At 65.7% G+C, this 55,167-nt stretch carries 60 protein-coding genes, 2 tRNA genes and 1 pseudogene (1 of these 63 only partly in view); 30 read left to right on the plus strand and 33 right to left on the minus strand.

The window, feature by feature from the left end; genetic code table 11:
* The 3 genes in view from CRO01_RS09000 to CRO01_RS09010 are tightly spaced (each overlapping or abutting the next) and all read left to right on the plus strand, a layout consistent with a single transcriptional unit that may run on beyond the window.
* Positions 1–504: the 3' portion of a DUF7269 family protein gene (locus CRO01_RS09000; protein WP_179747443.1), read on the plus strand. 132 nt of this gene lie to the left of the window's left edge; only the last 504 of its 636 coding nucleotides appear in the window; its start codon lies off the left edge, out of view; the stop codon is at positions 502–504.
* Positions 501–1,973, plus strand: coding sequence for a DUF58 domain-containing protein (locus tag CRO01_RS09005; protein ID WP_097008794.1), 1,473 nt, complete (start codon positions 501–503; stop codon positions 1,971–1,973). Before CRO01_RS09000 ends, CRO01_RS09005 begins: the two co-directional genes overlap by 4 nt.
* The gene (locus CRO01_RS09010) at positions 1,970–2,488 is read left to right on the plus strand and encodes a DUF7519 family protein (protein ID WP_097008795.1); all 519 of its coding nucleotides are present in this window, start codon (positions 1,970–1,972) and stop codon (positions 2,486–2,488) included. Before CRO01_RS09005 ends, CRO01_RS09010 begins: the two co-directional genes overlap by 4 nt.
* A 51-nt stretch (positions 2,489–2,539) precedes the next feature.
* Here the strand turns inward: CRO01_RS09010 and CRO01_RS09015 are convergent, their stop codons facing one another.
* Entirely contained in the window at positions 2,540–3,490 is a 951-nt protein-coding gene (locus tag CRO01_RS09015) for an AAA family ATPase (protein ID WP_097008796.1), read from the minus strand.
* A gap of 97 nt (positions 3,491–3,587) precedes the next feature.
* Between CRO01_RS09015 and CRO01_RS09020 the strand changes: the two genes are divergently transcribed.
* Positions 3,588–3,673 (plus strand) — tRNA-Ser (locus CRO01_RS09020).
* A 366-nt stretch (positions 3,674–4,039) separates the two neighbouring features.
* Here the strand turns inward: CRO01_RS09020 and CRO01_RS09025 are convergent.
* Positions 4,040–5,005: a polysaccharide deacetylase family protein gene (locus tag CRO01_RS09025; RefSeq protein WP_097008797.1), complete on the minus strand. Its 966-nt coding sequence runs from the start codon at positions 5,003–5,005 to the stop codon at positions 4,040–4,042.
* Positions 5,006–5,247: 242 nt separating this feature from the next.
* Between CRO01_RS09025 and CRO01_RS09030 the strand changes: the two genes are divergently transcribed.
* Positions 5,248–6,402: a GNAT family N-acetyltransferase gene (locus CRO01_RS09030; protein ID WP_097008798.1), complete on the plus strand. Its 1,155-nt coding sequence runs from the start codon at positions 5,248–5,250 to the stop codon at positions 6,400–6,402.
* 37 nt (positions 6,403–6,439) lie between these two features.
* Here CRO01_RS09030 and CRO01_RS09035 read toward each other — a convergent pair whose 3' ends face one another.
* The 10 genes from CRO01_RS09035 to CRO01_RS09080 all read right to left on the minus strand — a co-directional run bounded on the left by CRO01_RS09035 (position 6,440) and on the right by CRO01_RS09080 (position 13,782).
* Positions 6,440–7,987 carry a (R)-citramalate synthase gene (locus CRO01_RS09035; RefSeq protein ID WP_097008799.1) on the minus strand — a complete coding sequence of 516 codons (1,548 nt, stop codon included), beginning with the start codon at positions 7,985–7,987 and terminating at the stop codon, positions 6,440–6,442.
* 149 nt (positions 7,988–8,136) lie between these two features.
* Entirely contained in the window at positions 8,137–8,487 is a 351-nt protein-coding gene (locus CRO01_RS09040) for a DUF192 domain-containing protein (protein WP_097008800.1), read from the minus strand.
* Between the two features lie 57 nt (positions 8,488–8,544).
* On the minus strand, positions 8,545–8,832 hold the full coding sequence (locus tag CRO01_RS09045; protein WP_097008801.1) for a winged helix-turn-helix domain-containing protein: 288 nt from the start codon (positions 8,830–8,832) through the stop codon (positions 8,545–8,547).
* A 2-nt stretch (positions 8,833–8,834) separates the two neighbouring features.
* Positions 8,835–9,506 carry a hypothetical protein gene (locus tag CRO01_RS09050; protein ID WP_097008802.1) on the minus strand — a complete coding sequence of 224 codons (672 nt, stop codon included), beginning with the start codon at positions 9,504–9,506 and terminating at the stop codon, positions 8,835–8,837.
* A gap of 1 nt (position 9,507) precedes the next feature.
* On the minus strand, positions 9,508–10,434 hold the full coding sequence (locus CRO01_RS09055) for an ABC transporter ATP-binding protein (protein ID WP_097008803.1): 927 nt from the start codon (positions 10,432–10,434) through the stop codon (positions 9,508–9,510).
* A gap of 2 nt (positions 10,435–10,436) precedes the next feature.
* Complete coding sequence (locus CRO01_RS09060; protein WP_097008804.1) at positions 10,437–11,252, minus strand: ABC transporter permease; 816 nt, start codon at positions 11,250–11,252, stop codon at positions 10,437–10,439.
* A gap of 207 nt (positions 11,253–11,459) precedes the next feature.
* Positions 11,460–11,654 (minus strand): DUF7333 family protein, encoded by a 195-nt coding sequence (locus CRO01_RS09065; RefSeq protein ID WP_097008805.1) that lies wholly within the window; start codon positions 11,652–11,654, stop codon positions 11,460–11,462.
* An 85-nt stretch (positions 11,655–11,739) separates the two neighbouring features.
* On the minus strand, positions 11,740–12,480 hold the full coding sequence (locus tag CRO01_RS09070) for a hypothetical protein (protein WP_097008806.1): 741 nt from the start codon (positions 12,478–12,480) through the stop codon (positions 11,740–11,742).
* A 145-nt stretch (positions 12,481–12,625) separates the two neighbouring features.
* Entirely contained in the window at positions 12,626–12,868 is a 243-nt protein-coding gene (locus CRO01_RS09075) for a hypothetical protein (RefSeq protein ID WP_097008807.1), read from the minus strand.
* Between the two features lie 80 nt (positions 12,869–12,948).
* Positions 12,949–13,782, minus strand: coding sequence for an aldo/keto reductase (locus tag CRO01_RS09080; RefSeq protein WP_097008808.1), 834 nt, complete (start codon positions 13,780–13,782; stop codon positions 12,949–12,951).
* Between the two features lie 168 nt (positions 13,783–13,950).
* Between CRO01_RS09080 and CRO01_RS09085 the strand changes: the two genes are divergently transcribed.
* The 3 genes from CRO01_RS09085 (at position 13,951) to ncsA (ending at position 16,452) form a co-directional block, all read left to right on the plus strand.
* Positions 13,951–14,607, plus strand: a complete 657-nt coding sequence (locus CRO01_RS09085) for a DUF6517 family protein (RefSeq protein WP_097008809.1) — start codon at positions 13,951–13,953, stop codon at positions 14,605–14,607.
* Between the two features lie 38 nt (positions 14,608–14,645).
* Complete coding sequence (locus tag CRO01_RS09090; RefSeq protein ID WP_097008810.1) at positions 14,646–15,350, plus strand: alpha/beta fold hydrolase; 705 nt, start codon at positions 14,646–14,648, stop codon at positions 15,348–15,350.
* A gap of 133 nt (positions 15,351–15,483) precedes the next feature.
* The gene (gene ncsA, locus CRO01_RS09095; protein WP_097008811.1) at positions 15,484–16,452 is read left to right on the plus strand and encodes a tRNA 2-thiolation protein NcsA; all 969 of its coding nucleotides are present in this window, start codon (positions 15,484–15,486) and stop codon (positions 16,450–16,452) included.
* Positions 16,453–16,474: 22 nt separating this feature from the next.
* Here the strand turns inward: ncsA and CRO01_RS09100 are convergent, their stop codons facing one another.
* The 4 genes from CRO01_RS09100 to CRO01_RS09115 form a co-directional block, all read right to left on the minus strand.
* Positions 16,475–16,738 (minus strand): hypothetical protein, encoded by a 264-nt coding sequence (locus tag CRO01_RS09100; protein ID WP_097008812.1) that lies wholly within the window; start codon positions 16,736–16,738, stop codon positions 16,475–16,477.
* A gap of 170 nt (positions 16,739–16,908) precedes the next feature.
* A complete protein-coding gene (ftsZ, locus tag CRO01_RS09105) occupies positions 16,909–18,123 on the minus strand; it encodes a cell division protein FtsZ (RefSeq protein WP_097008813.1) in 1,215 nt (404 codons plus the stop codon).
* 3 nt (positions 18,124–18,126) lie between these two features.
* Complete coding sequence (locus tag CRO01_RS09110; protein WP_097008814.1) at positions 18,127–18,303, minus strand: ribbon-helix-helix domain-containing protein; 177 nt, start codon at positions 18,301–18,303, stop codon at positions 18,127–18,129.
* A 220-nt stretch (positions 18,304–18,523) separates the two neighbouring features.
* The gene (locus CRO01_RS09115) at positions 18,524–19,144 is read right to left on the minus strand and encodes a double zinc ribbon domain-containing protein (RefSeq protein WP_097008815.1); all 621 of its coding nucleotides are present in this window, start codon (positions 19,142–19,144) and stop codon (positions 18,524–18,526) included.
* Between the two features lie 149 nt (positions 19,145–19,293).
* On the opposite strand from CRO01_RS09115, the gene CRO01_RS09120 reads away from it, so the two are divergent.
* Positions 19,294–19,367: transfer RNA gene (locus tag CRO01_RS09120), tRNA-Tyr, on the plus strand.
* A 328-nt stretch (positions 19,368–19,695) separates the two neighbouring features.
* On the opposite strand, the gene CRO01_RS09125 is transcribed toward CRO01_RS09120, so the two are convergent.
* Complete coding sequence (locus CRO01_RS09125; protein ID WP_097008816.1) at positions 19,696–20,457, minus strand: class I SAM-dependent methyltransferase; 762 nt, start codon at positions 20,455–20,457, stop codon at positions 19,696–19,698.
* Positions 20,458–20,591: 134 nt separating this feature from the next.
* Between CRO01_RS09125 and CRO01_RS09130 the strand changes: the two genes are divergently transcribed.
* On the plus strand, positions 20,592–21,137 hold the full coding sequence (locus CRO01_RS09130) for a DUF5518 domain-containing protein (protein WP_097008817.1): 546 nt from the start codon (positions 20,592–20,594) through the stop codon (positions 21,135–21,137).
* A 5-nt stretch (positions 21,138–21,142) separates the two neighbouring features.
* Here CRO01_RS09130 and CRO01_RS09135 read toward each other — a convergent pair whose 3' ends face one another.
* Positions 21,143–22,456 (minus strand): HAD family hydrolase, encoded by a 1,314-nt coding sequence (locus tag CRO01_RS09135; RefSeq protein WP_097008818.1) that lies wholly within the window; start codon positions 22,454–22,456, stop codon positions 21,143–21,145.
* Positions 22,457–22,743: 287 nt separating this feature from the next.
* Here CRO01_RS09135 and CRO01_RS09140 point away from each other — a divergent pair, with 287 nt between their 5' ends.
* Positions 22,744–23,811 (plus strand): glucose 1-dehydrogenase, encoded by a 1,068-nt coding sequence (locus CRO01_RS09140; RefSeq protein ID WP_097008819.1) that lies wholly within the window; start codon positions 22,744–22,746, stop codon positions 23,809–23,811.
* A gap of 138 nt (positions 23,812–23,949) precedes the next feature.
* Positions 23,950–24,594: a transcriptional regulator GfcR gene (gene gfcR, locus CRO01_RS09145; RefSeq protein WP_097008820.1), complete on the plus strand. Its 645-nt coding sequence runs from the start codon at positions 23,950–23,952 to the stop codon at positions 24,592–24,594.
* Positions 24,595–24,672: 78 nt separating this feature from the next.
* Here gfcR and CRO01_RS09150 read toward each other — a convergent pair whose 3' ends face one another.
* Positions 24,673–25,329 carry a bifunctional 4-hydroxy-2-oxoglutarate aldolase/2-dehydro-3-deoxy-phosphogluconate aldolase gene (locus CRO01_RS09150; RefSeq protein WP_375097336.1) on the minus strand — a complete coding sequence of 219 codons (657 nt, stop codon included), beginning with the start codon at positions 25,327–25,329 and terminating at the stop codon, positions 24,673–24,675.
* Positions 25,330–25,517: 188 nt separating this feature from the next.
* Here CRO01_RS09150 and CRO01_RS09155 point away from each other — a divergent pair, with 188 nt between their 5' ends.
* Positions 25,518–26,102: a DUF7110 family protein gene (locus CRO01_RS09155; RefSeq protein ID WP_097008822.1), complete on the plus strand. Its 585-nt coding sequence runs from the start codon at positions 25,518–25,520 to the stop codon at positions 26,100–26,102.
* 76 nt (positions 26,103–26,178) lie between these two features.
* On the opposite strand, the gene CRO01_RS09160 is transcribed toward CRO01_RS09155, so the two are convergent.
* Entirely contained in the window at positions 26,179–26,583 is a 405-nt protein-coding gene (locus CRO01_RS09160; RefSeq protein WP_179747444.1) for a RidA family protein, read from the minus strand.
* Between the two features lie 133 nt (positions 26,584–26,716).
* Here CRO01_RS09160 and CRO01_RS09165 point away from each other — a divergent pair, with 133 nt between their 5' ends.
* Positions 26,717–27,694 carry a phosphoadenosine phosphosulfate reductase family protein gene (locus tag CRO01_RS09165; protein WP_097008824.1) on the plus strand — a complete coding sequence of 326 codons (978 nt, stop codon included), beginning with the start codon at positions 26,717–26,719 and terminating at the stop codon, positions 27,692–27,694.
* A gap of 401 nt (positions 27,695–28,095) precedes the next feature.
* Here the strand turns inward: CRO01_RS09165 and CRO01_RS09170 are convergent, their stop codons facing one another.
* Positions 28,096–29,358, minus strand: a complete 1,263-nt coding sequence (locus CRO01_RS09170; RefSeq protein ID WP_097008825.1) for an outer membrane protein assembly factor BamB family protein — start codon at positions 29,356–29,358, stop codon at positions 28,096–28,098.
* 161 nt (positions 29,359–29,519) lie between these two features.
* On the opposite strand from CRO01_RS09170, the pseudogene CRO01_RS09175 reads away from it, so the two are divergent.
* Positions 29,520–30,331: pseudogene (locus CRO01_RS09175) on the plus strand (IS5/IS1182 family transposase).
* A 96-nt stretch (positions 30,332–30,427) separates the two neighbouring features.
* On the opposite strand, the gene CRO01_RS09180 reads toward CRO01_RS09175, so the two are convergent.
* Both CRO01_RS09180 and CRO01_RS09185 read right to left on the minus strand, forming a co-directional pair.
* Positions 30,428–31,321 carry an ArsR/SmtB family transcription factor gene (locus CRO01_RS09180; protein WP_097008826.1) on the minus strand — a complete coding sequence of 298 codons (894 nt, stop codon included), beginning with the start codon at positions 31,319–31,321 and terminating at the stop codon, positions 30,428–30,430.
* A 48-nt stretch (positions 31,322–31,369) separates the two neighbouring features.
* The gene (locus CRO01_RS09185) at positions 31,370–32,635 is read right to left on the minus strand and encodes a DUF6498-containing protein (RefSeq protein WP_143824943.1); all 1,266 of its coding nucleotides are present in this window, start codon (positions 32,633–32,635) and stop codon (positions 31,370–31,372) included.
* Positions 32,636–32,930: 295 nt separating this feature from the next.
* On the opposite strand from CRO01_RS09185, the gene CRO01_RS09190 reads away from it, so the two are divergent.
* Together CRO01_RS09190 and CRO01_RS09195 are read left to right on the plus strand one after the other, a co-directional pair.
* Entirely contained in the window at positions 32,931–34,988 is a 2,058-nt protein-coding gene (locus CRO01_RS09190; RefSeq protein WP_097008828.1) for an alpha-amylase family glycosyl hydrolase, read from the plus strand.
* Between the two features lie 89 nt (positions 34,989–35,077).
* Positions 35,078–35,602 (plus strand): DUF7097 family protein, encoded by a 525-nt coding sequence (locus CRO01_RS09195; RefSeq protein WP_097008829.1) that lies wholly within the window; start codon positions 35,078–35,080, stop codon positions 35,600–35,602.
* Positions 35,603–35,650: 48 nt separating this feature from the next.
* On the opposite strand, the gene CRO01_RS16945 is transcribed toward CRO01_RS09195, so the two are convergent.
* The 7 genes from CRO01_RS16945 to CRO01_RS09225 form a co-directional block, all read right to left on the minus strand.
* Positions 35,651–36,100: a HalOD1 output domain-containing protein gene (locus CRO01_RS16945; protein WP_097008830.1), complete on the minus strand. Its 450-nt coding sequence runs from the start codon at positions 36,098–36,100 to the stop codon at positions 35,651–35,653.
* Positions 36,101–36,172: 72 nt separating this feature from the next.
* The gene (locus CRO01_RS09205; protein WP_097008831.1) at positions 36,173–36,358 is read right to left on the minus strand and encodes a DUF7576 family protein; all 186 of its coding nucleotides are present in this window, start codon (positions 36,356–36,358) and stop codon (positions 36,173–36,175) included.
* Between the two features lie 16 nt (positions 36,359–36,374).
* Positions 36,375–36,662, minus strand: coding sequence for a HalOD1 output domain-containing protein (locus CRO01_RS09210; protein WP_097008832.1), 288 nt, complete (start codon positions 36,660–36,662; stop codon positions 36,375–36,377).
* 97 nt (positions 36,663–36,759) lie between these two features.
* Positions 36,760–36,945 (minus strand): DUF7576 family protein, encoded by a 186-nt coding sequence (locus tag CRO01_RS17165; protein WP_449289588.1) that lies wholly within the window; start codon positions 36,943–36,945, stop codon positions 36,760–36,762.
* Positions 36,946–36,954: 9 nt separating this feature from the next.
* Complete coding sequence (locus CRO01_RS09215) at positions 36,955–37,248, minus strand: HalOD1 output domain-containing protein (protein ID WP_097008833.1); 294 nt, start codon at positions 37,246–37,248, stop codon at positions 36,955–36,957.
* Between the two features lie 103 nt (positions 37,249–37,351).
* Positions 37,352–40,366, minus strand: coding sequence for a bacterio-opsin activator domain-containing protein (locus CRO01_RS09220; RefSeq protein ID WP_097008834.1), 3,015 nt, complete (start codon positions 40,364–40,366; stop codon positions 37,352–37,354).
* 224 nt (positions 40,367–40,590) lie between these two features.
* A complete protein-coding gene (locus CRO01_RS09225) occupies positions 40,591–40,791 on the minus strand; it encodes a DUF5800 family protein (RefSeq protein ID WP_097008835.1) in 201 nt (66 codons plus the stop codon).
* Positions 40,792–40,921: 130 nt separating this feature from the next.
* Between CRO01_RS09225 and CRO01_RS09230 the strand changes: the two genes are divergently transcribed.
* The gene (locus CRO01_RS09230) at positions 40,922–41,779 is read left to right on the plus strand and encodes a polymer-forming cytoskeletal protein (RefSeq protein WP_097009170.1); all 858 of its coding nucleotides are present in this window, start codon (positions 40,922–40,924) and stop codon (positions 41,777–41,779) included.
* Between the two features lie 735 nt (positions 41,780–42,514).
* On the opposite strand, the gene CRO01_RS09240 is transcribed toward CRO01_RS09230, so the two are convergent.
* The gene (locus CRO01_RS09240; RefSeq protein WP_097008837.1) at positions 42,515–42,907 is read right to left on the minus strand and encodes a DoxX family protein; all 393 of its coding nucleotides are present in this window, start codon (positions 42,905–42,907) and stop codon (positions 42,515–42,517) included.
* Positions 42,908–43,226: 319 nt separating this feature from the next.
* On the opposite strand from CRO01_RS09240, the gene CRO01_RS09245 reads away from it, so the two are divergent.
* Together CRO01_RS09245 and CRO01_RS09250 are read left to right on the plus strand one after the other, a co-directional pair.
* Positions 43,227–43,493 (plus strand): AbrB/MazE/SpoVT family DNA-binding domain-containing protein, encoded by a 267-nt coding sequence (locus tag CRO01_RS09245; RefSeq protein WP_097008838.1) that lies wholly within the window; start codon positions 43,227–43,229, stop codon positions 43,491–43,493.
* Positions 43,494–43,495: 2 nt separating this feature from the next.
* Positions 43,496–43,897, plus strand: coding sequence for a PIN domain-containing protein (locus tag CRO01_RS09250; RefSeq protein ID WP_097008839.1), 402 nt, complete (start codon positions 43,496–43,498; stop codon positions 43,895–43,897).
* Between the two features lie 30 nt (positions 43,898–43,927).
* Here CRO01_RS09250 and CRO01_RS16635 read toward each other — a convergent pair whose 3' ends face one another.
* On the minus strand, positions 43,928–44,101 hold the full coding sequence (locus tag CRO01_RS16635; RefSeq protein WP_179747445.1) for a hypothetical protein: 174 nt from the start codon (positions 44,099–44,101) through the stop codon (positions 43,928–43,930).
* Positions 44,102–44,250: 149 nt separating this feature from the next.
* Between CRO01_RS16635 and CRO01_RS09255 the strand changes: the two genes are divergently transcribed.
* The 10 genes from CRO01_RS09255 to CRO01_RS09300 all read left to right on the plus strand — a co-directional run bounded on the left by CRO01_RS09255 (position 44,251) and on the right by CRO01_RS09300 (position 53,803).
* A complete protein-coding gene (locus tag CRO01_RS09255; RefSeq protein WP_097008840.1) occupies positions 44,251–44,580 on the plus strand; it encodes a 4Fe-4S dicluster domain-containing protein in 330 nt (109 codons plus the stop codon).
* Between the two features lie 101 nt (positions 44,581–44,681).
* Positions 44,682–45,548, plus strand: coding sequence for an electron transfer flavoprotein subunit beta/FixA family protein (locus CRO01_RS09260; RefSeq protein WP_097008841.1), 867 nt, complete (start codon positions 44,682–44,684; stop codon positions 45,546–45,548).
* 2 nt (positions 45,549–45,550) lie between these two features.
* A complete protein-coding gene (locus tag CRO01_RS09265; protein WP_097008842.1) occupies positions 45,551–47,230 on the plus strand; it encodes an electron transfer flavoprotein subunit alpha/FixB family protein in 1,680 nt (559 codons plus the stop codon).
* On the plus strand, positions 47,223–48,926 hold the full coding sequence (locus CRO01_RS09270) for an FAD-dependent monooxygenase (protein ID WP_097008843.1): 1,704 nt from the start codon (positions 47,223–47,225) through the stop codon (positions 48,924–48,926). Before CRO01_RS09265 ends, CRO01_RS09270 begins: the two co-directional genes overlap by 8 nt.
* 5 nt (positions 48,927–48,931) lie before the next feature.
* Positions 48,932–49,384, plus strand: coding sequence for a hypothetical protein (locus CRO01_RS09275; RefSeq protein ID WP_245838530.1), 453 nt, complete (start codon positions 48,932–48,934; stop codon positions 49,382–49,384).
* A 160-nt stretch (positions 49,385–49,544) separates the two neighbouring features.
* Positions 49,545–50,282 carry a GNAT family N-acetyltransferase gene (locus CRO01_RS09280; protein WP_097008844.1) on the plus strand — a complete coding sequence of 246 codons (738 nt, stop codon included), beginning with the start codon at positions 49,545–49,547 and terminating at the stop codon, positions 50,280–50,282.
* Between the two features lie 93 nt (positions 50,283–50,375).
* Complete coding sequence (locus tag CRO01_RS09285) at positions 50,376–50,831, plus strand: RDD family protein (protein ID WP_097008845.1); 456 nt, start codon at positions 50,376–50,378, stop codon at positions 50,829–50,831.
* Between the two features lie 99 nt (positions 50,832–50,930).
* Complete coding sequence (locus CRO01_RS09290; protein WP_097008846.1) at positions 50,931–51,668, plus strand: GNAT family N-acetyltransferase; 738 nt, start codon at positions 50,931–50,933, stop codon at positions 51,666–51,668.
* A 75-nt stretch (positions 51,669–51,743) separates the two neighbouring features.
* Positions 51,744–52,922: a redox-regulated ATPase YchF gene (locus CRO01_RS09295; RefSeq protein ID WP_097008847.1), complete on the plus strand. Its 1,179-nt coding sequence runs from the start codon at positions 51,744–51,746 to the stop codon at positions 52,920–52,922.
* A 98-nt stretch (positions 52,923–53,020) separates the two neighbouring features.
* Positions 53,021–53,803 (plus strand): class I SAM-dependent methyltransferase, encoded by a 783-nt coding sequence (locus tag CRO01_RS09300; protein ID WP_097008848.1) that lies wholly within the window; start codon positions 53,021–53,023, stop codon positions 53,801–53,803.
* Between the two features lie 61 nt (positions 53,804–53,864).
* Here CRO01_RS09300 and CRO01_RS09305 read toward each other — a convergent pair whose 3' ends face one another.
* On the minus strand, positions 53,865–54,851 hold the full coding sequence (locus CRO01_RS09305; RefSeq protein ID WP_097008849.1) for a hypothetical protein: 987 nt from the start codon (positions 54,849–54,851) through the stop codon (positions 53,865–53,867).
* Positions 54,852–55,167: the final 316 nt, after the last annotated feature.

Raw genomic sequence — 55,167 nt, forward strand, 5'->3', positions numbered from 1 at the left:
GGGCTCCGTCGCGTGCGGGAACGCCGACGGACGCCGGTCGAGGCGGCGGAGCTACCGACGCTCGAACGGGCACAGGAGCTTCCGCGTCCCGGCGGCGAGTTCGACGAAGCAATCGAGCGCAACCGCCCGGACGGGCTGAAGGGACACAGTTCGCGGCGGAAAGTGGGCAACCGCCTCGAACGCGCCGCGGTGGGTGCGCTCGTGTGCCACCGGGATCTGGACGAGGCTGCAGCTCACGAGGCGCTCGCGGAGGGGACGTGGACGGACGACCCCGTCGCAGCGGCGCAGTTCCTCGGGGAGCTGCCGGCGTGGACGCCGCTGCGCGTTCGAGCGCGCGAGTGGATGCGACGGCATCCCCACTCGCGGCGCGCCGAGCGGGCCGCAGCCGAGATTGCGCGGATCGCCGGGATCGCCGAGGACGGCCGGGCCGACGAACACACTGCCTCGGGGGCGTCGGCGGATCCGAACACGGCTGGTCCGAGCGCCGTGGAGGGGTCGACATGAGCGCCGATCTCGAACCGCCGGTGTCGGATGGCACGCCCGGCGGCGACGCCGACGACGCCGCGGCGGGGCCGTCCGAGCCTGCCCGCAGCGCCGACGCCAGCACCGGACCGGACGAAGCCGACCGGGTCGCGGGCGACGTGGACGACAGCACGACCGACGACACCGCTAACCCGGACGACACCGCCAACCCGATCACGTACTCGCGCGAGCAGCCGACAGGGCGCTGGACGGGGAGCACCGGTCTGGCACTCGCGTTCGGCGCGGCCGGGTTGCTCTCGACCAGTCCGGCGCTGGTGCTCGCGTCGGTGCTCGGCGTCGCGTTTGCAGCCTACGCGCGAGCGAGCGATCCGCCGGAGCCCGCGCTCTCGGTCGAGCGAACGTTCGCTGACGACGCGCCGGCGCCGGGCGACGAGGTCGACGTGTCGGTGCGAGTCCGAAACGTCGGCGACCGTGTACTTCCGGATCTCCGAATCGTCGACGGCGTGCCCGACGAACTCGCGGCGACCGACGGCCTCGCTCGGCTCGGAACGTCGCTGCGGCCGGGCGAGGCGGCGGCGTTCGAGTACGCCGTCACCGTCCGACGGGGCACCCACGAGTTCGACTCGATGCAGGTCGTCGCCCGCGGGTTCGCCGGCGCCGCCGAGCGCGTCCTCTCCGTCGAAACGGACGACGAGTTGGTCTGTGACTCCGGCGCCGACGGGCTGGTCGATCTGTCGCTGCGCTCGCTGACGACGCCACACGCCGGCCGCGTCTCGACCGACATCGGCGGCGACGGCGTCGAGTTCCACGCGACCAGAGAGTACCGGACGGGCGACCCGCTCTCTCGGGTCGATTGGAACCGGTTCGCGCGGGCCGGCGAGCTCACGACCGTCGAGTTTCGCGAGGAGCGCTCGGCGACGGTCGTCGTCGCCGTCGACACGCGCAACGCCGCGTACTTACGGAGCGAGCCGACCGCCCGCCACGCGGTCGACCGTAGCGTCGAAGCCGCCGACGCCGTCGCGGGTGCGCTGGCTGATGGGGGCGACACGGTCGGTCTCTACGCGCTCGGTCCGCGTGAGTGCTGGCTTGCGCCCGGTGCGGGCGCGGCCCACCGCCTTCGGCTCGCCGAGGCGCTGACGGCCGACCCGGCGTTCTCGCACGCGCCGCCGAAGGAAGCGGCGCTGTCGGACGCCGACGCCGAGCAGTTCCTACAGCGCCTGCCGGCCGACTCGCAGGTGCTGCTCGTCTCGCCGCTGGCCGACGACTCGATCGTCCGCCACGCGCGTCTCTTGCACGCACGGGGACACGCCGTCACGGTGGTCAGCCCCGATCCGACGGCGACCGACACGCCGGGCGGACGACTGGCGGCCGTCGAGCGCGATCGGCGCGTCGTGACACTCCGCCGGGCGGGACTCCGCGTCGTCGACTGGGCGCGAGAGGACGCGCTCGCCGCGGCGGTCGCCCGGACGGCGAGGGGGTGGTCGAGATGACCACGGGCGCCCCGGAGCTCACCCGACGCCCGGCGCGAACGTCGAGCGCAGTCGCTTGGATCGCGCTCGCGGCCGGCGTGTTTGCGAGCGGTCCGTTCTCGTCGCTGGCGCTCAAAGCCGGCGCCGTCGCGCTCGTCGTGCTCGGAGGCGGGCTGTGGACCGGCTCGCGGCGTCTGGTGACGATCGGCTGCGCGACGGCGCTGCTCGGCGTGATCGGGGCCGGCGTTCGCGGACTGCCGGCCGTTCCGACGCTGACGAGCGCCACGGCGATCGTGGTCGCTTGGGACGCCGGTCACCAGGCGATCGGGCTGGGGGAACAACTCGGGCGCGAGGCCGCCACCGTCAGGGCCGAACTCCCCCACGTCGGCGCGACGGGCGCGGTCGGACTGACGGTCTCGATAGCGAGCTACGGCGTCTTCCTCGCTGCGCCGGGCGGCCTGCCCGTCGCGGCTGTGGTGCTCGGACTGCTGGGCGCGCTCGCGCTGCTCGCGGCGCTGCACGGACGGGCTGAGTAGGTCCCGTACAGAAAACAGCTCGGGCTTTGCTGTGGCGTCTCGAGACGCCGGCTACTCGACGGTCGGCACGGCGACGGCGTCGAGCACGTCGTTGACCAGCGCGAACTTCGAGACGCCGTCGACCTTGGCGTCGGGCGTCAACACGAGTCGATGGGCGAGTACCGGCTGGGCGACGCGCTTGACATCGTCGGGCGTCACGTAGTCGCGGCCGACCATCGTCGCTCGCGCGCGAGCGGCTTCGAGCAGCCGCTGGGTGCCCCGCGGCGAGACGCCGACATCGACGCGGCGCTTGGTCCGAGTTCGGCGCGCGATTTCGGCGACGTAGCCGACCAGATCGTCGTCGACGGTGACCGACTCGGGCGTCTCGCGTAGCTCGGCGACCGTGCCGTCGTCGAGGACGCTCGTGACGCTCGGGCTGCGCTCGACGCGGCCGAGACGGCGTCGCAGCAGCTCTTCCTCGCCGTCGCGCTCGGGGTAGCCGATCGAACTCTTGACGAGAAAGCGGTCGACCTGCGCTTCGGGCAGCGGAAAGGTGCCCTCCTGATCGACCGGGTTCTGCGTTGCGATCACGAAAAACGGGTCGGGTAGCTCGTGGGTGTCGCCGTCGACGGTGACCTGCCCCTCGGCCATGGCTTCGAGCAGCGCGGCTTGGGTTTTCGGCGGCGCGCGGTTGATCTCGTCGGCCAGCACGACGTTGGCGAAGATCGGCCCCTCGTTGAACTCGAAGCTGCCGTCCTGCTCGTTGAACACGTGCGTGCCGGTCACGTCGGCGGGCAGCAGGTCGGGCGTGAACTGAATCCGGGAGAACGACAGCCCCAGTGCGGTCGCAAGGCTGTTCGCGGTCAGCGTCTTCCCGGTCCCGGGAACGTCTTCGAGCAGGACGTGGCCTCGCCCGACGACGCCCAGTAGCACGGTCTCTAGGAACTCTTCGTCCGCGATAACTGCCTGCGAGATCGCGTCGAGAATCGCGTCACACTCCTCGCTTGCCTCGCGTACGTCCATATATACCGACGTGCTGTCCGTGAAACATATTTGTACCGATGCCATCAGCGATCGGAATCGAAACCTACAAAATCACGGGGCGGGTAGCGGTTAATGAGCCGAGGTAGCCTAGCCCGGCCAAGGCGGTTGCTTCGAGAGCAACTGTCCGTTCAGGACACAGGAGTTCAAATCTCCTCCTCGGCGTTTTTCACGCGAATAACACCGCGAGAGTCTTCCATGACTCTCGCACTCGTGAGCGTGTACACGCAAAACGTGGAGATTTGAAGTAGAGAAGTCGCAACCTGCGAGCGCAGCGAGCAGGTCCGTCTTCGCGTGGTTCAAATCTCCTCCTCGGCGCTTCTCTCCGACGCAAACCCGCGAGAGCCTTCCATGACTCTCGCACAGCGCGTCGGAGTGGACGACTCACGTGGAGATTTGAGCAGACGAGTCGCAGCCCGCGCAGGCGAGCGAAGCGAGCCGAGCAGGACCGTCTCGGCGCGTTCAAATCTCCTCCTCGGCGTTTTTGACGCGAACCACACCGCGAGCGACCGCTGTGTCGCTCGCACGGCGTCACCACGACGACGCCGCATCACGGCCGCCGACCGCGATCGGCTGTCGATCCGGCAGTTCGTCCATCGTGCAGATATCGACACGTCCACGATCGCGGAGGCGCCCGAGCGTCTGCAGGTACTCGGTCAATGGCGCCATCTGGTCGTCGTTGCTGAGATCGTAGAGATGGCACCACAGATGCAGATGCGCGTCTGTCTCGGCCGCCTGCTCCGTCGCCCGTTCGAGGTAGCGGCGGTGGAGGCGCCGCGAGAGTGCATTCGGGAGCCAGCCCAGCGGCCGGCCGGCCGGACGCCGCCCCGACGGTAGCGTCGGCGCCGCGAGGTTCGGATGGGTCGCACAGTACGTCCAGAGCACGCCGTCGGACCACTCCGGATCGACCATCGGCGGCGGGCCGAACAGGAGCTGGGCGGCGCGGCTGAGCGGCCCGTCGGCCTGATCTTTGATCGCCGTTCGGACAACGTCGATGCCGTGCTCGCGGAGTACGTCCGTCGGCGGCGGACGGTGTCGCGGCGGGACGAACGAGTGCGAGCGCTCGCCGAGCAGTTCCGACTCGACGCGCTGGCCGCGTTCGAGATCGGCGCTGACCGTCGTCGCGTCGACGGTTTCGAGGGGAGCGTGCGAGAACGAGTGCGTGCAGAGCTCGTGGTCGGTCGGCCGCGAGCGGATCGCTTCGGCGATGTCGGGCGCGTAGTACAGCGGGTCGACCGCGGCGTCAGTGCCCGGATCGGCGTCGAACCAGTCGTCGGGATACGGGCCGTCGTGAGTGCCCTCACAGGAGGTCAACAGCAGGTGATCGACGATGTCGAACGTGATCGGGACCGACGCCGCGTCGCAGGCGTCGAGCAGTTTCCGGAGGTATCGACGCTCGGTGCGACCGTCCTCGCTCAGGTGTTCGTCGTGCCCGTCGAAATCGTGGACGCCCCACGCCAGTTCCACCTCCACGCTCAGCGTGACGATCCCTGTCATGTGTCGACACTGCAACGACCCCTCGAAAGGCGGTTGGCACCACTCGTTCCCCCGTCGACAGCGTGGTACACGTCCGATCGCTCGGCGTAGCACCGGGTTGGCCGCTCGATTGCCGTCGGATCGTTACGCCGCGCCGAACTCGACGGTAGGGGTCCGGTAATCGCCGAACAACTATAGCCATCCGAACTCATCGATGCCACACGAACGTATACCGTCGCGGTGGTGCTCAGTTCGGCATACCGATGAGTCTCGCCAGTGAGACGTACGAAATCAGACGCTTCGAGCGCGGCGACGCCGCGGGCGTGCTGGAGCTGTACGAGACGGTATTCGGCGAAGAACGGACGAACGCGTGGTTCGACTGGAAGTACCGCGAGAATCCTGCCGTCGATCACGTTCCGATCACCGTCGCGGTCGACCCCGACGACGGCGTCGTCGGTGCGCGCCCGCTGTTCGCGCTTCCCATGGCAGCCGGAGAGCACCGCTTCTTGGCAGTCCAGCCCGGCGACACGATGGTTCATCCCGATCACCGGCGACAAGGGCTGTTTACCCGGATGACCGAGCGGGCGATCGAGCGCTACGACGACCACGAGGTAGCGCTCTTTTTCAACTTCCCGAACGAGCAGTCCGGCGCAGGCTACCGAAAGCTCGGCTGGCGAGACGTTGGCGAAGTGACCACTTACTACCGGATTCAGTCGCCGAGCGCGTGGCTCGACGACGCCTCGGGCGCCGTCGCCGCCGGAGCGACTGTGGCCGACCTCGCCGCCGCTGGCTACCACCGAGCCCGGGACGCCGTAGCGCCGTCAGCTGACGGCATCTCGGTCGATCGATACCGCGAGGTTCCGGTCACCACGCTCGTCGCGCTGTACCGCGGCGGCGTCCCGGCGGGCTTTCACGCGGTGCGGAGCGAGCAGTACCTCCGCTGGCGGTTCCAGAACCCTCGCTGGACCTACCGAACGTACGTGGCTCGGGATCGAGCGGGCGAGCCACTGGCCGCAGCGGTCGTCGGGCGAAAGTCGGCCGGCGACGACGCCGTCGTTCGGCTCACCGACGCGCTCCCGCCGGTGCCCGAAGACGGCCCGCTGGTCGCACTGCTGGACGCCGTCCTGTCGGACGCCGACGACGCCGCTGCGGTGGCCGCACCGTCCTGCCTGCCCGAGACCGTGCTCTCGCGCTTTGGCTTCCATCCGGATACCGCCCCGCCGCTGTCGCTTGTGAGTTCCGCGACGACACACGTCGCTCGTCCGGCGACCGTCGACGTTCGAAAGAGCAACGCTCTTTCGAGCCAACCAGAATCCGGACCGGATTCTGGTGACGCCGACGACTGGACGCTGTCCGGGCGGTCGGTGACCGATCCCGACAGCTGGACGCTGACGTTCGGAGAACAGGACACGAGCTAGTCGCCAACTGCGAAGCTAAAAACCGAAAAGCGGCGGCTTAGTCGTCGGCGAGCGGCACCGGCTCCTCGCCGGGCGCCGACAGCAGCCGGTCGATGGCGTCGACCATCGCCTTGACCGAGGCGGTGGTGATGTCGGTGTCGCTGGTGGCGACGGTCACCGACGTGTCGCCGCGGCTCATCTCGACCTCGACGGTGACGACGGCGTCGGTGCCGCCGGTGATCGCGTCGACCTCGTAGGATTCGAGCGTGACGTTGGCGGCCTCGCCGAGCGCCTCGCGCACCGCGGAGACAGCGGCGTCGACCGGGCCGCTGCCGGTGCCCGAGGCGGTCCGTTCGTCGTCGTCGACGCGGAGACGGACGCTCGCGGTCGGGATGCCGCCGCCGCTGGCCGCTGTGAGGTTCAGGAGTTCGACGCGGCGCTCGCGGTCGGTGCCCTTGACCTCCTCGGCGATCGCCAGCAGGTCGGCGTCGGTGACGCGCTTGCCCCGATCGCCGATCTCCTTGACGCGTTCGACGACGGTCGTGAGTTCCTCGTCGGAGACGTCGACGCCGTGCTCTTCGAGCGCAGCGCGGGCGCCGGCGCGGCCGGTGTGCTTGCCCAGCACGATCCGGCGCTCGCGGCCCACCTTCTCGGGCGGGTACGGCTCGTACATCTGGTCGTCTTTCAGGGTGCCGTCGGTGTGGATGCCGCTCTCGTGAGTGAAGGCGTTCTCCCCGGTGACGGCCTTGTTCGGCGGGAGCTGGACGCCCGTCGACCGGGCGACGGTCTGGCCCAGCTCGTACAGCTGGGTCGTGTCGACCGTCTCGAGGCCGTAGGAGTGATCCAGCGCGATGGCGACCTCTTCGAGGGCGACGTTGCCGGCGCGCTCGCCCAGCCCGTTGATCGTCCCGTGGACCAGATCGGCGCCCGCGGCGATGCTCGCCAGTGCGTTGGTGACGCCGAGCCCCAGATCGTCGTGGGTGTGGGTGCTCACGGGACCGTACTCCGACAGCGCCGAGACGACCTCGTAGGCGCGCTCGGGACCGGCGTGGCCGACCGTGTCGGCGTAGCAGATCCGCGTCGCGCCAGCGTCGATGGCGGCCTCGGCGAGCTGTTCGAGGAACTCCAGGTCGGCGCGCGAGCCGTCCTCGCCGATCACTTCGACCCACAGGCCGTGATCGCGCGCGTACTCGACGAGTTCTTGGGTGTCTGCGACGACCTCCTCGCGGGTCGTGTTCACCTTCGTCTCGATGTGGCGGTCGCTGCCGGGCACCACGATCGTGACGCCGTCGACGTCGCAGTCGAGCGCGAGGTCGATGTCGTTTTTCACGCCGCGGGCGAAGCTGGTGATCGTCGCGTCCAGTCCGAGATCGGTGACGCGACGGATCGTCTGTCGCTCGCCCTCGCCGGTGCAGGCGCTGCCGGCCTCGATCACGTCGATCTCGGCGCGGTCTAGGGCCTGTGCGATGTCGGCTTTCTCCTCGGGCGTGAGCGAGATTCCCGGTGCCTGTTCGCCGTCGCGCAGCGTGGTATCGAGAAGCTGTACGTCAGTCGCGTCGTCGTAGAGGGGATTTGTTTCGGGGGAGCCCCCGAATAAATCGGTCACCGGTCATGATTGTCCAGTCTCTGGTAGGCAACCCGAGACATATAAGCTACCCGCTTCGACAGACGGTGACACGCCGAACGCTTCCCTCGCCGTCGGCGTCCCACAACTGCTCGCCGTCGGCGTCGTCACGAACGACGGACGCCACGGCGTCACTCCTCGACGAACTCGACGGTGTCGCCGACCGCGACGCCGTCGGCCGCGCCGGCGGGCAGTTCGACGAAGGTGTCGGCGGATTCTTTGGCCGTTCCGGTCCACGCCGAGAGGGTCCGCACCCGCTGGACTTCGCCGTCGATCAGCCAGAGCACGTCGATCGGGAAGGGAACGAACAGCATGTGGACGCTTCGGGCCGTGACGCCGTCGAACTCGAAGACCAGCGCGTAGTCGTCGGGGATCGACCGGCGGAACATCAGCCCGCGACCGCGAGAAATGAGTCCATCGGCGATATCGACGGTCGTCGCCAGCGTCGTGACGCCGCCGTCGCCGCGGTGACGTAGTTTCACGGCGGGACATTCGCTCGATTCGGCAAAACGTTTGCCCTCGCGTCGGCGTCCGGCAGGTTAGTCTTCGAGTTGCCCGAGGAGAGCTTCGAGCGTTTCGATGTGTTCCTCGAACTTCGCCCGTCCCTCGTCGGTCAGCCTGTAGGTGGTCTGGGGCCGCCGGTCGACGAACTGCTTTTCGACCGCGACCGCACCGGCGTCTTCCATCGTCTGGATGTGGCTCGAGAGGTTCCCCTCGGTGACGCCAAGCTCGTCTTTGAGTTCCGAGAACGTCGACTCCTCGTGCCGGTAGAGGTAGGCGAACAACTGCAGTCGGGTCGGCTGGTGGACGAGCTTGTCGAACTCCATTGTCAGTTCCAGCGGTAGGTCAGCAGGTAGTAGGTTACGACGCCGTGGACCAGAAACAGCCCGCCGAAGATGGCGTAGCCGAAGTACTGGAGGAACTCCACGAACGGCATGAAGAAGGCCAGCACGAGCATCCAGACGCCGGCGGCGTAGTAGGGATACCGGTCCCGCGCACGGATGGAATGGGCACGGAGCAGCGTGCCGGCGAGCAGATACCCCATCCCGAGGACGGTGATCGAGAGGCTAAAGAAGTACGCCCCCTGCACGACGCCCGGCACGTCGCCGAAGATCGAGGAGGCGATCGCGGTCAGGACGACCCAGCCCGCGATCAGCGTTCCGAACACCACGCGCCAGCTCGGCGTCGGTTCGCGCTCGTCGGTGTCGTTCGCGGCCGCAGATCGCCACTGGAGAACTCCGGCCAGCACGACCAGCACGAACCAGATGGCGATGTAGAGCGCGTTCGAGAGCGACCGCGCGAAGATCACGTTCGCCAGAATGGCGGCTCCGCCGACGACGCCACCGTTGACGAGCCAGAGCCGGCGCTGTCCCGGGTATCGGTCCTCGATCCCCATCGCGGTCTTGATCTGATCGAGGTCGCGCCGGAGCGCGTCGAGATCCGGATCGTCGATCGGTCCCGCGTCCGCCCCGCTGTCCCCGCCGGTGGCGTCGTCCGACATCTCAGTTCGTCACCGTCTTTCGCGCACGGCCACCTGTTCCTTTCCCTTCGTCGATCGCCGGACGGACGTAGGTGTGGTAGTTGAACAGGTCGGTGTACGACGGCGGATCGAGTTCGACGCTGGCGTCGTCGGAAACCGACCGGGAAATCGCGTCGACGCCGTCGTCGCCCCGCAGGAACCCGCGGACCTCGTCGCCGCGGCGGAACGCGCGTTCCCCGAGCAGGCGCTCCTCTTCGGGGACGCCGCCGCGCACTCGCACGACTTCGGGCAGTTCGCCGAGCAGTTCCTCGGGCGGGCCGTCGGCGACGACAGTGCCGTTCTGGACGAACGCGATCCGGTCGGCGATGCGGGCGTCCAACGGCGTGTGGCTCGTTACGAGAAACGCCTTCCCTGCATCCCGACGGGCCAGCAACAGGTCGTGAAGCGTCTGGATCGTCGTCAGATCGAGTTCGGCCGTCGGCTCGTCGAGCAGGTACAGCGGCACGTCGGCGGCGAGCACGCTTGCGAGTTCGAGCTTGCGCTCCATCCCGCCGGAGTACTCGCGGACCAGCCGATCGAGGTCGGCGTCGAGTTCGAGCCGCTCGGCGAGCGCCTGCCACTCGTCGGTACCTCGCGGGTGCAGATCCTCGTAGAACCGGAGATTCTCCCGCCCGGTCAGATCGGGATCGGCCATCGTCCCCTGCAGCATCACGCTCGTCTCGGCTCGGGCGTCGATCGGCGACTGGCCGTCGAACAGTTCGATCTCGCCGGCGTCGGGAGCGGTGCTGCCCGCCAGACAGGACATGAACACCGACTTGCCGACGCCGTTGGGGCCCATCAACAGCACGATCTCTCCTGGTTCGACGGCGAGGTCTATGCCCTGTAGGACGGGCTGGTCGTCGAAGCGCTTCTCGATGTCGGTCGCTCGAAGGAGTTGCTCTGTCGTCATGGTCACTCGGGGGCGTAGGCGAATCTGCGAAGGATCAGCACGGCCGTCGCCAGCAACACGGCGGCGTAGCCGGCCAGCAGGCCGACGAATTCGATCGAGTCGGGCGCTTCGGGTGGCGTCATGTAGCTCACGTCGCTGGAGAGGGCGGCGATCTGCATCCGCGTCGCCAGCGAGTTCGGCAGGTAGTTGATCATGTCGGCGCCGTCGGCGAGTAGCTGCGGGCTGACGCCGTTGAACCCCGTCGCGTAGAACGCGATCAGGACGCCGATCACCGCGATGGTCGTCATGTGTTCGGGCTTGGTGACGACCAGCGCGAGCACCGTCGCAAACGACATCGCCACGAAGCAAAACAGCACGAGCGTTAGCGCGATGACGCCGATCGCGCCGATCGAGGGGCGGCCGAACTCGGCGCCGTGGACGATCGACACGAGCAGCGTCGCCGCGTAGGAGCCGACGCCGAAGACCATCCCGGCCAGTAGCCTGCCGGCCAGATCCGCCGTGGGCGAGATCGGCATCGCGCGGAACTTCCGATAGCGCTCGCCGTCGAGATCGCGGGCGAAGTCGCCGGCGAACACCGCGACGGTGATCGTAAACGCGCCGAGCAGGCCGTAGGTGATCGCCATGCCGGCCTTGACGCCGCCGGCCTGCCCCGACGGTGCCTCGACGAAAAACGCGAGCGTCAGAAAGTACCAGAGCACCGGCCACGCGACGGCCAGTACCAGTATCATCCGGTTTCGGAGCACCTGCCGGACGTGCCGGCTGGCGAACGTGCGAGTCTGGGTCGTCCACGGGACGCGGGTGTCGGCTACGTCGTGCATGATCGGTCAGTGACCGGACGGCCACACCTCGGCGTTCGGTATGCCCTGCAAAAAGGTTTGTGTTGAAATTAGCTTTGTGTTACAAACCAGAGTTTCAAAATAGTAACTAATGGGTTCGGCACAGCTGTCTGACAGACCGGTACAGGCATCAAATCGGGGAAGACGTGAGAAACGAGCGTCGGACGGTCGAGGTGACGGCCCGGACGATCAGAGGCCCGACGCTTGGTGTTGCCCGTGCTTGATACCGAGGAACAGACAGAGCAGTCCGAACACCGCCATCGAGGGCAGGACCATCATCAGCACCGTGCTGGTACTCATCATCGGCGCGACGATCAGACTCCCGACGCCGACGGCGATCAGTGCGATAAACAGCGCCGCGGTCGTTTGCAGGTCGAACTCCATGCGCGTCGTGGTTAGGGCTCGACTGTGGTAATTCTACCGAGATTGCCGCCGGACGCCGCGGCGACCGCGGCGTCACGCCGCCGCGTCAGGACGGCCGCACCAGATCAGCGAGCGCGACCAGCACGCCCAGCAGCCAGCCCAGCGGGACGGCGATGCCGAACCACATGCCGAGGTAGGCCGCGCCCGCCAACTGGAACTCCGAGCGCAGGAACTCGTTCAGCCCACCGACGGTCAGTAGGTTGTCGAGCACCCAGATAGCCACCGACTCGCTGCTCGGAAGTATCAGTTCTGCCAGTGCAGGCGAGTACAGCGCGGCGGCGACCGGCGGGAGGAAGATCGCCGTCATCGCGGCGGGATAGGCCAGCAGGATCGAGGTTCCGCGACCGCCGGCACGCGAGAAGACAGTAGCTGCACCCGCCGACAGCGTTGCGATCACGCCCGCGGCGAGCACGGCCAAAAAGCCGGTTTGCGTGAAGCGCAGGTGCGCCAGCACGGTCAGCGCGCCCCAGAGGACGGCCGCGAGCACGACGACGCCGGCGACGCCCAGCCCCGCCGCGACGCGGTCGATCCGCCGGGAGTAAAACCGGGCCATGAAGCCAAACAGCGCCAGCGGGTAGAGCACGGCCACGATCGGCACGCCCAGCACCGACCACAGCCGGTAGGCGATCCACCCGCTCGTGGTGTTTGGCGTCCACTTGCCGAGCACCGAGTGGCCGGTGCCGCGCTGGCGCGGAAAGACGAGCTCCATCCAGCTCTCGTGGAGTCGGCGCAGGTCGACCCCGATCGCCCCCGTGACGCCCCCTCGATTGCTCGACCCGACAGTCATACGAACACTAAAACCGGCGGTGGCTGTTCAAGCTTCCGGCTACGGAGTGGCCACTATCCCGAACAATCGCGCGGCGGACGCGTCGGCGTCGTGACGCCGCGATGAGGCCGGCCGCTGGTGTGCCGACGAGCGCTCGATGGCCGACTCACTCGCGTACTTCTCGATACAGTCCGACCACGATGAGCCCCGGAAGGAGGTAAAACAGTGATGTCAGGAATACTGTCAGTCCCCAGTTGGCCGCGTACTCGTTACCGCGCCGTTTCGCGTCGGCGTACACCCAGTAGGCCAGTCCGCCGGGGCCGAGGAGAAGGAACAACAGGATCGAGAGCTCCGGACCGCCGGGGACGGCGAACGCGGGGAGGGCGAACGCGGGGAGGGCGTGTACCATACACCAGTTCTGTCAGCAACCCGAATATATTTTTCCCGTTCAGCTGGGAAAGAATAGGCTGCCAGCGAGCGGGTGCCGGCTCAGTTCCAAGGTCCGAAACCGGGATCGACCATGCGCTTTTCTTGGTCGATGGCGTCGATGCGCTCGATTTCGGCGTCGTCGAGCGTCAGGTCGAGCGAGCGCCAGTTGTCCGCGACGTGCTCGCGGCCGGTGGCCTTCGGGATCGCGGTGACGCCCTTCTCGCGGAGCCACGCGAGGCTGACCTGTGCCGCGCTGACGCCGTGGTCCTCGGCGATGTCGACGAGCGTGTCGTTGTCGAACACGTCGCCGCGAGCAAGCGGGGAGTAGCCCACGACTTCGACGCCGAGTTCGTCGGCGGTCGCGCGAATCTCCTCTTGAGGGAGCATCGGGTGGCACTCGACTTGATTGGCAAACAGCGGCGCGTCGAGCGTCTCGGCGGCGGTCTCCATCTGCTCGGGCTGGAAGTTGCTGACGGCGACGCGGTCGATCAGACCTCGGTCGTGGAGTTCGTCGAAGGCGTCGAGCGTCGCCTCGCCCTCGTAGGTTCGGGAGGGCCAGTGGACGTACAGCAAGTCGAGATAGTCGGTGCCGAGCCGTTCGAGGCTGGCCTCGGTCGTCTCGATCACGTCCTCGGGCGCGAGGTTGTCGAGCCACACCTTGGTCGCCAGAAACACGTCGTCTCGATCCACGTCGGCGCGGGCGATTCCCTCGCCGACTTCGGCCTCGTTGCCGTAGGCTTGGGCCGTGTCGACGTGTCGATAGCCCATCTCCAAGGCGGTTTGTACGCTCTCGATGCAGGCGTCGGGGTCGGTATTCTCCCACGTCCCGAGGCCGAGCATCGGCATCCCGTCGGCGCGCGGACACTGGTCGCTATCGGGCAGTTGCTGTGACATACGCGCTAGTGGGACGCTCGGGGGAATAGGGGTTTGGGAACTGGCCAGCAGTTCCCGATGTGAGCCGTTAGCACGGTCGGCGCGCCGAAGCCGCGGTTGGTTGTGCTACCCAGTTCTTTGAGGATGGGTGCCAGAAAGTCTTTATTCGCTGGCTGATTTGTTACCGACATGACTCAGCGACGGCAGATTCTGGCGGCGCTGGTGGTCGCCGTCCTGCTCTTGACGGCCGGTTGCACCAAACTGGTCCTCAACGAGCGCGCGGAGTACACCGCCAACGAGGCGTCGGTGAGCGACGCCGGCCTCGAGGCGACGGGCTACCAGCACGCAGACACCCAAGAACAGACGATCGAGGAGAGCTTCGAGGTCGGCGGCGTCAGCCGGACGGTGGTCGCCTCGAACTGGATCTCGACGTACAACAAGTCATTACAGATCCAAGGCCAACAGCAGGAGGCCGCCCGATTCGCGGTCGTCTCGACGCCGGCGATCAACGTGCTCGGGCAGACGTTCAACCCGGTCAACGAGATGTCGCACCAAGAACTGCTCAATCGCTTCAAGGGACAACTCAGCGGCGAGTACGAGGGCCTCGACCAGCTCGAGTACGTCGAGAGTCGTGACGAAGTGATCCTCGACAAGGAGGTCGAGGTGTCGACGTTCCAGACCAACGCCACGCTGCAGGGCGAGACGGTCGAGTTGTACGTCCACGTCACCACGCTCGTCCACGAGGGCGACCTGATCGTCGCCGTCGGCGCCCACCCCGCGGCGTTCGCACAGGAGCGCTCGAACACCTACGAGCTGATGCAGTCGATCGAACACTCCGGTAACTGACCCGACACCTTTTCTCGACGCCGCCCGAAGCCGGCTTCATGCGCCGTCAGACGCTCGGCAGCGGGCCGGACCTCGTCGCCGTGCTCGGCTGGGGGAATCGACTGGATCACGAGAACGTCGGCTGGCTGCTCGATCACCTCGCCGAGCAGTACCGCGTTCACGCGTTCGCCATTCCCGACGCGATCACCGACTTCGAGCGCGAGTACGTCCGCCCGGTCGAACGCTACGTCGACGACCTCGAGGAGTATCGGCTGCTCGGACACAGCACCGGCGGGCTGATCGGCCCCTACGTCGCCGCGGCGTCGACCGAACCGGTCACGCAGACGTACCTGAGCCCGTGGTGGGCGAACCCGCCGGAACGTCGCGGACTGCTGTTCGACCTCCTCGAATCGCTCCCGATCGGCCGCCCAATCTTGCCCTCTGGTCTCGACGACCCAGCGATGCTCGGGGACCTCGCCACCGACCGCCAAGTGGCCGAGTTGCCCGACGCCTCCCCGACGTTCCTCCGCGAGACCAACCGTGCCCACGAGCAACTGCCGCCGATCGACGACGACGCCGTCGTGTTCTGCTCGCTGCGCGACCGGGTCGTGAGCACGCGCGAAATCGGCGAACGCGTCCCGACCGATCGGATTCGTTTGTACGACGGCGGTCACGAGCTGTTCGCTTCCTCGGCACGCGAGGACCGGATCGACGAGGTACTTGCCGCGGTCCGCGAAGGGCCTGCAGGACTCGCCCCGGACTGACGCCGACGCGGCCGCTGCGGCGTCGAGACGCCGCGGCGGGGGTGGCACCGGCAGTGAGGCTGGGCCGACGGCGTCGCCACGGAACGCCACCGAGACGAAACCGTGATGGACGTGCCGAGGCTACGTCCCGCCGATGGAGTGTACCAAGTGCGGCCGCGACGCCGTCATGCACGCGGCCTACTCCGGCTCGCATCTCTGTGAGGAACACCTCCGCGAGTCGGTCGAGCGCCGCGTCCGCCGTCGCGTCCGCGAGGACGACCTCGTCCCGCGGTCGGCGACGCCCGAGGACCCCGAGACGTGGGTGATCGGGCTCTCGGGCGGCAAAGACAGCGTCGTGCTCACCCACATCCTCGACGAGACGTTCGCCGAGGACCCGCGCATCGAGATGATCGCGCTGACGATTCACGAGGGCATAGAGGGGTACCGCGACGAGAGCGTGTCGGCCTGCGAGGAACTCGCCACCGAGCTGGAGATGCAACACGAACTCGTCAGCTACGAGGAGGAGTTCGGCGTCCGGATGGACGACGTTGTCGAGGACGATCCCGAGAACATGGCCGCCTGTGCGTACTGCGGCGTGTTCCGCCGGGACCTGCTCTCGAAGTACGCCGAAGAACTCGGTGCGGACAAACTGCTGACCGGCCACAACTTAGACGACGAGGCCCAGACCGCGCTAATGAACGTCTTAGAGGGCGACGTGTCACAGATCGCCAAGCACTTCGACGCCTCGCTGGGCGCGTTCGACGAGCGGTCCGAACAGGAGGAGTTCGTCCCCCGCGCCAAGCCGCTACGGGACGTTCCCGAGAAGGAGGTCGCGCTGTACGCCCACCTCGCCGACCTGCCGGCCCACATTACGGAGTGTCCCCACTCCAGCGAGGCCTATCGCGGCGAGATTCAGGAGCTACTGTTGAAACTCGAAGAGAATCACCCCGGAACCCGCCACTCGATCATGGCGGGCTACGAGGAACTGGCCGGCATCGTCGCCGACGAGTACCAGGGGAGTGACGAGGAAGCCGATCTCAACGAGTGCGAGGAATGCGGCGCGACGACGACCCGCGAGAAGTGCCGGAAGTGCGCGCTACTCGACTCGCTGGCCGCTGTCTGACGCGTGGCGACGCCGCGGCGTCCTAGATGCCGTGGCCCCAGAAGAACGCGGTCGCACCGACGGCCGCGATGGCGATACCGATGAAGACGCCTGCGTCGGCGGTCCGCCGCGAGAGATCGCTCACCGAGTCCATGTAGATGCTCGTCCCGATGAGGATCGCACCGATGACGATCGCCACAATCGGGAGCTGCGACGCCTGACCGCCAGTGTCCGCGGATTCGGCGGTGTGACTGGCGTGGGCGAGCGCCGGCGCCGAGTAGGTGAGCACCCCGACGACGCCGCTCACGAGGAGCCGACGACAGCGACGAGTTGCTGTAGCGAGCGTTCGATGCACGTGTCGATCCGAAATACGGCGTCGTCGGACAAAAGCACCTCGAATACGGCGTCGTCAACCGCGTCTCGATACGCGAGCCCACCGCTGGGAACCACACGAACCGCAGAAAACGAAGCGGCGTCTTACCGGATCACGTCGAGGCCGTTTTTCTGCTCGACCTCGCGCTTGCCGCCGTCGCTCTGGGCGCCGAAGGCGTTCTTGGACGAGCCGCCCTGATTGCCCGAGAAGTTCTCGACGTTGTCGCTGGCATCGAACGACGCTTCGTCGACGCCCTGCATGCTCTTTCGAGACTTTTCGGCCTGCTTCTGGGTCGTCGGGCCGAGCACTTGGGCGCTCTGGACGCCGGTCATGATCGCCATGACCCGCACCTTACCCTTGTACTCCTCTTGGATGCGTGCGCCCCAGATGACGTTGGCGCTGGCTTCCAGTCGCTCGGTGATGTTGTCGGCAATGCCCTCTGCCTCCTTGAGCGTGAGGTCGGGGCCGCCAGTGATGTGGACCAGCCCGCCGGAAGCGCCGCGGTAGTCGACGTCCAGCAGCGGGTGGTTCATCGCGTCCTTGACCACTTCCTCGGTCTTGTTCTTGTCCTGTGTCTCGCCGACCAGCATCACCGCGACTCCGCCCTGATTCATGATGGTGGTCATGTCGGCGTAGTCGAGGTTGATCAGGCTCGGCTGGGTGATCGTCTCGGAGATCCCCTTGACAGTCTCGGCGATGATCTGGTCCATCACCGAGAACGCCTTGCCGATCGGCAGGTTCGGGACGTACTCCAGCAGTCGGTTGTTGTCGAGGACGATGATCGAGTCAGCCTCGTCGCGCAGTTTCTCCAGTCCTTCCTCGGCCTTGACCGTGCGTGCGCGCTCGACGTTGAACGGCGTCGAGACCATCCCGACGACGATTGCACCCTGCTCTTTGGCGATGCTCGAAACGACCGGCGCCGCGCCGGTGCCCGTCCCGCCGCCCATCCCGGCGGTGACGAACACCAGATCGGCGTTCCCGAGCACGTCCTTGATCGTCCCCTGTGCCATCTCGGTCGCGCGCTCGCCCATCGAGGGGTCGCCGCCCGCGCCCAGCCCGCTGGTCAGGGACTTGCCGACGAGGATCTTCGTGTCGGCTTCGATCATCTTGAGGTGCTGCTTGTCGGTGTTGATGGCGATCGTCTCGGCGCCGTCGACGCCGATGTTGTACAGGCGGTTTACCGTGTTGTTACCGGCACCACCACAGCCGACGATCACGATTCGGGGGTCACCGAACTCGTCGTCGTCGTCCGCGATCGCTTCCATGTCACGTTGCTCCTCTTCGGCGTTTTCGAGCGCCTCCTGAACGATATCTTGCATTGGTTACACCTTCGCCAGGCCGCGCTTGCCGGAGCTCTCGCGACTGGGCTCTTGTTCGTCGATCATTTCGCGGACTGCCGCCCGAATCGCTTCGCTACGATTCGGGTACTGTCCGGTGTCGACCATCTCCTCGACGGCATCGATCTGCTGTTTCGGAATTCGCAGTGTCACACGCTCCATGTTTCGTATTCCCCTTGAGTAAGACGGCCACAGTGTGAGGAGGCCGCACGCACAGCCTTGTTCTCCCCGAATGCCCCGTCGTACAGGGCATACGGTGTGATCTCCTCGCATGTAAGACGACCGTCTTACGCGAGTATATCGTCTGGGGCATACGTAATAAAGGTAACGCCGGACGTAAAACGTAGTCGTAAACGCCCGACTCAATTCCTCTTACGGACGTTTACGGCGAATCGAGCACGTCGGCAGCAGCCGTCCGTCGGCCGCAACCGGGGCAAAACGCCCAGTCCGAGCGAAGCTCGTCGCCGCACTCGCAGAACACCCGCCGAGCTGCCTTCTCGCCGCAGTTCGGACAGTACACGTGCTCGCCGTCGACCGATTCACCGCACTGTCCGCACGTCCGACGCCGCGTCTCCTCTTCGACCGCATCGTCGAGTTGCCCTTCGCCGTCAGGCATTCTTTCCTCGGCCGCGGGCGTCTTACACTGCTCGTCGGACGAGCCGTCGCCGGCTGTCGCCCGTGCGTCCTCGACGGTGACGTTGACGTTGACATCCTGTCGTCCGGCCGGCCGAGCGCCGGCATCCCGGTCGTTCGCTCCGAGCCGCGATTCGAGCGCGGCGTCGACGCGTTGCTCGACCAGCTCGTCGATCCGCGCTGCGACGAGCCCGTCGAGTCCATCTTCGGCGTCGCTGGACGACTCGCTTGGGTCCGCACCAGCCTCGCCTGCCTCCGAGCCCGCCAGATACTCTCGGAGGGCTTGGCGCATCACCTCGCTTTTCGAGGTCTCGAACGTTTCGAGTTCCTCGACGAGGTCGTCGTCCGCGCGGAACGTGATTTTACTCATATCCTATTCGTGGAATTGTGCGTCAGCCTGCTATTTCAATGTTCGCACGGTGTCTGACGCTCGTCTTCCGGTCGACTGAGGTTCCGTCACACGGTGCCACTGGATGATAACCCTTAAGTCCGGTAGCGGTTTTAGTTGGAGTCGAGTGCCCGCCCTTAGCTCAGACTGGTAGAGCAGTCGACTGTAGATCGACTTGTCCCCCGTTCAAATCGGGGAGGGCGGATACTTCTGATTCTGATCGATGAGCTCAGCGAATCGCTTCAGAATCAAATATCCTACCGACTCAATTTGAGCTTGTGAGTCGCGCACAGCGAAGCGAGCACGTCTCACAGTGTTCAAAATCGGGGAGGGCGGACTTGGTTCCTCGTCGAAGTGCAGTTGAACCCGAAAGCTACGCTTTCGTGGGTTTCAGACGCTAACTCTCCAGTTTCGGGTTTGGGAAAATCGCCCGAAAATCTGGATGTGAACTGGTCCCCAGTCGCGGCCCCTCGCCGTCTGTCGATCTTCATAGTCGAAGGAAGCAACCGGTGGAAGTCTATCCCGGCCGACTATCACTCCCGGACGGCCCGAAACCGCAACCGGCGGTAGTCAGCCGTCCAGACACCGTCCTCGTAATAGTCGGCGCGAAGCCGATCCTCGACAGCACGGACGACAGCCTCGCGCTCATCGTTAGAAAGCGGCGCAAACAGCCCGTCGCCGAACACGTCCAGCCAGTTTCGGAGGCCGTCCTCGCCGTCGAGTTCCGTGGGGCGATCGAACAGCGTCGCGTAGCGCACCTCGAAGCCGTGGCGTTCCAGTCGGGACGCGTACTCGCCGACGGTGGGAAAGTACCATGGATTGTCGGCGTCATAGCCACGTTCGGCCAGTTCCGCCAGCGCGGCGTCGACGATGGCGGCGACGTTGCCGTCACCGCCCAACTCGGCGACGAAGCGCCCGCCCGGTCGAAGCGCGTCGGCAACCGTCGAGAGCGCGGCGTCTTGCTCGTCGATCCAGTGGAGCGCGGCGTTCGAGAAGACGGCGTCGAACGAGTCGTCGAACGTTGCTGTCCGCGCGTCGGCGTGTCGGAACTCGATTGCCGGGTGGGCTTCGCGAGCGCGCTCGATCATGTCTTGAGAGCTGTCGATCCCGACGACATCCGCACCGGTATCGGCGATTTCGGCTGTCAGAGCGCCCGTCCCACAGCCGATATCGAGCACACGCTCGTCGGGGGCGGGATCGAGCAGGTCGAGCACGTCGGCGCCGTATTCGTAGACGAAGGCGTGATCGTCCTCGTAGGTCATCGGGTCCCAGTCGGGCTCTTGCGCGTTCGGCATCGAACCGCAGTTGCAGCCGGTCGGATATAAGAAGCGGGTGCTGACAGCGTGTCAGACGTGTGCTCGCCGACGCCGTTCGAGCTGCGGCTGTGTGGTCGGTGACATTTTACGTTCCCCGCTCCCTACCCTCAGGTATGGGAGAATCAGACACGCTGTTGAACGCCGGAATCGGCGCTCTCGTGACGATCGTCACGTCGTTCCTGCCGTTCTCGCCGATCCTCGGCGGCGCAGTCGCGGGCTACCTCCAAGCCGGAGACAGGCGCGAGGGAGCAAAAGTCGGCGGGCTGTCGGGCGCGCTATCGCTGCTGCCGATGCTGTTTTTCGGCTTCATTGTGCTAGTGTTTCTGACGGGTGTCGGCCCCGCCGAGGGTGCGGTGGCGTTCACGTTCCTGTTGTTCGTCGTCGGGACGCTCGTCGTCGCCTACACGATCGGGTTGGGTGCGCTCGGTGGGTACATCGGTGTGTACGTGCTCGAAGAGACAGAGGTCGGACGCAGCGTCGATCGTCGCGGGGGCCACGACGAGGTCACCAGTGAGTTTAGCGAGGATCGATCCGGAAGCGCCGATAGCGACGACGAGCCGACCACCCGAGACAGCACATCCGGGTGGGACGACCGCGAGGATCGGTGGGGCCACGCCGACGACGACGACGGCGACGACCGTCAGGACTCCGGATACTGACGCCTTCAGCGTACGCTGTCGAGTTGGTTCAGCGCGTGGGCCGTCCGGAGCATTTCGACGCTCCGGCCGCGATCGAACACGAGTTCGTCACGTTCGAGGACGTGTTCGAGCGTCTCCTGAGAGGCGTGATCGGGCGCCGCGGCGATGCCGGCGTCGTGCTCGTCGACCCACTCCATGACGCGTCGGTCGCTCTTGCTGTCGCCCATCACGAGCGCGAACGGATCCTCGACGCCGAGCACGTCGAGGGCGGCCTCGACGCCGACGACTTTGTTGAGTTCGAGGCTGCCGATCTCGGCGGCGTCGGCTTCGTAATACGCCACGTCGATTCGGTCGAACGTCTCGGCGACGGCGTCAGGCAGTTCGTCGGAGGCGGCATCGGGGAACTCGCCGGCGCGTTCTAACACGCCGCGAATCTCGGGATCGGCGTGTCCATAGAACGACCGCGCCCACGCACTCGCGGGTGTGAGGGAGTCCTGTTCGGACGCCGATCCGGCACCGTCCGCAACGTCCTCGGACGACGCTGCGTCGTCCGCGGCGCCGACGCCGAGTTCACTGGCGACGACATCGCCGAGCAGGTCGATCAGGTAGACGAGTGCGTCGTCGATCATCTCGCGTGCGCGAGTCGATCCGGTTTCGAAGTTGGGCTTGAGCGTCACGTTGAATTCGTTGCCCTGCAGGTGACAGCCCCGTCGGAGTTCGCCGGGCGCCTCTGGCAACACGCGCGAGCGAACGCCGTCGAAGACCGAGCGCATCCGATCGTCGAGATCCTCGTAGAGCAGTTGCTTGGTGTCGGCGCCGTGACCCGGCGTAAACACGCCGGTGCCGGCCTCGTAGACGATCGAGAGATCCCCCGAGTGAACGATCTCACTGCCCAGCCCCTGAATCATGAACCCCTTGACGTTCTCTAGGGTCTGGCCGGTACAGATGACGATCGGGACGCCGGCCTCGTGGAACTCCGTCAGCAGGTGCAGCGTGTCCCGTGGAATCTCGTTGTCGGTCTCGCCGGCCGAGCGCAGCGTCTCGTCAACGTCTAACACGAGGACGTTGACCGCGCGGTCGTACTTGGTGTGCAAGTCGAGCGCGGTAAAGGCCTCACCGCGGGTCGCCCGTGCCGCGATTTCGGCGAACGTCTCGCCGGTCGCGAAGGCGGTGCGAATCTCGTCTTTGCGCTCGTCGAGTTCCTCGGTGGCGTTCTGCCAGTGTTCGAGCGCGACCCGCGAGTCAACCGGCGGAAACACGTCGACGAACTGCTGGTACTCCCGGAGCTGCTCGGTGTCGAACTCGTCGTAGAGGCGATACAGCAGGTCGTGCCGTTCCATACTGGAGGTCGCAGGCGTCCGCTTAAGAGTGTGCCGGCGGTGGTGGCGGCCACTGGCGTGCGAGGGGATCGAAAGGGGAAATGGCACGGGTACGATGGGTGCCGGGAGACGGGAGAGGGGGATGGTGGCTGGACGGGCACGCCGGCCGGAGGGGGGAATCGGCCGGCGTGCGAGTGCGGCCGCACGAGGCGACCGCCGCGACCAGAGGGGGGTTGGCACCCACCGACAGTTCGATCTTTACTCGACGAAGAATAAATCTTTTGCTCTCTCGCACAGAGGAACGTAGTATGAAAGCCATCGCAGTGCGCCGCGGCGAGGAACAGCCGACCGTCATCGAGAAACCAAGACCCGAGCCCGAGGACGGCGAGGCGCTGGTCCGAACGCTTCGCGTCGGCGTCGACGGCACCGACCACGAGGTCATGAGCGGCGCCCACGGCGGCTTCCCCGACGGCGAGGACCACCTCGTGCTCGGCCACGAGGCCGTCGGCGTCGTCGAGGACCCCAACGGCACCGCCTTCGAGGAAGGCGACGTTGTCGTCCCGACGGTCCGACGCGCACCCGATGGCACCAACGAGTACTTCGAGCGCAGCGAGCCCGACATGGCGCCCGATGGGCAGTACTACGAGCGCGGTATCGTCGGCGCCCACGGGTACATGTCGGACTTTTTCACCAGTCCCGAGGAGTTCCTGATCGAGATTCCCCGCGACCTCGCCGAACTCGGCTTCCTCGTCGAGCCGATCAGCATTACCGAGAAGGCAAACGAGCACGCGTACGCCTCTCGCTCTGCGTTCGAGTGGACGCCGGAGTCCGCGCTGGTGCTCGGCAACGGCAGTCTCGGTCTGCTGACGCTGGCGATGTTCGAGCACACCGAGGACTTCGAGCGCATCTACTGTCTCGGCCGTCGAGACCGACCCGACCCGACGATCGACATCATCGAGAAACTCGGCGCGACCTACGTCGACTCCCGCGAAACGCCCGTCGACGAGGTGCCCGCAGCCCACGAAGGGATGGATTACGTCTACGAAGCGACGGGCTTCCCACCTCACGCGTTCCAGACCATCGAGGCGCTGGCGCCCAACGGCGTCGGCGCGCTGCTTGGCGTCCCCGACTCGTGGGAGTTCGAGGTCGACGGCGGCAAGCTCCACGAGGAGTTCGTCCTGCACAACAAGGCGCTGATCGGCAGCGTCAACTCCCACGTCGGCCACTTCGAGGCGGCCGTCGACACCATTCAGGAACTGCCCGACTGGCTGTTCGAGGACCTGATCACCGGCGTCTACGACGTGGACAACCTCGCGCCCGCCTTCGACGACGGCGATGACGTGATCAAGACCGCCGTCGAGTTCGACTCGCTGTAGGCGCCCCAACGCGCTCTACCGTCGAACACCCGCCTCGCCCGTCGCCGCTGCGGCGTCGAGACGCCGTACGACGGCCGTCGGTAGCTCCTGCGTTATCTCCTCGCTGGGTTTATAAAAGACGCCGCCGAACCATCCCACATGAAGAACGTCGACGATCTCATCGACAGCGCTGCGGAGCTCGCGGATCGCGGGCTCTCGAAGGGGGAGATCGCGGACGAGCTCAACGTCTCTCGCGAGACGGCGAGCTGGCTCGTGGAACGCAGCGGCGCGGGTGCCGCCGCCAAGACGGTCTCGTCGCCGAGCCCAACGACCAGCGGACCGGACGACATCCACGTCGACTGGAGCGCCGTCGGTCGGGACAGCAAGCGACTCTCCCACGTCGGGACGGCGATGGCCGACATGCTCGCCAAGCACGGCGAGGATGTCGACCTCACCATCGGGATCGAAAAAGCCGGCGCGCCGCTGGCGACGGTGGTTGCCCGCGAACTCGACACCGACCTCGGGACCTACGCCCCGCGCAAGCACCAGTGGGAGGAAGGCGACATGGAAGATCTCGGCGGCACCTTCTCGCGGAACTTCGCGCAGATCCGCGACCGGGAGTGCTACGTCGTCGACGACACGATCACCAGCGGGACGACGATGCGCGAGACCGTCGAAGCGATCCGAGACAACGGTGGCGAGCCCGTCGCGTGTATCGTGCTGGCCGACAAGCAGGGGATCGACGACATCGAGGGCGTGCCGGTCTACTCGCTTTTGAACGTCATCAGCGTCGCCGAGGACTGATCGGCGCTCCGAGCGCGTCGGGTTCAAAAACCGGAGTCGTTTTTCGTCAACCGCTACTTGCCACCAGCACTGACGAGTCTACTTGGCGTCTTCGACGGCCGCGACCAGTTCCTCGGCGTTCTCGGTCAGGACGCCGAAGTCGCCGGCTGCGATGGCTTCGTCGTCGATCAGCGAGCCGCCAGCGCCGACCGCGACGGCGCCGGCCTCGATGAACTCGCCGGCGTTGTCCGGCCCGACGCCGCCGGTCGGGACGATCGGCACCTGACCGAGCGGGCCCTTCACGCTGGAGAGGAAGCTCGGGCCCAGATCGGAGGCGGGGAACAGCTTCAGCACGTCCGCGCCGGCCTGATACGCCTCGACGGCTTCGGTCGGCGTTGCGACGCCCGGCGCGACGACGGCGCCGTAGCGGTTGCACATCTCGATGACGTCCTCGTGGGTGCTCGGGCTGACGACGAACTCCGCACCGGCGAGCAGTGCGGCCCGCGCGGTCTCGGCGTCGAGCACCGTTCCGGCGCCGACCAGCACGTCGTCGCGGTCGGCGTAGCGGTCGGCCAGATCGCTGATCGAGTCCATCGCTCCCGGCGTGTCGGCGGTGACTTCCAGCGTGGTGACGCCGCCCTCGATCAGGGCGTCGGCCACGTCGACGACGTCGTCGCGCTCGACGCCGCGCAGTACCGCGATCACACCGCTGTCCACGAGCTGTTGCAGGTCCTCGTGCGTGCTCATGAGCGTCACGTCGGCGGCCGCCGGGATAACTGCTTTTCTTTCCGCCGCGTTACGGTTCAGGGCGGCCCGAGCGTGCCCCGTCTTCCTGTGTGTTACTTTCTACCATAGATTGTAGGATCAAACGAAAGGTCATTTAACCGTCGGGCACCTAGTGTCGAGTGACCGCTTGGCCGTCGCACATCCCTCGACACCCCACCATGTCAACAGATAATTCCAGCCACGTGTATCGACTTCACTCCACACTGGAACTGCCGCTCGAAGACGTTCACGAGTTCTTCGAAGATGCAGCACTTCCGGACGGCGTCGAAGACGTCGACATCACCCGCCGTAACAACACGCTCATTCTCAAAGCAGTCGCCAAAGACAAATCCATCAGCAAGTACACGCCGACGGCACAGCTCAAAGCGAGCGTCACCGAGAACCGCGTCTACGAAGAGCCCGAGGAGGTACGCCGCCGTGCCAGCGGCCCCCAGTGGGGCGACGAAGAAGAAGAGGAGCCCGAATCCGAACTCGTCGAGTTCGCCGCGTTCAAGGGCGACCGCGAGACGGTGCTCCAGAACACGACGCTGCAGTACGAGATGTTCCTCGTACTCTGTGACATCGCCCGCGAGGCAGAGAAGGGCACGCTCACTGCGATCACCGAGAACGACGGCGATCTGGAGGCGACCCGCATCGTCGACGGCGAGGAGCGCCCCAGTTCGATCGAGGTCGTCGAGGGCGCCGGCGACTCCGACTCGCAGGGCGGCGGCGTCAACTGGCGCGACAACAAGTTCATCAGCTAGCGGCGGTGCCTCGCGCAGGCCGGCCGTTCTCCGAGCGACTTCCTGAAAACGTGGACAGCGACGCACACACTCCGATCTAGAGCGCTGCTTCGTCCACCGGCACCTCGACTTCGATCTCGACGATCGGATCCTCGCTCGCCAGACTCTCGACGCCGAGCGCCGTGTGACAGGGAAACGGTCGCTCGGGGAACGTCTCCCGGTAGACCGCGTGGTAGTCGTCGTACCGCTCGCGGATGTCGACGACGTAACTCGTCACCTTGACGATGTCGTCGAGATCCCTGTCGACGGCTGCGAGCAGCGTCTCGACGTTGGCAAACGCCTGTCGCGCCTGTGATTCGATGTCGTCGCCGACGTAGCGGCCGTTCTCGTCGGTCCCGACCTGCCCCGAGACGTACAGCGTCCCGTCTGCGACGACGCCCGGGCTGAAGTGGTGTGGCTCCGAGTCGGCGAGTCCGTCCGGCGCAATGGTTCGTCGTGTCATGCCGGAGGATGCCCGCCGGGCGAAAAAAGCGTTCGGGCGACGCGATGGAACAAACTGTGTCACGTGATACCAACATTCGATACCGTTCGCACCCAAAAAGAACTTCAACCCGGCTAATGACATCTAATTACAGATGGCGCAGACAGACAGCTTCCCCGAGTACGTCGACGTCGACTACAGCGCCGGAGAGGGCGAGGATCCCGAGGATTACCCCTCCGTGCAGGACAAGATCGAGAAGGCGATCGAGGTCACCCGCGAGGGGCTCGAAGCCTACGAGAACCCCGCGGTCATGTGGACCGGCGGGAAGGACTCGACGCTGACGCTGTACTTCATCAAGGAGGTCGCCGAGAAGTACGACCTCGAAGTGCCGCCCGCGGTCTTCATCGACCACTACCAGCACTTCGACGAGATCCACGACTTCGTCGACCGCTGGGCCGACGAGTGGGACCTCGATGTCGTCTACGCCCGCAACGAGGACGTTGGCGAGTACGTCGAGGCGAACGACCTCGAACCCGGCGACGACATCCCCGTCGACGCCCTCTCGGAGCACAACCAGCACCACATCCGAGAGATTCTCGAGTACGAGGAAGAGGACTTCCCGTTCCTGCTCGACACCTACGTCGGCAACCACCTGCTCAAGACGGTGGCGCTCAACGACGCCCTCGAAGAGTACGACATCGACGGCGTCATCTCCGGCGTCCGCTGGGACGAGCAGGAGGCCCGCGCCGACGAGACGTTCTTCAGCCCGCGCCACGACCCCGACATCTACCCGCCCCACGACCGCATCCAGCCCATCCTGCAGTTCGACGAGGCCGCGGTCTGGGACGCCTTCTGGCACTTCGCCGTGCCGGACACGGTCGACGAGTACCCCGACGACGGCTACGTCCCCGAAGCCGACGACGACCTGCCAAACGGCCTCGGTCAGGACGACATCCCCGTCTCGCCGAAGTACTTCGCCGGCTTCCGCTCGCTGGGGAGCGAGGTCAGCACCGAGAAGACGACCGCCGAACCTGCGTGGCTGCAGGATCTCGACGACACGACCGAACGCGCCGGCCGCGCCCAGGACAAAGAGGACCTGATGGAGCGCCTGCGCGACCTCGGCTACATGTGAAGTCGGCCGGACCGTAACCGATCGAGCACCGAGACGCACGACGAGCGATTTTTTCGACGCATAGTATGGATTCAGGAGCGCCGTAACTTGCTTGAACGCAGCGCAGATCAAGTGGAGTGGTGGATACAGGTGAGCTACCTAACGGATGTTTCACTACTAGTAGTCTCTAATCCAGAGGGTTTCACTAGAGACAGGTGCGTAGTCTCATGCGCAGATTTTGTCGGTATGAATTCTCCGAGAGTAGTATGCGTCCCAGTTGGTCGTGAGTTCGAGTTCCCGATAGAGAAGGATGTACTGGACCATTTCGACCGAGACCCAGTCACCGATCCCGTGCACAATTTCTGCCGTTCGCAACTACTGGCCCACATGGAGAAGATAGCTTGCCGGCAGAGAAACCCCACTTATGCCAGCGCGTATAATTTCCCATTTCTATCGGTGACGTAGATACCATCACCCGCGACAGTCGGTGTATTCAGGATTCCACCGATTTCAACTGAGAACCGTTCCACCCCATCGGTACTGAAGGCGTACAGGGTGTCGTCCATTGCAGCGTAAACGATGTCACCGACAACGACGGGCACTGTGTTCGGACTGCGTCCTCTTCCGTGTTCTTTGGTCCACTGGAGACTCCCATCTCCGGCATTAGTCGCTGCGATCATTGCCTGTTGTCTGCAGTAATAGAAGAGCTGATCATCAGCAACGGTAATCTGGTTCGTAATGTACCCGGGTGGTTCTACGACCCACTCTTCGGTTCCATCACTCGTTGAGATGCTGTACAGTTTTGGGTCGCTACCAGTGTAGGTGCTGCCGGTGCCGACGTAGATACTCCCATTGTTGACTGCGACACCGGTGACGCTCTGGGTATCCTCAAGTTCGTACGTCCAGTTTACGGATCCATCTGACGGGTTGAGGGCTTGAATACCTTCCTGAGACGACGCGTAAATTTGGTCATTGACCGCTGCGTAGGATGCGATTCCCTCTGATCGGCCGAGGGACTCATACCAATTCTCGTCGCCGCTCTGGGCATCGACAGAATATATCCCGCCGGTCAGTACGGCATTATCAAGCAACAGTGGTGTCGTACTGGCTGTGTGAGTGTTGAACTCCCATAGTTTACTTCCATCTGCTATGTTTACTGCCGTGAGAATAGGATCTTGGAAGTAAACGACATCCTCGCCAACGGTTGGCGGTGTCCAGACGGGTCCGCCTTTGACTGTCCACTCGTTGGATCCGTTTCGTGCATCGAACGCATAGCGATGGCCTGAATCGGAACCAGTTCCTTGGTTTGTTCCAACAAACACTGTCCCCTCCTTTACGGTTGGCGCGCTGGCTGCATTCCCATTAAGGTCCGCGCTCCAGTAGATTTCAACCCCGCTTGTTGGCCCAGATTGATCTGGCCGCGCTCCTGTTCGGGCCTGTGTGTATCCGAAGAGTGGGACATCATTGATCGGCCCCTCAATAGTTCGAGCAGTGGGGTCCGTTGTTTCATCACCACCAGCGTCTGGCGTCTCCGTTGGTTCCTCCGAGGTTGGCGTAGGAGTTCCAGATGTTGGGGAGTCTTCACTACTTGTACATCCCGCGAGTAGTGCAAGAGCTGTAACAGCAGATCCAGAGAGAATCCTCCGCCTCGAAAGTTCGTTTTCGTCTTTTGAAAGACGTGACATATAGGACACTCCACCTCGGCCATATCAAAAAAAGCACCGCCTTCCAGACAAGAATTCCCCTCCCCTGTTGGGAAGCCGTACTCCGTAACGAGGGAGATGTGGCTGTGATTGCTTTGTTAAAATACTCAGATGGTTATACATTCGCCCGGTAGTCTGACTTAATGGAAGCCCACCCGAAGTCGCGGTTACTCCAGTTCGCCAAGCAAGCGATGCACTTGGCTCGGCGAGCTGTCGCTCGTTACGCTTCAAAATTCTCGAAACAGCGATACACACTTCACCCGAATATCGTCTTGCTCTGTCTCAGTGCGAAAGAATACGACGTACCGGCCGTTGCCCGACGAACTAATCGAGATGCCTCGAATTTGGAGAACAATCGAGATTGAGGAACTTCCATCGCCTTCGACGCGGTGTAAGGCATTCAATCGGCTCAATATGGCGGTTTGGCGCGTCCTGCTCAACCTCTCAGTCATAGTCCTCCCGACCAACGGTGTCGTCGTGATCGACGCCTCCGTGTTCGACCGTAGTCACGCCTCGAAACACCATATGAATCGAACGAAGTTGACTATTCAGCAGTTGAAAGACACGCTTCTCGTAGACACGAGATTGAACGCGATTATCGACGAACACGTAACAACGACACGAAAACACGACTCACAGATTGCGCCGTCGCTCATCAAGCGAAATGCTGGAGAAGTGGCGTTTCTCCCTGGCGACAAGGAACATGACGACCAGTAGGTTCGTGCTCTCGCCCGAAAAGGTAGTATTCGTCCACTTATCAAGCACCCCGAGTTCTCGTCGCTCCACAAGGCGTGGAACGCTCGGCGGGATGCTGATCTCTACAGTCAGAACGAGACAGTAAACCCCCAGCCTCAAACACAAATACGGCACACTCGTCCGCTCACATCACTGATGGAAGCAGTTCCGTGAACTCACTGTTGGCTGTCTCACTCACAACATCGGCAAAACACTCTGAACGTTAGATACGCAGATCAACTTCGCAGCCAATTCCTTCAGATAGCGGCGGAAAGAACACGTCGGTCGTTTCAGAGAACACTTCCAGATTTAGAATTCATTCCCGCAGGGCGTCCCGATTCGCCACACGCGCCGTCTCGACGACCCGCGCCGTCTCGCCGACCGTCACCCGCAACACCTCGCTGCCCCGCTCGATCGGCACGACCACGCGGAACGGCTCCTCCGAAACCACCTCGGCGTCGGCGTCGTCGATGCAAAACTCGAACTCCCAGAACGGTCGCCCGTCGACGGCGTCGCCGTGGTCCCACAGGAAGGCGACGACGGCAGGGTCGGCCAGCAAACGAAGACCGATCGTCGTCCCGATCGAGACACCGCAGTCGGCACACTCGCTGACGGCCGGTAGATCGAGATACCAGTCCGGGTCGGTCTCGACGCGGGTCGTCGTTCGGCCGCTACAGCGCGGACAGACGCCCTCGTAGGCCAGCGTGAAGTCCCGCCAGAGTCGCTTTGCGTAGGCGTCGAGAAACGCCGCGGGGTCGCGGTCGGCGCGTCCCCGGGGCGGGAAATAGCCCAAGTGGACGATACAGTCGCAGTCGGGGCATTCGACGGTGATATCGTCGTTCTCGTAGCGGGCGTGCAGCGTCGCCGTGCAGTTCGGGCAGTCGGCGTCGATCGCCACGTCGACCGGGTCTGATGTGCTGGCAAAGCGCTCGTCGACGACAACGTCGATCGCCTTCGCGCCGGCGGCCCGGAGTCGGTAGCGATCGCCCTCCTTCTCGATGAATCGGCCGAGGAGTTTGCGGAGGTGGTAGTTGAAGCGACTGGAGTCCTCGAACCCGGCGGCCGACTGGAGATCGGCGAAGGCCAGCTCGTCGTCGGCCCACAGCGCCAGCAGAATTGCGATCCGGTTCTCGTCGGCAAGCGAGCCGAAGGCCGCGGCGGCCTGCTCGGCGTCGATGTCGGCGTTCGGGTTCGATGCCAGATCAGCCATGCTCGTCCCGTCGCGCCCCAGCACCGAAGGCGTTTCTTCCGATGACCGTCAGGACTGCCGGCGATGGACCGCACGGTCGTCGTCGGTCGAACGGGGTGGCGCGTCGAGACGGTCAGCCACGCGTTCGGCGTCCGGCAGGAACGCCAGTCGCTCGGAATCGCCGTCACGCCGCTGGACGTGAACCGCTCCCGTGTCGAGTGAGGTCTTTCGGTCGATAAGCCCCGACGCAGTACGGAGGTTCGAGATGTTGTCGAGCGATACCCGCCACTGGGGCGTCTCAAGCAGTCGATCGTACGCTACGAGGTCCGTCTCGTAGACGCGATATTCCAGATGGCCGAACTGCACGTCTTGGGCCAGTGCGTGGGCGAGTACCGACGGGAGCAGGCAGACGGCCGCAGCGAGGAGTGCCGCGTTGGGACCCAACCACAGCCACGTGGCGGCCGTCGCCACCGCGAGTGCGATGCCGCTCAGCGGCATGACGCCGTAGACCGCGCCGAGCGCGGCACCCCGGAGCCGCACCGCGCGAGCGTCCGTCCGGAGCCGTTCGACCGGTTCGCCGTCTGGCGTCTCGACCGATCGCGTCTCCCCGATACTGTCGGCGCGCACGCGGGACACCAATTGTGCGATCCGCGAGCGGTGGCCGTCGGAACCGCTGGCCGACCACTCGTAGAGATCGAACGCGAGCTTCACACAGACGATTACAGTCAGCCCGATCCACACCCCGAGGCGCCCGGAGCCGTCCGCGGCGTCGACCCACAGCGCACCGGGCAGCAGCGACGCCAGCAGGCCGACGACGTGACGCTGGGAGAGCACCGAGTGGGCGGACTCGCGTTCGTATCGGCCCGCACGGAGCGACTCGACCGCGGTGGCACCGTGCCCGAGAACGATCCCACCGGCTGCCAGCGCGACGCTCCAAGGACTGCCCGGGGAGAGTGGCCCGTCGACGACGACCGCGTACACTCCGATCCCGGCGAGCGGCCAGACCAGTGCCAGCACGATGAGCGTGTTGAGCACCACTGGCACGTTTCTGGGATACACCGGCGGCAGCCAGCCGACGAGCCGACGTGAGCCGCGCTTGGACTGTAGCTCGTCGAAGGGGAAGACGTGTCCCCGGCCCGCCGGACCCGAGGGCAGCGCAGCGAACAGCCCCTCGAACGCGCCCCGGAAAAGCACGACGCCGGCCTCGAACCAGTAGAGAACGAGCAGCGTCGAGGCGTGCCAGCCCAGCCAGACCAATCCGGCGACCGGCACGGCGTTGATCCCGAGCACGCTCGCCAGTGCGAGGCGGCTGCGCTCGTCCGAGCTGTCAATCACCGTACTGGATCCGTGAGCGCGACCGTAGAGAATCCATCGATCCGCGACGTTGCGGCGCCACGACCCGAAGGCCGCCAACCGCCGCGAGGGACTGAAGATTTCTTGACCCAGCGGCGGCGTCGGCGCGTACCGACAGCCCGGGACCGCGTCACGCGACCAGCCGCCGGGTGACGTATTCGCTATTCGTGGGCGCTCAAACCGGTGCTTCAACAGTTGGGACCGCAAGCCCCGATCGACCGGAGAACGTTAATTTTCTACAGATTGGACTTATCTTCCCGGAGCGTCTTCAGCGAGTATGCACCATCCCGGACCGCCGCGGTTCGCCGCCGTCGGCGACGACGTAGAGCTTGCACCCCGATCGCCCGATACCGACGCTTCCGAGGACTACTCGTGGTCGGTCGTCGAGGCGCCAGAGGGCAGCGAGGCCGCGCTCGGCGACGCCGCCGTCGAACACCTCGTTCCGGACGAGCCGGGCGTCTACGGCGTCGAACTGGACGCGCCCGACGGCCAGCACCGGCTCACGGTGCGGGCGTTCGCCGGCGAGCGCCACCCCGTCCGGTTCGAGGTCGACGCCGACGAGGTCGCTCACGAAGATGCCGACGACGTGTGGGTCTCTTCGTCGTTCAACGAGCACGTCCTCGGGACCATTCGTGCGAGCCGCGACGGGGACGCGTTCGTCTACGAGACTGAACTGCCGCCGGGGGAGTACAAGGCGATCTTCGTCCCCGACGACAACTACGAGGACGCCGCCTTCGAGCGCCGCCGCGTCGACGGCTCCGACCGCCCCCGGATCTCGCTCGACGCCGCGGTCGAGGACGGCGAGGTTCGCTTCGAGGCGACGCCGTTGCCCGGCCCGACGAACGACGAGACGGCCGCCGATCTCGACGTGGAGTTCTACGTCGACGACCGCGATCGGGCGTCCTTCGAGGGCGACCTCGCTGTCGACGGCACCGTCGCAACCTGCGACCTCGACGCCGTCGGCGACCAGTTGCGCGTCCACGCCGTCGCGGTCGGAAAACGCCACTCGGTGGCCGATACCGCCGCGGTCGACGCCGACGGCGCGGTCGACCTGCCCAACGACGCCCCCGAGTGGATCCGGGATGCGACGCTGTACTCGATCTTCACGCGCTCGTTCACCGGCGAGGTCGACGCCTCCTTCGAGGCGATCGAGCAGCGCGTCCCCTATCTGGAGTGGCTCGGCGTCGACGCGCTCTGGATGACGCCGATCGTCGAGGCGTACAGTCCGACGGTCTACACCGACGGCTGGGAGTGGGGCGGCCCCCACGGCTACGACACGCTCGATTACTTCGACACGGCCTCGGACCTCGGAACGGTCGAAGAGTTCGAGTCGCTGGTCGAGACCTGCCACGACCACGGCGTGAAGGTGATCTTCGATCTGGTGATCAACCACACCTCCCGACACCACCCCGCGAGCCAGTTCGCCGACGCCGGCATGGCGGAGTACCGCGAGTGGTACGGCTTCGAGGACGGCGAACCGGCCCACTACTTCAACTGGCGGTCGATCCCGAATCTCAACTACGACTCGCTGGCGGTCCGAGAGCACCTGCTCGACGTGGTCGACTTCTGGGCCGAGAAGGTCGACGGCTTCCGCTGTGACGTGGCCTGGGGCGTTCCCCACGGGTTCTGGAAGGAGGTCCGGAGCCGGACGAAAGCCGGTGACGAGGACTTCTTCCTGCTCGACGAGTCGATCCCCCGCGACCCCGATGCACACGAACTGGAGTTCGACGTGCACTACGACACGCCGCTGTACCACGCCTTCCGCGACATCGGCAACGGTGACGAGCCAGCGAGTCACCTGCTCGACGCCATGCGCGAGGACGCCCGACAGGGGTTCCCGCCCCACGCCGTCCAGATGCGCTACGTCGAGAATCACGACGAGGACCGCTACGTCGACGAGTGCGGCCGGGCTGCCCACGAGGCCGCCGTCGCCGCGACGTTCGCGCTGCCGGGCATGCCGATGGTCTACTACGGCCAAGAGACGGGCATGACCCACTTCCGCGAGGACATGGATTGGGGCGGCGACGAGGAGCTGACGGCGCTGCACCGCGACCTGATCGCAACGCGCGACGACAGCGAACTGCTCCGACGCGGCGACCTCGTCGATGTCGAGTGGTCGGCGCCCGGTGACCGCGCCGTCGCGTTCGCCCGCGAACACGAGGGCGAGCGCGTCGTCGTCGCGCTCAACTTCGGCGACGAGCCGGTCGACGTGACCCTCGGCGAGCACGTCGACGACACCGATCTGGTGACCGGCGACGCCGTCCCGACCGACCAAGAGAACGGCGAGACGACCGTCACGGTCGAGAGCTTCGCGCTGCTCGAAAGCGAGCAGTAGGCGCGCGCTGACACCGTACCCGCGCTATTTTCCGATCTCTCGCGCCACCAGCCGGAGGATTCAATGGCCGGCGCGCCCACCGATCGTGCATGGAGAAGACGCCGGAGGGCACGTCGGTCGGCGTCGACGACCCCTACGAGCACGCGGGAGTCTGCGACCACGTCACCGACGACGGCCGGTGTCGGTACGCCTTCGAGTTCCCCGAACACGATCCGGAGTTCGCCCGCGAGCGCCGGGCCGACGACTTCGCGTGTCCGGTGGCGGCCGACGACGAGGACTGGAACTGGGCCGACTGCCCGCACTTCCGGTCGCGCAACCCCGACCGCGAATGCGTCCGCTGCGGGCTGGCGGAACGCCGACTCGCCCACGACGACGAGCGGCCGTTGCTAGAAGAACACCACCTGTCCTACGCGTCGGCCGGCGAGACGCTCTCCCACGAGATCACGGTCTACCTCTGTCGGTGGTGTCACGCCAAGGTCCACGAGTCGTGGGCACGGATCACCGACGATGTCAGTCCGGACGCCGAAGCGCTCGCCGAGGCCGAGCAGCGCCGGAGCAAAGAACAGGACGAGTTCGGGTTCGAGTCGGCGGCCGACCGCTACGGCGACGAGTGAGGGTGCCGTGTTGCGGCTCTCCGACAGCACCGGGCGAGACGCCGCCGCTCAGCGGGCGGGCGGCGTGACGCCGATGTGGCCGTGGCGAAACACCGTGATCTCGTAGTCGTGGTAGGTGAAGGTCATTTCGCCGGTGGCGAGTCGACCGTCCTCTTGGGGACTAAACAGGCGGTCGAGCAGTTCCGGATCGAGATAGTCGTACAGCGGATCGAGGTCGGTCGCCGCGACGCCTTCGAGGTCGGCGACGATCATCACGACGATCATCGACAGCGGCATCGCGTCGCGCCAGTCGTACTCGACGTGATAGGTCCCCGTCTCGGCGTCGTAGCGGGTGCCGGCCGGCCCGTCGGTTTCGGCGCCCAGCGAGACCATCGTGTCTGACTCGATCCAAGCGTCCTCGTTGTCGTCGTCGTAGACGAGCGCGGCGCTGTCGCCGGACTCGCCGCTGTGTTCGACGTAGCTGTACCCCTCGTCGCATCCCCCATCTGGTGGGCTCATATCGGTGAGAACGTCGTCAGGTGTTTGTCCATGATCCGTGCCTAAAGCTTCCTCGGTCGCGTTTTCGTGCGGTTAGGGTTCAGATTCTTCCCAGTCGTCTCGGCAGTCCTCGTCGCAGAACGGGTAGAGTTCGAACTCGCCGTTCTCCGTCCGGGCGACGACTGGGTGCCACTCGCTCGTGTCGATGCTCTCCGCGCAGTACGCACAGAGTTCCCCCGTGCGTGCGTCGTCTGTCGCTCGTTCGTCCACGTCGGTCACGGTCGGTTGCTCCGGATCATTCTGTGTCCTTCTGTTCGCGCTCGTCGAGGACGGTTGCGCTCACCTGCCCGTCGGCCTGCAGCCGAACGCGGCAACCGGCGACATCGACGAGCAGTCTGCCGTCCGAACTGGCCGACGCGAACAGGCGATCGACTGCGTCGAGGTCGATGTGGTCGTGAATCGGCTCTAGCTCCAGTGGGTCGATTCCCCGTGCCTCCGCGATGGCACGGATCACGGCGTCGCTCGCGCTGCCGTCCTCCTGCGACCACTCGGCAGCGCCGGTGTCCGTGGTGCGGGCGGTCATGATTCGTACATACCGAACCTACCAGCAAAGTCGTGTTACCTAGTATGCAAACGTCGCGCGAAGCCGTATGCCTACACACGTTGGGTCGGTGTCGTACTCACTGCTCCGGTCGATTCCACGCTCGCCGGCACGCCTCGCTGCAGAAGGCGTATATCCGGAGGTCGCCGCCGATGGTATCGGTACGAATCGGATGCCACTCGCGGCGTTCGATCGTGGCGCCACAGCGGTCACAGTCAACCTGAGCGGGCGATCGGCCCTTGTCGTTCGCATTTGCCACGGTCACGGGTCTACCTCAATCTTGAAACGTCGGCTGGACAGCACTCTCACCGTCGGAATCCGCTCCGGCGGTGGCTGTGGCTCGATCGCCAGCGGGCGTGACGGTCACATCGTTCGGTCCGCGAACCGTCACGTCGCAGTCGACTGCCGAAAACTGCACCTCGGCGCCGTCACAGCCCTCGACCAGCGTCTTCAGGGCGTCGAGGTCGACGGCGTCGTACAATGGCGGAAGATCGAGCGGGTCGGTGCCGGTGACGGCGGAGAGTTCCAGAACGATCGTCTGCGTGAGTGCGTCTGTAGTGTCAGTCATGGGTTCCAACTCTCAGTACACGACTGGGGGGCATACGAGTTCTACCTATGATACCATCCGGGGCGACTGAGACCGGGCTATCTACCTAGACGCCCCGTCGGAGTCACTCGGTTTCCCGGTCAGCCGATCCGTAGAGCAACTCGAACAGCTTGCGCTGTGCGGCCCGGAGATGCGTGTTGAACGTCGGCTGCGAGATGTCCAACGAGGCGCCGATCTCCTCGCCGGTGCGGCGGCGGGGCGTCTCGAAGAACCCGCCAAAGTACGCCGTCCGGAGCACCTCGCGTTGGCGGTCGGTCAGTTCGGCGTCGAGTTCGGCCTGAAACTCGCGGCGCGAGCGGGTTTGGAGCGTGCGCTCGCGGCGCGCGCGCAACTCGACGACGTCGAACATCGCACGGAGCATCTCGACGAACCCCCGGACATCGACTGTCGCCGGTAGTTCGACGACGAGGCGCGCGCGCTCGCCGGTCGCCGTGATCTCCTGTGGTCGGGCGCCGTGGTCGAGCAGTCTCGGGATCAGCCCGCCCTCGGTGAGCGTACACTCGTACAACGGCGGCTCGTCGTCGGTGATCTGTCGGAGGTCTTCGACAAACGGTGACCGTGCCGCGTACTCTCGAACGGCGTCCGGAGTAGCATCGCTCACCGAGAACAGCGTGCGCAACCCGCCGCCCTCTTGCAGAAATACGTTTTCGAAGTCGAACTGACCGCCGCTGTCGGCCAGAAACTGGAACACGAACGAATCGGGATCGTACAGCTCCAGTTCCAACTCGACCACCTCGTCGCCGACGAGCGCGCGCTTGCTCTCGACGGCGTTGATCGCGTACGCGATCGTGTCACACAAGTCCGCTAGCGTTTCGCGTTCTCGACCGTCGAACAGGTCCGCCCGGTCGCCGTACACCGTGAGGACGCCGTACCGATAGCGCCCGTACTCGATCGGCACGCTGACCGCGGAGCTGATCCCGTTGCGCAGGGCGGACTGGCGCCATCGGGACAGCGGCGGTTCGGCGTGGACGCCGTCGATCACCTGCACGTCTCCGGACTCGGCGGCCGCGAGACTCGGCTCGCGGTCCTCGGTGTCACGCGCGGACAGATCGATGTCGGCGAGATAGCTCACCTCGCCGGTTGCAGCGACTCGCGAGAGGCCGCCGTCGCCGTCGTGACGGCCGATCCACGCGAGTTCGTAGGGGCTGACCGTGGCGAGTTGGTCGCAGACGGCGGTCTCGATTTCGGAGCGGCTGGACGCCCCGACGAGCACTTGCTCGATCCCTCGGACGACTTCGTTGACCCGCGCGAGCCGTTCGAGATCCTCGTTTTTGCGCTGCAGCGCCGCCTCTCGGTCCCGGAGCGTCTCCTCGCGCTCGGCGCGGTCGAGCGCGGCCCGGATCGTCGCGGCGACCGTCTGGACGAAGCCCAGCTGCGGATCCGGCATCGTCCCTTCGCCGGCGACGCCGACGAGCAAGACGCCGTGTCTGCCAAGCGGCAGCGCGAGCCGCTCCCGAAGGACGACCGGTTCTGCGGGCAGTTCGATCCGCCGGTCAGGGGCGTCCGAACGCTGCTCGTCGTTGACGAACGCCTCCCACGCCGGTCCCGATTCGACATCGAACAGATCGGTCCGTTCGAGAAGCTGCTCGCCAAGTGGCGTCGCAGCGGCGGGTCGTAGCTTGCCGGCCTGCTCGTCGTAGCGGGCGACGACAGCGATCGGCAGTCCGAGGTCGCCGGGGGCGGATTCGGCGACGACATCACAGACTGCCTCGATCGATTCGAGCTCCATGAGCAGCCGGGTGACATCGCTGAGCGCCCCGATCTGCTCTTCGCGGCGCTCGCGCTCGATCGCCGTCGCCAGCAGGTCGGTGACGTGACGGACGAACTCGACCTCGTGATCGTCGTACGTCCGGCGGTCGGTAGTGTGGGTGCCGAACACGCCCCACGGGTTGTCGCGTGGTCCGACGACGACGCTGATCCCGCTCGAAACGTCGTGGTCGGTCAGCAGTTCGGGACCGGCAAAGCGCGCCTCGGTGTCGAGGTCCTCGACGACGACCGGCTCGCCCATCAGGACGGTGTGGCCGGCCTGTGAGTTGTCGCGAGCGTCGACGGTCGCCGAGCCGACGGCGCCGTCGCGCCAGCCGACGCCGGCGCGCAACAGGAGTTCGTCGCCGCCTTCGTCGAATTCGAGCACCTTCGCGTACTCGTGGTCGAGCACGTCGGCGACCAGTTCAGTCGCTTCCGCGAACAGGTCGTCGAGGGCAGTCTCCGCGAGTGCCAGCCGCCGGAGGTCGGCGAGCGCACGCTGTTGTTGGACGTGCGCTTCGAGCGCCGACTCCCGGATCTTGCGGTCGGTGACGTTCTGTGACAGCCCCATCGCCGCGAACACCTCGCCGTCGTCGTCGCGCACCGGGACGAAGTGAAATTGGTAGCTCTCGCCGTCGATTGTCGCCTCGACGCTGGAGCGCTCGCCGCCGAGCGCGGCCTCGTAGCGCGGGACGACGACCTCGGCGATCTCCTCGGGAAGCGCCTCCCGGAGCGGTTCGCCTTCGAGATCCGTCCGGGTCAGCTCAGTTTGGCCCTCCGGCGTCCCGCCGAACGTGACGTACCGGAGTTGGGGATCGACGAGCGCGACGGCGCCGTTCGGGAAGTTCTCGATCAGCGTTCGGTAGCGCCGGCGAGACTCCTCCAGTTCGCGCTCGCGGCTGGACGCCGCGGATCGGCTCAGTGTGGATCCAGCGCCGTCCGTGACGAGCGCGGCGACCTTTCGGGCGAGCGCCGGGGGCGAGTGCTCGCCGGCACGCTGGAGATAGTCCGTCGCACCGGCGTCGAACGCTGCGGTGATCTCGGCCGAGCTATCTGGAGTGCCGTACAGCACGACCGGAACGTCGGGGCGCCGCTCGCGGATCGCTCTGACGACGTTGACACCTGCGACATCGTCAAGCTGGTCGGCACAGATCAGACAATCGGCGCCGTCAAGCGGACCGTTGAGAGCGTGGTCCGGCTCCTCGACCCGGCGCACCGACGCCGACGGAAGTTCCGTCGTCAAGGCGTCGACGACAGCAGCGTCGTCGCCGATAAAGATGACAGAGTGTTGGTCGGGCTCCGCGGTGACGCGCCCGGTGCCGTCGCCAGTCACGTCGGGATCACGGATCGAGCGGTCCTGACGGGAGACCTATCGGGCCGTTCGCATAGCGACCCGCCGAACGGTGACGGACGCCCCGAACGGGACGGCCTCGCGTTCGGACTCCGCCCCAGTGAGTCAGCCATTGCTACGGTGGACGGGACCTGCAGATAAAAGCCGGGTGCCAAAGTCTGTAGGTCTGTTCGACAAAGCCGGCGGCGGCGTCGTGGCGTGCTACGCTACCGCTCGACGATGTCGCCGATTCGCCGAGGCTCACCGCCGAGTTCGGGGTTCTCAGCGACGATCTGGAGCACCTCGTGGTCGGTCACGTCGAAGTAGTCCTTCTGGATGGCGTCCTCGATGAGCGCCCGCTCCAGTCGGAACTCGGTGCCTTCGTACACGACATCGACCCCCTGCTCGTCGAACGCGAGCGTCGTCATGCGAGTTGCTCGGCGCCCCGGCGCTAAAAGTCTTGCAGGACGGCGGCGTCCCGACGCCCTAGCGCCCGCTGTGTCTGACGCCCGTCGGACGCCGCAACGGGTTTATTATCGGGCGCTGGGAATGGAGGGTGTGTCGCTGCGATCGAACCCTCTCGACGAACTGTCGATCCCCGACGGCACCACCGTCGAGGAGCACGACCTCGTGACCGACGGCGACGTGTTGCTTGGCGGCCGCGCCACCGTCGAGTTCGGCGTCCGCGGGCGGAACGTGCTCGCCGGCGAGGGCGTGCGCTTCGGCGGGGACATCGAGGCCGAAGCCGACTGCCGGCTCGACATGTGGTGTGACGTCGAGGGGAACGTGCTGGTCGGCCGGGACGCCTACCTCGGCGAGCGCGTCCACGTCGGCGGCCAGCTGATGGTCAGCGGCGATCTGGACATCGGCGACGACGTGGACATCGAGGAGGGCTTCGAGGCAAACGGCTGGATCGTCATCCGCAACCCGATGCCGACGATCGTCTTCCTGTACGTCTATCTCACCCAACTGCTCCGCATCGGCGAGGAAGACGCCGCCGAGCGTATTCTCGACGAGTTCGTCGACGAGGACGACCCCGAGCGCGATCCGCTGGTCGTACCTCGCAACGGAACCGTCAGTGACGACGCGTGGCGCGTCTCGACGCCGGCCCGCATCGGCGACGACTGCCGACTCCACGGCAACGTCCGCGCCGAGGAGATCTCTGTCGGAGAAGACAACAACATCTTCGGCAGCCTCCGGGCGCGCGAGGATGTCTCGATCGGCTCGGGAACGCGCATCCACGGCGACGTGACGACCCGGAGCGGGACGGTCGCGATCGCCGACGGCGCGCGCGTGCTCGGCGACGTGTCCTGCGAGAACCTGGAACTCGAAGACGGCGCGACCGTCGACGGGACGATGCGCGCCAGCGGTGAGGTGAAGATGCAACGCGACCGGCAGCCGCGGGATCCGGAGTGACGCCGCTGGGCGAGGCGTTCAGAAGGACGACAGCCTCGCTGTCGCTATGTGATTCTCAACAATATTGGGCTGTGTGTCTGATCGGTAGATACAGGCGGAGAAGATATCGGGGCGTCTATCGAGCTCTGTAGCTACGCTAAATTCATTCCTGATAGATTGCTTTGGGGTCAAGGGCGACGCTGTGAACCGTCCAGCAGTCACCCCGCTCGATGCCGATCTTGTGACCGTTGCGACAGTCCGTATTTGGCCCCTGTCCCCCGTCAGGGCCACAACAGCCACAGTAGACTTCCATATCTAATGTGGTTTCGACCATGTCCTCCGGATTTAGCAGGGGCCAGCCGTCTGCCCTCGGAATAGGACTATCGTCAGGACTCTCCAGATAGTATCCCTCGGGTACGTAATCCGGCTCACCAGCACCCATTTCTGCTAGCTGCATCACGCTTTCCCCCTCCTGGAGTAACGTCTCGTCAGTAAGTTTGGTTACCGGCCGAGTCACGGCTGCATCACATTCCCAACACCGATAGACGACCATTGCTCTGGTTTTGAATTCCGATGGAGATAGTTAATGATTCTCTCCGTTTCACGCTCTGTCTCCCGCACGGTGTGAGGTATCTGTCCTATCCGGTAGACCAGTGGTACATCCGCACATCTACTGAACGGGTATTCCAGTCCCAGAAGCCTCGAACAAATCCGAGTTGGCTATAATATTCCTAAGTCAGCCGCCGACCGCAACCGTCAGTTCTCACTCGCCCGCCGGAAGAACGCGATCGCGGCGCCGAGCAGCGTCAGGTTCTGGAGGAACGAGGTGAGCTCCTCGCTGCGCGAGTCCTCGTCGACGGCCCAGAAGTCGTGCATGAGCGGCGTGACGCCGACGAAGAACGCGGCGATGCTGCCTGCGGCGAGCTTGGGGAGTTTCCAGAGCCCGATGCCGATGCTCCCGCCAAGGAGGAGGCCGCTCGACGCGGGAACCAGTTTGTCGGGGAGCGGGACGCCCTTGGCGTCCGCGTAGGCGATGCGCCCGTCGAGGTTCGTCAGATTGCGAAGCGCGAGCGCCGCGAGACCGCTCGCAAAGAGAAGCCGTCCGAGTCGTGACGGCGGCGTATCGGTGGTCGAATCGGTGTCTGACATCGTTCGATTCGAACAGCGCCGATCCAGTTAACCGACACTCTATCACGTCTGCCTGCCGCTACTCCTCGCCGATACCACGGCTGCTGATACCTCACACGTCGGGTGCCATCTATCGGCGTGAACTCGGTCACGGCCACTCGGCGTCGGCGTCCTCGATGGGTTCCGCGACGACGCCGTCGTGTCGGGGGAACGTTCGCACGTAGATGGGGTGTCGGAGAGGCAGGTAGAGCGGTCACCGAGTACATAACTCAGAGAGACGGGAAAAACAGCCGAACAACGGGAACACCTTTATTTTTCCCACACAACAAGTACCCACACCATGTCCAAGTCGACAGACGAACGGGGACGAATCTACCTCCCGAAGGATGTCCGCGAGCGGTTCGGGGACCAGTATCGCATCGTCGAACTCCCGAGCCACGTCGCACTCTTCCCTGTCGATGAGGACCCGCTGGAGGGCCTCCGGGCGGCTGTTGGCGATGCCTTCGCCGAGACGGAGGCCGAGGACTTGAAAGGAACCGCCCGCGAGGCGGTTTCCCGAGAGGTTCGAGCGGAAGCGGACGACCGGTCGCAGGACGACGAGGAGTGAGCGTGTACGTCGAAACCGACTTCCTCACCGCGCTGGTGAAAGACGACGACTGGCTGCAAGACGCCGCAATCGAGGCTCTCGAAGAACGCGATGACCTCCACACCTCGATACTCGCGTACGCCGAGGTGATGGTGTTGTTCTACGACCGCGAGGACGCCGAGTACGAGATCGACGCGCCGCGGGCGATTGCCAACCTGCTCGAACTGGTTCCGATCCGACCGGAAGCACACGAGGACGCAGTGCTGGCCGCTGCGGCGTTCCTCGACGAGTACGATCTCACCCCGTTCGATGCACTGCACGCCGGGCTCGTCACGACCGGCGAAGAGGGCGTCCTTTCGACCGAGCAGGACTACGATACGATCGGCCTCGACCGGACACCATTGGAGCCTGACTCCTCCGAATGAGACGATACACGTCGGGTCGTCAACACGCAGCTACGGCCACTCGGCGTCGGCGTCCTCGATCGGTTCCGTGACGACGCCGTCGCGCCGGGCGAGCACCCGCGCGTGGGCAACACACACCTCGCGGTCTTCGGCCCACGGCACGTAGATCCGGACCGCGACGGCGGCGTCACAGCCGTCTTCTGCACACCGAGCACTCTCGGACATAGTTGTGCTACGACGCCGACGGCCAACAAACCCCCGGCGGCGGTTGCCGTCGGGCTCACGTCAGGTTTCGGGATGGTTGCCGTCGGGTAGCAGTTACGCCCCGGCTATTCCAACATTTAAGTAGGCTCCCGAGTTGGTACTAGATAGCAATGGCCATCGACGCGAACTTCGAGCAGAACCGAGAGATCGTAGACGAACACGAGGGCCACGACGTGTGGGGCCCCGTCGAGGAGCCCGAGCAGTTGGGCATCCACGGCACCCACGTCGCGGTTGACTTCGACATCTGTCTCGCCGACGGGGCGTGTCTGGAGGACTGCCCGGTCGACGTGTTCGAGTGGGTCGACTCGCCGGGCCACCCCGAGAGCGAGATCAAGGCCGATCCCGCAAACGAGGCCCAGTGCATCGACTGTATGCTCTGTGTCGACGTCTGCCCGGTCGACGCGATCGACGTCGACGCCGGGCGCGCCGGGCGGACCTGAGACAGCACGACGACACGTTGTCGGAGGCGATGGGGGTCGCCGGGGGAACGGACAACGAACGCACGCGGACGCGACTACAACAAGGGAGAGAGGACGCACGTATGTACTCACTGGTTCTGACCAAGGGGGTCCCGGACTTCCGGGAGGGACAGGTATCGTTCGACGACGACGGACACTTAGAACGGGGGAAGACGCCGACGGTGATGAACCCCAACGACGAGTTCGCACTGGAGGCGGCGCTCCAGACGAAAGTTCGGGCGGGCGGCACCATGGGGGTGATGAGCATGGGCCCGCCGGGCTACGAGGACGTGCTCCGCGAGGCGATGGAGACGGTGTACGCCGACGAGCTGTTCTTGCTGTCGGACCGAGCGATGGCGGCCGCCGACACGTGGGCGACGGCGATCACGCTGGCGACCGGCGTCGAGAAGCTCGCCGAGACCGACCGCGGGCGCCCGGATCTGGTGTTTGCTGGGTTCAAGACCGCCGACGGCGAGACCGGCCACACCGGCCTCCAGACCGCTTGGGGGCTGGAGTGGCCGATGATCACGCACGTGATCTCGATGGAGATCGACGACGCGGAGGAGACGGTCCGGGCAAAGCGCCTCGTCGAGGGCGACATCGAGGAGATCGAGACCGTCGAGGCGCCGCTGCCGGCGGTGATCGTCGCCGATCCGGAGTTCGAGCCCAGCTACCGCCGGGCCGAGCATCGGCTTCGCCTGAAGGACCTGCGCGCCGAGACCCAAGCGCGCGCCGAGAACTACGAGGACCACCTCACGGTCTGGGATCACGAGGCCCTCAACCTCGATCCCGATTACATCGGGCTGGACGGCTCGCCGACGATCGTCGAGTCGGTCGATCCGATCCCGAAGGCGCCGGCCGAGCGCGAGGCGACGCCGATCGACCCGAGCGAGCCCGACCAGCTCGGGGAGGTGCTCGAAACGATGCGGCCCTACGCAGGGGGTGACTAATCGTGCCCGAAATCGACCCGGGCGAGTACGACATCGGCGAACTCGGACCGAAGCTCAAGGAGATCGAGGAGATCGACCAGTTAGAGGCGATCCGCGACGCCGAGCGCGAGGGCGAGGACCGCTCGAACGTCCACACGCTGATCGAGAGCCGGATCGAGAAACTGCGCGGCGACGCCGACGAGGAGGCGGGCGATCTCGACCCGACCGAACTGACCGTCGCTGAACTCGGCAACGCGATCCGGAACGTCGAGGACGCCGAGGAGCTCGAAGCCGTGCTCGAAGCCGAGACCGCGGGCGACGACCGATCGAGCGCCAAGAGCCTGATCGAGGATCGGATCGACGCCGTCCGGGGCAGCGACGAGGAGGAAGCCGCCGAGGAGGCGATGGCGCCCGAGGAGAAGTACCCCGAACTCGACCATCCCACCGCCGACAAAAAACACGTTCGGGCGCTCGACGACGGCGTCTACGAGGACATGTGGGTGTACTGCGAGACCCAGCAGGGCGAACTCATCGACGTATCGAAGGAGCTGCTCGGGAAGGCCCGGGAGCTGATCGACGGGTACAACGACGAGTACCCGACGGACGGCGACGAGGAGAAGGTCGTCGCCGTCATCATCGGTGCCGAGATGGAAGCACAGGCCGAGCGAGCGATCGAGTACGGCGCCGACGTGGCCGTCTACGTCGAGGACGACCGGCTCGAACGGTTCCGCCACCAGCCCTACACCGAGCTGTTCTGCGAGCTGGCCCGCGCCGAGTACGACTGGAAGGGCTACGACGAGCCGCGGTACGTCCTCTTCCCGGCGACGAACAACGGTCGGGACCTCTCGGCGCTCGTGCAGGCCGAACTCGACTCCGGGCTCGCCAGCGACTGCTCGGGGCTGTACATCGACGACACCGTGATCTCGAATCCGGCGAAAGTCGGACGCGGTGGCGACAAAAAGGAGTTCCAGCGCGTGTTGCACATGAAGCGCCCGGACTTCTCGGGGTTCGAGTACTCGACGATTCTGTGTCTGGACAACCCCAGTCGGGAGTTCCACCCGCAGGGCGCGTCGGTCATTCCGGGGAGTTTCGAGGTGCCCGACCCCGACCCCGACCGCGAGGGGCTGGTCGTTCACCACGAGAGCGATCTCGACGACGCGTGGCTCGGCGTCGACGTGACCGACCACGACCAGTTGGAGGGCGGCGTCGACCTCACGGGCAACGAGGTGATCGTCGCGCTCGGTCGGGGCATCGGCGACGATCCGACCCGCGGGATGGAACTCGGACTGGAACTGGCCGACGCGTTCGAGGACGCCGACTTGGGGATCACCCGAGGGATCGTCACCTCTTCCTATCAGTTCGAGGGCCACGTCGAGCAGTACGCCGGCGAGGAACGCCAGATCGGCGAGACCGGGCAGGTCGTCGAGCCGGAGCTGTACGTCGCGGCGGGCATCTCCGGGGCGATCCAGCACAAGGTGGGGATGGACGAGTCCGACACGATCGTCGCCATCAACACCGAGCCCGACGCCGACATCCGGGACTTCTCGGACTACTACATCGAGGGCGATCTGTTCGACGTGCTCCCGACCCTGATCGAGGCCGTCGAATCGGGCGAACTGGACGCCGCCGCGCTCGCTGGCGGCGAATCGACCGCGGAGGCGGACGAAGCCGCCTCGCCAGCCGGAGGTGACGACGATGACTGAGAACGACAGCACGGCCGATCGGGAGCAGTACGGAACAGGCGGCGAACATTACGAGGCGGTCGTCGTCGGCGCCGGGCCGGGCGGCGCCGCGGCGGCGGCGACGCTTGCTCGCAACGGCGTCGAGACGCTCGTGTTAGAACGCGGCACCGAGGCGGGCTCGAAGAACGTCTCCGGCGGGCTGCTCTACGCGGAGGAATCGGCCCCCTACACCATCGACGAGCTGTTCCCCGACTTCCGCGAGCAGGCGGCCGAGCGGCCGGTCACGGAGTATTACATCCACAACGTCGCCGGCGATACGGTCGAGACGTTCGACATCACCGACCTCCACGAGCACGACACCGAGTGGTGCGACGCCGTGCTCCGGCGCCGGATGGACTCGTGGCTCGAAGCCCGGGTCCACGAGATGACTCGCCAGACTGGCGGCGGCGTCCTGACGGACGTGCGCGTCAACGGCCTGCTGTGGGAACACGGCCGCGTCGTCGGCGTCACCTGCGACGAACTCGGTCCGATCACCGCGGACCTGATCGTCGCCGCCGACGGCGTCAACTCCGAACTCGCGCGGGAGGCCGGCCTGATGGACTGGGACGAGCCCGACGAGTGGTTCCAGGGCGTCAAGGCCGTCGTCGACATGGAGCCCGACGCCATCGACGAGCGCTTCGATGTCGGCCCGGAGACGGGCGCGGCCCACCTGTTCTCGGGCGACCTGTTCGAGGGCGTTCGGGGCGGCGGATTCCTCTACACCAACGAGGATTCGCTGTCGATCGGGACGGTGTTCCACCTCGACAGCCTCGCCGCCGAGGAGGCCGAACCCCACGAACTGCTGGACGCCCTGCTGACCCACCCGCTGCTCGGTCAGTGGCTCGGCGACGAGTACCACGAGCGCGAGTACGCCGCGAAGCTCGTGCCCGACTCGAAGAAGGTCGCCAGCACCTCGCCCCACCGCGACCGGCTCGTGTTGGTGGGCGACGCTGGCGGTCAGATGCAGGCCCAAGGGCCGATCATCAAGGGGATGAACCACGCCGTCACCGCGGGCGCGCTGGCCGCCGAGGCGTTCGTCGAAGCCCGCTCGCGGGGCGACCCCCACAGCGCCGGCGAGCGCTACGAGCAGCGCCTGCGCGACGAGGGCGTCATGAAGAAGCTCCGGCCGCCGGGCTACCAAGCAGTCAGCGCGATCGGCGAGCACGACGCCGTCGCCGACCTCACCGACCGCATTCTGGAGTCGCCGATCGGCCGCGCCGGCGTCCGTGCGCTCGGCGGCCAGTTGGAACGGCTCTACAGTTCGCCGACCCTCTCGATGCTGGTGCCCGACACGAAGACGCCCTACGTCACCCTGCCGACGGTCATCGCCGAGGAGTTGGGCGACCCCGTCAGGACGCGCAACGGCATCGAGCCGCCGGACCTAGCTACGCGGATCGGCGATCTAACCTACGACACCGACGTGGGCAACCCCCACATCGAACTGCTGGACAACTCGTATGCGGCAAGCGGGACGGCCGTCACGGCCTGTCCGGTCAGCGCCGAGGACTTCGGCGGCGGCTGTTACCGCACCGAGGAGGTCAAGACCAACGGGTCGACCGAGCGCGTCGTCAGCCTCGACACCCAGCCCTGCGTGGAGTGTGGGACCTGTGCGATCGTCGCCGACACCGACTGGGAGCACCCGCGCGGCGGCAAGGGCGTCGAGTTCCGCGAGGGGTGATCGGCGTGGCCGAGGCGGGGCGCGATGGATCGACGGTCGATGAGGACGCCGAAGCCGGGCCGGTAGACCGCGACGCCGAACCTGCCGACCGGATCGATCGCCTGCTCGCTCGCGCCCGCGAGGAGCGCCGGTCGTTCGAGCCGCCGGACGACCCCGACGAACGCGCCCTGACCTATCTCCGCGAGGGACTGTGGCCGACCATCGAGACGTACGTCGAGGGGAGAACGGGCGAGTTCAGGCGCTTCGAGCGCGCCGAGTGGGATCGGCTGGAGACGTCGCTACACGCGTGGCTTTCGCTGTACGCCCGGTGCTACGGCGAGCGGGTCGACCCAGACGTACCGGTCCGGATCGCCGCAGAGACGTTTCTCGACACCTACGACCTCCGGGCGACCGCCGAGCTGTTGACCGGCGTCGCGGCGGGCGACGAGGGACACGAACCGACGCCGGAACGGCAGTGACGACGGCGGGCGCGAATCGACGCCGAAGCGTGGCGGTGACAGTGACTGGAGCAACGTCGGCGTCCTCGCGCTGACGCCGACGGCGAGGGGTTGAAGCCGCAGGGGACACGGTCCCGTCCGCCCTGTGCCCTTATTATCTAGATAAACGTTATCATTAACCATGAAGCTCTCGCAGCCGATCGAGTTCGACCACGAGGACCGCCAGCAGATCTACGAGTACGTCGAGCGCAACGGGAGGGCCGGCCACGACGAAACCCAGCGCGCGGTGTTGCCCAACGATCGGGGAGGATTCCGGCATCACGTAGCCATCCTCAAGCGCAACGGCTATCTGGAGACGACGGCCGACGGCGACCTGCAGGTCGCCATCGAGGACGCCGGCGAGGAGGAGTTCACCGGTGAGGAGTTCACGTTCACGATCCGCCCCGCCCGCCAGAAAGACCTGACAGGGATCGTGGGTGCGATCCGGCAGGTCGCCGAGCAAGGAACCTACATCGTCGCCGAGACGGTCGCGCAGGAACTCGACCATCAGGAGGCGCTGTTGCGCCACAACGAGCTCGAATCGCGAATGTTCTTCGTCGCCACGGTCAACGACGAGGTCGTCGGATGGGTCCACCTGCACGCGCCGGAGCTCGAAAAGCTCCACCACACCGCCGAGTTGACCGTCGGCGTCGTCGACGAGTACCGCGGTCGCGGACTGGGGAGCCACCTCCTCTCACGCGGGCTTGAGTGGGCCGGCAAGAACGGGTACGAGAAGCTCTACCAGAGCGTCCCGGCGACCAACGACGCCGCCATCGACTTTCTCGAAACCCACGGCTGGGAGACCGAAGCCGTCCGCGAGGACCACTACAAGATCGACGACGAGTACGTCGACGAAGTGATGATGGCGGTCGAGTTGTAGCGCGGTCCGCTTCGGGACCGTCCACCGCCTGTCCGCGAGTTTGAAAAAATTCGTTGACATTATTACCCGGGACGTCCTACCGAACAGTCACGCATGGACGACCCCGAAACCGCGACTCGGTGCGGCGTGGGCATTCGCGGCGTCGCAATGACCATCGACTCGTTCGTCTGGCTCTTCCTGTTCGTCGTGGCCGTCTCGGTCGTCGGCGTCGTGACGGGGCAGACCGAAATCACCGCGGCCGGGGTCGACACGTCGCTCGAAGGGACGCCCGCGGCGGTCGGGCTAGTGCTGTGGCTCGGGCTGGCAATCGGCTACCACGCGTTCTTTGAATCCCAGTCCGGCAAGACGCTCGGGAAGTATCTCGTCGACATTCGCGTCGTCGACGACGACGGCACGCCGCCCTCGTTGCGCACTGCTGCCGTCCGAAACGTTCTCAGACTTGTCGACTGGCTCCCGGCGTTCTACGTCGTCGGCATCGTCGCGCTCGCAGTGTCAGACCGGCGGGCTCGACTCGGGGACCGGTTAGCGGGGACGACGGTCGTCAGGTGAGCGTCACGACTTTACTCGGCTTTGAGTCAAACTATCCCGTCGCAGTCTTGCGATTTCGGGCAAACGATAAAGGTGACAGCCCACGACAACGATCAACGTATGGGGACCGCCAAGTCGCCACAGTTCGATCACAGAGACCGCCAACGCATCTACGAGTACGTCGAACGGCGCGGAACCGTCGATCCCGAAGTCGCCCGTTCGGAGCTGTTACCTGCCGACGGCCGTGGCTTTCGTCATCACGTCTCGATGCTCCGCCGTGACGGCTATCTCACGCTCACCGACGGCGGCGACCTATCGGTTGCCCGTAAAGACGCCGGCCGCGAGGTGTTCACCGAGAACGGGCTGGCGTTCGCGGTGCGCCCCGCCCGACAGGAGGACTTGACGGGGCTCGTCGGCGCGATTCGGCGGATCGCCGAACGGAGCGATCACGTCGTCGCCGAGGCTGTCGCCCGGGAACTCGAACGCGAGGACGCGCTGGTGGGCCACAGCGCCATCGAGTCGCGCCGGTTCTTCGTGGCGACGGTCAACGAGGAGATCGTCGGCTGGGTCCACGTCCGGGCGTCCGAACTCGCCAAACTGCGCCACACCGCCGAGCTGACCGTCGGCGTCCTGCCCGAATACCGCGGGCACGGCGTCGGCAGTCGCCTGCTCGATCGCGGCGTGTCGTGGGCCGCCGACGCCGGTCACGAGAAAGTGTACCAGAGCGTCCCGGCGACCAACGAGACCGCCATCGACTTCCTCGACGCGCGAGGCTGGGAGACGGAAGCGATCCGCGAAGATCACTACCGAATCGACGGCGAGTACGTCGACGAGGTGATGCTGGCGGTCGAACTCTAGCGTGGCGACGCCGGCGCGGCGCGAGCGGGCGTCGAACCGAAAGGCAATTTTCGGCGACGCGAGTAGGCCTCGCCAATGATCTCCATCGCGCTTGCCGGGAAGCCAAACGCCGGCAAGTCCACGTTCTACACCGCGGCGACGCGGGCCGACGTCGACGTTGCGAACTACCCGTTCACGACGATCGACGCCAACCGCGGCGTGACCCACGTCCGGACCGACTGCCCCTGCCTCGACCGCGAGGAGCGCTGTGGCGACGACAACTGCCGAGAGGGGAAGCGCTACGTCCCGGTCGAACTGCTCGACGTGGCCGGGCTGGTTCCCGGCGCCCACGAGGGCAAGGGGCTTGGCAACCAGTTCCTCGACGAGTTGACCAACGCAGACGCCATCGTCAACGTGATCGACGCCTCGGGAGGGACCAACGAGGAGGGCGAGCCCGTCGAGATCGGCGAGCACGACCCGATCGAGGACATCGATTTCATCGAGGAGGAGATGGACATGTGGCTGACGGGGATCGTCGACAGCAACTGGGAGTCCGTCGAGCGCAAGTCCCGTTCGCCCGAGTTCGACATCGACGAGGCGCTCGCGGACATGCTGACCGGCTTCGGCGCCACGGAGGCCGACGTGGCCGCGAGCCTGCGCAGTCTCGATTACCCAGACGACCCGATCCAGTGGACCGACGAGCACCGCGAGGAACTGGCCCGCGACATCCGCGCGCGGACGAAGCCGATCATCGTCGCCGCCAACAAGATCGACGTGGCGCCCGCCGAGAACGTCGAGCGCCTGCTCGATCTGGACAAGCCGGTGATCCCCACGACCGCGGAGGGCGAACTCGCGCTGCGCAACGCCGCCGACGCCGGACTCGTCGAGTACGACCCTGGCGACGCCGACTTCGAGATCGTCGGCGAGGTCAACGACTCCCAGCGCGACGCCCTGACCGACTTGCGCGAAGCGACCGCCAACTGGGACGGCACCGGCGTGCAGGCCGCGCTGAACTACGCGGTGTACGACCTGCTCGACCGGCTCACCGCCTACCCCGTGCAAGACCAGAGCAAGTGGACCGACGCGAAGGGCAACGTCCTCCCCGACGCGTTCTTGCTCCCGAACGGCTCGACGCCGGTCGATCTAGCCTACGCCGTCCACTCCGACATCGGCGACGGCTACCTCCACGCGGTCGACGCCACGTCTAATCGAGAGATCGGCGAGGACTATGAATTGGAGGAAGGCGACGTGATCAAGATCGTGAGTACGAACTGACCCGGGAGGTACGGATCGACCGTTTCGTCTTCCCCCGTAGGGATCGACGCGAACCGTCCTACCCAGATCTTATTATCGTCCGGTTTGGTGCGAATTGTATGGCAGGCATAGACGGTGAGAACCGAGAGCTGTGGGACGCTTGGTCCGACGAGCACCAAGCGATGTGGAATGCGGAGACGAACGATGGCGGCCTCCCGCCGGTGTACTCTCCGTTGCCCGACTCCGAGTCGCTGGACGACTGGCAGGCCGAGCGACTTCCTGCGTTCGAGGAGCTTGATTTCGTCGAACTGGGCTGTGGGGGCGGTCAGGGAACGGTCGGCGCCGCCGACGAAGGGGTCGGCACCGCCGTTGGCGTCGACTTCTCGACCCAGCAACTCCGCCACGCGACTCGGTTGCGGGATCTGTACGGTGTCGACGCCGAGTTCGTCGCTGGCGATGTCTCGGATCTCCCCCTAGCCGATGACGCCTTCGATCTTGCGTACTCCGGCTTCGTGTACTTCATGGTCGAAGATCTCGACGCCGCACTCGGGGAAGCACAGCGCGTGCTTCGGGAGAACGGCGTGCTCTCGTTTGAGGTTCCGCACCCGTTCCACGAACTGTTCGATCCGGACACGCTGGAGTTCGAGCGGAGCTATCATTCTACTGGTCCCCGCCGCGACAAGAACGACGAGGTACTCCACGAGGATATCGTCGTCTTCGACCGAACGATCGGCGAACTCCATACGGCGCTCGTCGACGCCGGTTTCACGGTCAAGCAACTTTGGGAGTGGCCACAAAGCGACGATCCGGGCGATTACGACGACGAGGGGGCCAAAAGCACGTCACCAGAACTGAAGGCGAATGTGCCGCGAACGCTCGGATTTCGCGCAGTTGTCGACTGACTTCCCGACTGTCGGGCCTCGCTGGGATCCGGAATGACGGGGCGTCCCCGACGCCACGCCGCTACCGATGCCAGTAGATGTCGGTCGCCCGGTGTCGGGAGTTGTAGGCGTCGAGCCCGTCGCCGAGAACACCGGTCAGATAGAGGTCGTCGTACAGCGTCGAGTGCATGTAATCGAGGAACGTGATCGCCATTACGAGGTCGCCGTCCTCGCGGAGCAGACTCGCAACGCCGGTGTAGGCGTGCTTGTGGCGCGTGTCGCTGACGAACATCGTGACGACCGGGACGGTCGCTTCGTGGGCCGGGACGGCGTGGAGCGACTCGGCCGCCCGGCGCGTCAGTTCCGTGCAGAACAGCCCCGTCGCCTCGCCGCTCTGTAAGGCCTCGAAGTCCACCGGCGACTCGAAGTGCTTCCGCAGGTCGACGGCGCCAAAGAGCACGTTGTCCTCGATCGATCCGGCGACGTACCGAGGCTTGTCGTAGCTGCTGTGCTCGCGGAACGCGGTCCGCAGCGCCGTGACGACGCGCTCTGGATCGGCGGGGTCGGCGCCGGTGAATCCGGCGACGGTATCCGGGTCGGCGTAGTCGTACCCGTCGCGGGTGGCTCCGACGGCAAACTGGCTGGTGTCGGCGTCGTTGATGCGCTCGAAGAACTCGTCGAACGTCGCGCCTTCGACGACGAACTCGCCGCTCCGGAGCGCCGGAACGTCACGAATCAGCTCCTCGACCGGACCGCCAGCGAGCCCGTATTCGGCGTCGATCGCTGCGCCCTCCTCGGGCGTGGCGCCGGTCACCGAGCGTTCGGCAACGGCGTCGTCGCCGTCGACCACTCTGACGGTATCGCCCGACAGTTCGATGGCGTACTCGTCTAACTCGGCGCGGTAGTCGCCGACGCGCATCCACTCGGTGAGCAGCGGTTTGAGGTCCTGCTCCCGGACGTTCGTGCCCGTGATGACGCCGTAGCCGATCTGAGTGTTGTACAGCGCCTTCCCGCTGCCGCCGACGGCGACGCCGCCGCCGAGGAGCTTCAGCATCTTGCGACGGTTCATCGCACCCTCTCCGCGGCGACGCCGCTATCCGGAGCAATCATGCTCTGCAGTCGGTCAGCTCGTTCACTCATTTCGCGCCACCAGTCCGACTCCCACGGTCGTACGTCTCTGCACGCGTTCGAGATAAATGCTTTCTGCTCGGGGACGGTAGCGGCCCGATAAGCTGCTCGTATGAACACGAATCAACTGTTCGTTGTGTTGCCTTCCAAGCGGTGCGTTAGTGATTGACCACTTCTGACTGCAGAAAACATACTTTATCATTCATATTGGTGGCGTCTCTGATGTATGTATACTGTATCTAATATGTAATATAGTA

The sequence above is a fragment of the Natronoarchaeum philippinense genome (genome assembly GCF_900215575.1).
Lineage (GTDB): Archaea > Halobacteriota > Halobacteria > Halobacteriales > Natronoarchaeaceae > Natronoarchaeum > Natronoarchaeum philippinense.

Coding starts and splice junctions, on each gene's coding strand:
- CRO01_RS09005 (WP_097008794.1), top strand. CDS start 501: ATGAGCGCCGATCTCGAACCGCCGGTGTCGGATGGCACGCCCGGCGGC.
- CRO01_RS09010 (WP_097008795.1), top strand. CDS start 1,970: ATGACCACGGGCGCCCCGGAGCTCACCCGACGCCCGGCGCGAACGTCG.
- CRO01_RS09015 (WP_097008796.1), bottom strand. CDS start 3,490: ATGGACGTACGCGAGGCAAGCGAGGAGTGTGACGCGATTCTCGACGCG.
- CRO01_RS09025 (WP_097008797.1), bottom strand. CDS start 5,005: ATGACAGGGATCGTCACGCTGAGCGTGGAGGTGGAACTGGCGTGGGGC.
- CRO01_RS09030 (WP_097008798.1), top strand. CDS start 5,248: ATGAGTCTCGCCAGTGAGACGTACGAAATCAGACGCTTCGAGCGCGGC.
- CRO01_RS09045 (WP_097008801.1), bottom strand. CDS start 8,832: ATGGAGTTCGACAAGCTCGTCCACCAGCCGACCCGACTGCAGTTGTTC.
- CRO01_RS09050 (WP_097008802.1), bottom strand. CDS start 9,506: ATGTCGGACGACGCCACCGGCGGGGACAGCGGGGCGGACGCGGGACCG.
- CRO01_RS09055 (WP_097008803.1), bottom strand. CDS start 10,434: ATGACGACAGAGCAACTCCTTCGAGCGACCGACATCGAGAAGCGCTTC.
- CRO01_RS09060 (WP_097008804.1), bottom strand. CDS start 11,252: ATGCACGACGTAGCCGACACCCGCGTCCCGTGGACGACCCAGACTCGC.
- CRO01_RS09065 (WP_097008805.1), bottom strand. CDS start 11,654: ATGGAGTTCGACCTGCAAACGACCGCGGCGCTGTTTATCGCACTGATC.
- CRO01_RS09070 (WP_097008806.1), bottom strand. CDS start 12,480: ATGACTGTCGGGTCGAGCAATCGAGGGGGCGTCACGGGGGCGATCGGG.
- CRO01_RS09075 (WP_097008807.1), bottom strand. CDS start 12,868: ATGGTACACGCCCTCCCCGCGTTCGCCCTCCCCGCGTTCGCCGTCCCC.
- CRO01_RS09080 (WP_097008808.1), bottom strand. CDS start 13,782: ATGTCACAGCAACTGCCCGATAGCGACCAGTGTCCGCGCGCCGACGGG.
- CRO01_RS09085 (WP_097008809.1), top strand. CDS start 13,951: ATGACTCAGCGACGGCAGATTCTGGCGGCGCTGGTGGTCGCCGTCCTG.
- CRO01_RS09090 (WP_097008810.1), top strand. CDS start 14,646: ATGCGCCGTCAGACGCTCGGCAGCGGGCCGGACCTCGTCGCCGTGCTC.
- ncsA (WP_097008811.1), top strand. CDS start 15,484: ATGGAGTGTACCAAGTGCGGCCGCGACGCCGTCATGCACGCGGCCTAC.
- ftsZ (WP_097008813.1), bottom strand. CDS start 18,123: ATGCAAGATATCGTTCAGGAGGCGCTCGAAAACGCCGAAGAGGAGCAA.
- CRO01_RS09110 (WP_097008814.1), bottom strand. CDS start 18,303: ATGGAGCGTGTGACACTGCGAATTCCGAAACAGCAGATCGATGCCGTC.
- CRO01_RS09115 (WP_097008815.1), bottom strand. CDS start 19,144: ATGAGTAAAATCACGTTCCGCGCGGACGACGACCTCGTCGAGGAACTC.
- CRO01_RS09125 (WP_097008816.1), bottom strand. CDS start 20,457: ATGCCGAACGCGCAAGAGCCCGACTGGGACCCGATGACCTACGAGGAC.
- CRO01_RS09130 (WP_097008817.1), top strand. CDS start 20,592: ATGGGAGAATCAGACACGCTGTTGAACGCCGGAATCGGCGCTCTCGTG.
- CRO01_RS09135 (WP_097008818.1), bottom strand. CDS start 22,456: ATGGAACGGCACGACCTGCTGTATCGCCTCTACGACGAGTTCGACACC.
- CRO01_RS09140 (WP_097008819.1), top strand. CDS start 22,744: ATGAAAGCCATCGCAGTGCGCCGCGGCGAGGAACAGCCGACCGTCATC.
- gfcR (WP_097008820.1), top strand. CDS start 23,950: ATGAAGAACGTCGACGATCTCATCGACAGCGCTGCGGAGCTCGCGGAT.
- CRO01_RS09155 (WP_097008822.1), top strand. CDS start 25,518: ATGTCAACAGATAATTCCAGCCACGTGTATCGACTTCACTCCACACTG.
- CRO01_RS09160 (WP_179747444.1), bottom strand. CDS start 26,583: ATGACACGACGAACCATTGCGCCGGACGGACTCGCCGACTCGGAGCCA.
- CRO01_RS09165 (WP_097008824.1), top strand. CDS start 26,717: ATGGCGCAGACAGACAGCTTCCCCGAGTACGTCGACGTCGACTACAGC.
- CRO01_RS09170 (WP_097008825.1), bottom strand. CDS start 29,358: ATGTCACGTCTTTCAAAAGACGAAAACGAACTTTCGAGGCGGAGGATT.
- CRO01_RS09180 (WP_097008826.1), bottom strand. CDS start 31,321: ATGGCTGATCTGGCATCGAACCCGAACGCCGACATCGACGCCGAGCAG.
- CRO01_RS09190 (WP_097008828.1), top strand. CDS start 32,931: ATGCACCATCCCGGACCGCCGCGGTTCGCCGCCGTCGGCGACGACGTA.
- CRO01_RS09195 (WP_097008829.1), top strand. CDS start 35,078: ATGGAGAAGACGCCGGAGGGCACGTCGGTCGGCGTCGACGACCCCTAC.
- CRO01_RS16945 (WP_097008830.1), bottom strand. CDS start 36,100: ATGAGCCCACCAGATGGGGGATGCGACGAGGGGTACAGCTACGTCGAA.
- CRO01_RS09210 (WP_097008832.1), bottom strand. CDS start 36,662: ATGACCGCCCGCACCACGGACACCGGCGCTGCCGAGTGGTCGCAGGAG.
- CRO01_RS09215 (WP_097008833.1), bottom strand. CDS start 37,248: ATGACTGACACTACAGACGCACTCACGCAGACGATCGTTCTGGAACTC.
- CRO01_RS09225 (WP_097008835.1), bottom strand. CDS start 40,791: ATGACGACGCTCGCGTTCGACGAGCAGGGGGTCGATGTCGTGTACGAA.
- CRO01_RS09240 (WP_097008837.1), bottom strand. CDS start 42,907: ATGTCAGACACCGATTCGACCACCGATACGCCGCCGTCACGACTCGGA.
- CRO01_RS09245 (WP_097008838.1), top strand. CDS start 43,227: ATGTCCAAGTCGACAGACGAACGGGGACGAATCTACCTCCCGAAGGAT.
- CRO01_RS16635 (WP_179747445.1), bottom strand. CDS start 44,101: ATGTCCGAGAGTGCTCGGTGTGCAGAAGACGGCTGTGACGCCGCCGTC.
- CRO01_RS09255 (WP_097008840.1), top strand. CDS start 44,251: ATGGCCATCGACGCGAACTTCGAGCAGAACCGAGAGATCGTAGACGAA.
- CRO01_RS09260 (WP_097008841.1), top strand. CDS start 44,682: ATGTACTCACTGGTTCTGACCAAGGGGGTCCCGGACTTCCGGGAGGGA.
- CRO01_RS09270 (WP_097008843.1), top strand. CDS start 47,223: ATGACTGAGAACGACAGCACGGCCGATCGGGAGCAGTACGGAACAGGC.
- CRO01_RS09280 (WP_097008844.1), top strand. CDS start 49,545: ATGAAGCTCTCGCAGCCGATCGAGTTCGACCACGAGGACCGCCAGCAG.
- CRO01_RS09285 (WP_097008845.1), top strand. CDS start 50,376: ATGGACGACCCCGAAACCGCGACTCGGTGCGGCGTGGGCATTCGCGGC.
- CRO01_RS09290 (WP_097008846.1), top strand. CDS start 50,931: ATGGGGACCGCCAAGTCGCCACAGTTCGATCACAGAGACCGCCAACGC.
- CRO01_RS09295 (WP_097008847.1), top strand. CDS start 51,744: ATGATCTCCATCGCGCTTGCCGGGAAGCCAAACGCCGGCAAGTCCACG.
- CRO01_RS09300 (WP_097008848.1), top strand. CDS start 53,021: ATGGCAGGCATAGACGGTGAGAACCGAGAGCTGTGGGACGCTTGGTCC.
- CRO01_RS09305 (WP_097008849.1), bottom strand. CDS start 54,851: ATGAACCGTCGCAAGATGCTGAAGCTCCTCGGCGGCGGCGTCGCCGTC.